The sequence below is a fragment of the Georgenia satyanarayanai genome (assembly GCF_009193135.1).
GTDB lineage: Bacteria > Actinomycetota > Actinomycetes > Actinomycetales > Actinomycetaceae > Oceanitalea > Oceanitalea satyanarayanai.
The window spans coordinates 57,672-115,342 of sequence record NZ_VUKC01000004.1; the positions used below are offsets into that span (position 1 = coordinate 57,672).

Consider the following 57,671-nt stretch of genomic DNA (forward strand, 5'->3'; position numbering starts at 1 on the left):
GCGCCGATGGCGACGACGGCGAGGACGATCTGCCCGATGCCCCAGACGAGCGCGAGCCAGCCGAGGACCTTGCCGGCGGTGGCCGACTTGTTCATCCGCTCCGCCTTCGCCGCCTGCCAGATCGCGAGCGGGCCGAAGACGATCCCGGCGAAGAAGAGGCCGATGACGCCGAAGATGAGCGAGGTCTGGGCCGCCTTGTCGCCGAGCATCTTCTCCGGCGAGTAGGCGGTGTGCTCCGGGGCGCCGTTGTAGATCGGCATGCCGCCCTGCGGCTGCGGCGGCGGGGTCGTGGGGTACTGCTGGGACATGGCTCTCGCCTTCATGGGGAGGAGTGGGGACACGGTTGGCCGGGCACGCGTGGAGGGGGTGTCCGGCAGCACCCGACACCATCGCCGGCCGCGCGGCACATGCTAGCCAAGTGCGCGCAGGAGCATCGACGAACTACCGGACCTCGACGTCCACCGAGTGCCACCCGGTCGCCCCGTCGGGGGCGGGGGAGGTGAAGCGCTCGGTCTGGACGTCCCCGTCCCCGTCGGTCGCCCGCACGGTGAGCGTGTGCTCCCCGGGCTCGGCGTCCCACTCGAGCATCCACATCCGCCACGAGTCGACGGTCGGCTCGGCGGCCAGGGTGGCCGGCTGCCACTCGCCGTCGTCCACGCGCACCTCGACAGCCCTGATGCCGCGGTGCTGGGCCCACGCGACGCCCGCGACGACGGTCGGCCCGGCGTCGATCGGGCCGCGGCGGGGCACGTCGATGCGGGACGCCGTCTTGACCGGGCCGCGCTCGGACCAGCCGCGCGGGGTCCAGTAGCCCTCGTCCTTCGCGAAGCTCGTCACCTCGAGGTCGACCAGCCACTTGGTCGCCGACACGTACCCGTACAGCCCCGGCACGACCATCCGCACCGGGAAGCCGTGCTGGGCGGGCAGCGGCTCGCCGTTCATCCCGACGGCGAGGAGGGAGTTGCGCTCGTCGGTCAGCGCCTCGAGCGGGGTGCCGGCCGTCCAGCCGTCGGCGCTCGTCGAGAGCACCATGTCCGCCTCCGGGAGCGGGCGGGCGCGGGCGAGGAGCTCGCGCACCGGCCAGCCCGTCCACACCGCGTTGCCGGCGAGATTGCCGCCGACGTAGTTCGACACGCACGCGAGCGTCACGAGCGCCTCGACCATCGGCTGGTCGAGCAGCTCGGCCATGTCGATCTCGACCTCCTGCTCCACCATCCCGTGCACCCGCAGCCGCCACGTGGCCGGGTCGACCTGCGGCACGGTGAGGGCGGTGTCGATCCGGTAGAAGTCATCGTTCGGGGTGCGGTAGGTCGTCTGCCCCGGCACGCCCTGGTCGGCGGCAGCGGGAACCGTCACCGGCGCGGCGACGCGAGGCACGACGAACGCGTCCCGGGCCGCCCGCACCGCCTCACCGGCCCCGCTGAGGACGCGTCCGGCGACGATGCCGAGCACGCCGAGCACCGCGAGCGACCCGCCGCCGACGAGCACCGAGCGGCGGGTGAGGTCACCCGGCATCTCGACCTCCGGCGTCGTCGTCACGTCGCGGTTGAACCAGGCGAGGACGAGGACGCCGACGACGACGCCGGCGACCGTCGGCAGGATGTCGGTCGGCGCCGCGCCGGGCCTGCTCAGCACGGCGGCGACGCCGACGATCCCGACGAGGGCGAAGGTGACCAGCCCGGCGGCGAGCAGCCACCGGGCGAGCAGGCCGATGGCCGCGCACGCGGCGAGGAGGACCAGCCCCATGCCGACGAAGAGGGCGGTCTTGTCTGCCGTCCCGAACGTGTCCACGGCGAAGTCCTTGAGCCACGGCGGGGTGAGGTCGACGAACGCGTTGGCCACCGCGAGCAGCGGCGACGGCGTCCCCTCGACCGTGGTCAGCCGGGTGAGCAGCCCCGCCAGCAGCTCGGCGACGCCGAGCGTCACCGCGCCCGCGGCCAGTCCGGCGAGGGCAGCACCTCGCGAGGTGAGCGTCACCACACCATGGTCGCACCGCGGGTCGGCGGCGCGCTCACGCGGGAGCGGCGCGCCGTCCGCGGCAACCTGCACACCCACCCCCCGCGCGGTGGGATCCTGACGACGGGACGCACCCGGACCGGCATGGGGACCTCGCCGGGCCTTCCGCGACGCCCTGCCCAGCACAAGGAATCGGAGGCCCTGATGCCGTTCGCCGACGAGTTGATCGGGACGCAGACCGTCCGCGCCCTGACCGCGTCGCTCGAGACGGTGCGGCCCGACCTCGGGCTGACGGCGGTGCGCGCGACGGAGGGCGCCCTGGCGCGGCTGTCCCTGCGTGAGCGCAGCGACCTGCTGCGTGACGCGCTGCTCGCAGACCTGGGGGGCGACTATCCCACGCTGGCCGCGACGGTCCGCGAAGCATGCGACCGCGCCGAGTCGTTCACCGGCTGGCTCATCTGGCCGGTCACGAGCGCCGTCGTCGCCAAGGCGATCGAGGACGGCTCGGCGGGCGCGTTCGACGATGCCCTGGCCCTGATGGCGGAGCTCACCCCGCGGCTGACCGCGGAGTTCGCCATACGCGGGCTCCTGAACCACGACCTCGACCGGGCGCTGTCGACCATCCGGGGCTGGGTCGCCTCCGAGGACGAGCACGTCCGCCGGCTGGCCACGGAGGGCACTCGTCCGTTCCTGCCCTGGTCCGTGCGGGTACCGGGCATCCTGGTCGAACCCCGATCCACGCTCCCGATCCTGCACGCTCTCTACCGGGACGACTCCGAGTACGTGCGCCGCTCGGTCGCCAACCACCTCAACGACCTGAGCCGCCGTGAGCCCGACCTCGTGGTCGAGACCGCGGCGGCCTGGCTCGGCGCTCCGGGCGACGCCGAGGTGACCAGGGAGAACACCCGGAGGCTGGTGCGCCACGGCCTACGCACCCTTGTGAAGCAGGGGCACCCCGGAGCTCTCGGCCTGCTCGGTTTCACACCGGCGGCGGTGGAGGTGACGGGACCGGTGCTGGCAACCGACGTCGTCGCGGTGGGGGAGGTGCTGACCTTCACCGCCTCCATCCGCAACACGGGGACGGAGGCGGCCCAGCTGGCCGTCGACTACGTCATCCACCATCGCAAGGCGAACGCGTCACAGACCGCCAAGACGTTCAAGCTCACCACGTGCCGACTCGCACCGGGCGAGGCCGTCGACCTTGGCAAGCAGCACTCGTTCCGTGTCCTCACCACCCGGCGCTACCACGCGGGCGAGCACGCACTCGAGCTCCAGGTCAACGGCGTCCGGTACGGCCGCGTGAGCTTCACGCTGACGGCCCCGCCGGGCGGGTAGCCGCGGAGGGGTGACACCACCGGCTGGACTATCCGGGTGTCGAGGTGTCCGACGACGTCCGGGCACACCGGAGCGGGCAGGCCCCCTCGACGCCTCCCCGCCCCGGTGCTGTTCCGGTCCGGTTACTCCGCGACAGCGCCCCTCCGCCGAGCGACGGCCGTCACCGCGATGCCGGCGAGGAGGGTCGCCAGTGCGCCGGCGAGAACCGCCGTCGAGACACCGGTGGTCGGGAGGGTGCCGCCGCCGGCGGTCGGGCCCCCACCGGTGCCGCCGGGCACCTCGGTCCCGCCGTCGTCGGGTGCCGTTGTCGGCTGCTGCGTGGGAGGCGAGTCGGTCGGGGCGTCCGTCGGCCCCTCCCCGTCCAGGGCCGCGAGGGCGTCGAGGTAGTTGTAGACCGCGAGCCCGATCTCCTGGACGATGGGGTTGCCGATCTCCTGGGTCTCGTCGAAGCCCGCGGAGCTCGTCACCTCGGTGAGCACGACGACGGCGGACTCGTGACCGGGCACGAGGAAGTAGCCGACGTCGTGGGTGACGTTGCCGGTCTCCCCGGTCTTGTGGGCGACGGGCGCGTCGTTCAGCACGGCGCCGAACTTCGTGTCGACCTCCTGGTCACCCATCCACGTGAGGATCTGCTCGCGGGAGTCCTCACCCAGCAGCTCGTCCCCGTACATCGCCTCGAGCAGCGCGAGGGTGTCGCCGACGTCCAGCACGTTGGCCGGCTCGTCGATGAGCTCCCCGGGGAACATCTGCCGGTTGAAGCGCATGACGTCCAGCCCCAGGTCGTCGATGAGCCCCTGCGTGGTCGGCAGGCCGATGTGGTACAGCAGCACGTTCGTCGCCGTGTTGTCGCTCTCCACGACCATGCGCCGCACGAGCTCGCGCACCGTCGTCGTGAACGGCATCTCCTCGTCCTGGAAGCTGCCCGACCCGCCGACCACCATGTACGGGGAGATCGTCACCGGTGCGTCGAGGTGGAGCAGGTCCCGCTCGGTCTGGCGCATGACGGCGGCGAGCAGCGAGAGCTTGATGACGCTCGCCGGGTTGTACGGCTCCTGCGACCCGAGCAGGACCCGGTCGCCGTCCCCGGTGAGGTCGCTGAAGCCCACGGACACGCGGACGTCCTGCGCCGCTGCCTTGTCGATGTGGGGCTGGACGATCGCCGCGACGTCGGCCGTGACGTCCCCGGTGAGGCGCGCGACGTCGTAGACGACCCTGGCGGTCTCCTGGACGAAGACGTCGGCCTCCTCGCGGGGCAGGTCGGTGAACGACGTCGTCGTGGTGATCGCGAGCTCCCGGCCGGGCAGCAGGACGATGCCGGAGTCGTGGGACACGTCAGCGAGCTCACCGGTCTTGTTCGCGAGGTGGACGCGTGGGATCACGGCGCCGAACTTCGTGTCGACGAGCTGGCCCCGCATGAGGTCGATGATGTGCTCGCTCGACTCCGCGCTGAGGACCTCTCCCTCCCACAGCATGGTGACGAGCTCGGTGACCTCCTCGGCGGAGATGTAGTTCTCCTGCAGGGGAGGGGAGGCCGGGTGGATCATCTTGCGGCCGAGGTACAGGTCCTCGAACCCGAGCGCCGCGACGTAGTCATTGACCGCGCCGAAGCCGCCGGCCAGGTCGATGAGGACGTTGGTGGCGGTGTTGTCGCTCACCTGGACCATGAGCTCCATGAGCTCGGCGACGGTGATGTCGAGCGGGAACTGCCCGTCCTTGAGCGTGCCTGAGCCGCCGACGATGTTGGGGTCACCGGCCGGGATCGTCACCGCCTGGTCGAGGTCGAGCTCGCCGGCGTCCACGTCGGCCATGAGCGCGGCGAGCAGCGGCAGCTTGATGATGCTCGCCGCCTTGACCTGCTCGTCCTCACCGGCTGTCACCGTCGCCCCGCCGAACCCGCCCGCGAGGTCGGTGACGGCGACGCTCAGCGTGACACCGGACTCGGCGGCGTCGGCGACGACGGCGTCCAGCCGGCTCTTGAGGCCGTCCCAGGTCTGCAACGGCTCCGCCGAGGCGGAGCCCGCCCCGGCGAGCACAAGAGCGGCTCCGACCGACGTCGCCACCAGCCCCCGTGTCGCTCGGCGTGATCCTGTGCGCATGCCCAAGGTCCTTTCGTCGTCGTGGGTGAACACGACGGAGTGAAGCCGAGCGACGTTGCCGAGGTGTTGCGACCTGTTAACTCCGTGTCACGTCGGGGCCGGGCCTCAGCTGCAACGTCATGAAGGTGCTCAGCGGGTCGGGCGCATAGTCGCCGAAGGGCCCGGTCTCGACGAAGCCGTGGCGGGCGTAGAGCCGGCGCGCGGCGGCGAAGTAGTCCATGGACCCGGTCTCGAGGTGGACGACGGTGCAGCCGCGCGTGCGTGCGACGCCGAGCAGGTGCGCCAGCACTGCCGACCCCACGCCGCGTCCGCGAGCCGTCGTCACGGTGCGCATCGTCTTGAGCTCGGCGGCCCCGCCCCCGAGCCGCTTGATCGCGCCACAGCCGAGCAGGGCGCCGTCGTCGTCGCGGGCGGTGAAGAAGGTGACGTCGGGGCCGCGGAGGCCCTCGTCGGTCAGGGCGTGCACGCTCTCCGGGGGCGAGGTGGCGTGCATGTCGTCCAGGTGCTCGCGCAGCAGCTCGGCGACGTCCGCCGCGTCCAGGTCCCCGGGTTCGATCCGCACGGGAGCACCGTAGGGCGCCACGGTTTCGGTCGCGTTTCGTGCCGGCCCCGGGGCGCGACCTCCCGCGCCGAACGGTGTAGACAGGGAGCATGCCTCGCCCGTCCCGCCGCTCCGCCGTCGCGCCGTTCCAGGTGATGTCGATCCTCGACCGGGTCGCCCAGCTGCGCGCCCAGGGACGCGACGTCATCTCGCTGTGCGCCGGGGAGCCGTCCGGCGGCGCGCCGCGGCAGGTGCGCGAGCTCGCGACGAGCACGCACGCGGGCGACCAGGCCCTCGGGTACACGAGCGCGCTGGGCCTGCGGGAGCTGCGCGAGGCGATCGCCGGTCACTACGGGCACTGGTACGGGCACGACGTGCCGGCCGAGCGGGTCGCCGTCACCACCGGGTCCTCCGGGGCGTTCATGCTCACGTTCCTCGCGGCGTTCGACCCGGGCGACGTCGTCGTCCTCGCGCGTCCCGGCTATCCCGCCTACCGCAACATCCTCGACACGCTGGGGTGCCGGGTGGTGGAGGTGGACTGCGGCGCGGAGGTCGGCTTCCAGCCCACACCCGAGCTGCTCGACGCCGTCCTCGCCGAGCACGGCCGCGTCGCCGGGCTCGTCATCGCCTCACCCGCCAACCCGACCGGCACGATGATCGACCGGGAGCGGATGACGGCGCTCGCCGCCTGGTGCGCGGAGCACGACGTGCGGCTCGTGAGCGACGAGATCTACCACGGCATCACCTACCCGGCCGACCCTGCGGCCCCCGACGCGCGCGGCGTGTGCGCGTGGGACGTGCCGGGTGCGGAGTCCGCCGTCGTCGTCTCCTCGTTCTCCAAGTACTGGGGGATGACGGGGTGGCGGCTCGGGTGGGCGCTGCTGCCCGGCGACCTGGCCGGGGCGGTCGACGCGCTCGCCGGGAACGTCGCGCTGTGCCCGCCCGCCCCCGCCCAGTACGCCGCGCTCGGCGCGTTCTCCGCGGAGACCTACGCCGAGGCCGATGCGCGCGTCGCCGACCTCACCCGCACCCGCGCGGTCCTCCTCGACGACGTGCCGCGCCTCGGGTGGGGGCCCGTCGCGCCGGCGGACGGGGCGTTCTACCTCTACGCGGGCCTGGGGGAGCGCCTGGGTCGCTACGCGTCCTCGGTCGAGTGGTGCGAGGCGCTGCTGGAGCGGGAAGGGGTCGCCGTCGTGCCCGGCGTGGACTTCGACGGCGCTCGCGGGCACGAGTACGTGCGCCTGTCCTTCGCGGCCGGCGCGGACGCTGTGCGGGAAGCGGTGCGGCGGATCGAGCGGTTCCAGGAGTAACCGGCTACGGGGCCGCGGCGTACTCGACGGGCCGGCCCGACTCCAGGCGCCAGATGGCGTGGTCGAGCCGGGTGCTGCTCACCCCGAGGACGTCGGCCGCGGCCGCGACCAGCGCGCTCGCCTCCTTCGCCTCGACGGAGGCGCCCACGGCCCGCGTCACGTAACGCACGACCATGCGGTCGGCCTTCACGCCGGGTACTCCGCACAGCATGAGGAAGTAGCCCCACGCGAGCCCGGACGCCTGGCCGGGCAGAGCCAGCCACTCCTTCCTGGCGGCGGCAGCCTGCTGGGCCTGGGGGTCCGTGAGGCCGGCGCGGACCGCCTCCACGGTGCCGAGGCCGTGACCCGCGAGGATCCGGGCGACCTGGTGCACGACCTCTGCCTTCAGCGGGGCGCCCGCCCGCGTGGAGGTGCGCCACTTGTTCGTCCGCTCGACGAGTCCGTCGACACCCCACCGCCCGACGGCTTCGACGAGGTCGGCGGCGCTGTCGGCATCCGGCTCGGCTCCCTCTTCGCGACGAGCCGCGCGGTAGCGGTTGACGGCGTTGACGACTCCTGAGTAGTGGGTACCGATGGAGAAGACGGAGTCGATGATCGCCAGCGCCACACTGTCGTAGCCCGTGGGCGCGATCCACACCTCCTGATCGCTGCCGAGCTCCTTGCGGATCTGCTCGACCAACCTGTCGCCGTCGCTCATCGCTGAACCTCTCGTCGGTTGGTCCCGAGCGTATCCGCGCTGTTCGAGGCGCCGCCGGAGTTCTGACGTTCGAAGCGACTCGGTCGTGGCCGGTTCAGGGCAGACGCGCCTGCTTCATGAGCTGCGACGAGTAGACGTTGCTGATCCGGACGCCGTCGAGCCAGGCGGTGAGGCGGGCGGCCTCGGCGTCGAGGGCGGTACGTGCGACCGCGCCGGCGTCGCGGCGCAGGACCACCCGGACCGCGCCGTCGTCGTCCTGGACCCAGGTCCCGACGATGCGGCCGTCCCACCACGCGGTGTTGCCGGCGTTGCCGTTCGTGTCGAAGAGGTAGGGGACGTCGGCGGGGTCCAGGTAGAAGCCGCGGCCCTTCCAGCCCATGGTCGTGGGGTCGAGCGTGGGGAGGAGAGCCGCCCACGGCTCGGGGGTGGGGACCGGGTCCTCGTCGTCGGGCAGCACCCAGCCGCTCTGGCCGCCGTCAAGGCTCACCTCGACCGCGCCGACGGCGGCGATGGCGGCGCGCGCCGCGGACTTCGTGGAGCCGAGCCACCACTGGACGTCCTCGACGGTGCCGGGGCCGAAGGTGGCGAGCCAGCGGCGGACGATCTCGGCGTAGCCCTCGTCGGCGGTCAGCGGAGTGGGCTGCTCGCCGAGCCAGGACTCCATGAGCGTCCAGGTGGGGCGGCCGAGGCGCCAGGGGCCGGCGTTGGGTCCGCGCACGATCCGGCCCTCGGCGCCGAGCATCGTGAGGACGCGCGGGGCGATCTGGAAGGTGCCGCCGTACTTCTTGTCGAGGTTGGCGGTGATCTGGCCGGTCAGCTCCGGGAGCGCCTCGCGCAGCTCGCGGGCGGACAGCGGTCCGGACGCGGCGAGACGGGCCAGGACGGCGCTCGCGGCCGCGTCGAGCCAGGCGGCGCCGTCGTCGGTCACGCCGTGCTGCTCCACGTCACGCGCGATGATGCGGCGCTGCTCCGCGGCGACGCGGGCGGAGGCGCTGCCGAGTGCGGCGGGCAGGAGGTCGCGGGGGTAGACGAAGAGCGTGCGGCGCATCGAGAGCTGCTTGACGAGGCTGCGGTCCTCGTAGAGGGCGCGGTCGACGTCCTCGGGGGAGACCCCCTCGGTGCGGGCGGCGACGGCGAGGTGGACGGTCGGGGGCTCGGTGGCGTGGAGGACCGTCATCGCGCGCGTCGCCGCGACGGGGTCGGCGAGGCGGTGTGCCGGGTGCAGGCCGTGGCGGACCGCGAGCCGGCTGCGGCGCTCGGTGTCGTCGATGTGGCGCATCGAGCACCACTATGCCGGGAGGCTCTGACAATCGGAACGGACTCGACCGCGCGCTGCGAGGCGGCACCCGCTCGTGTAGACAGTTCCCATGCCCCTTGAAGGTGAGTACGCCCCCAGCCCCAGCGACCGTGCGCGCAACCAGGTCGAGCTCTTCGAGCGGACCAACGGCCAGGAGGGCAACACCCTCGGCGGGCGGCCCGTCGTCATCCTCACCAGCCGCGGCGCCAAGTCCGGCAAGCTGCGCAAGACGCCGCTCATGCGCGTGGAGCACGAGGGCGTCTACGCCGTCGTCGCCTCCCTGGGCGGCGCGCCGAAGCACCCCGTCTGGTACTTCAACGTCGTCGCCGACCCGCACGTCGAGCTGCAGGACGGCGCGGAGAAGTGGGACATGCACGCGCGCGAGGTGACCGGGACGGAGAAGGAGGAGTGGTGGGCCCGCTGCGTCGAGGCCTACCCGCCCTACGCCGACTACCAGGAGCGGACCGACCGCGAGATCCCCGTGTTCGTCCTCGAGCGGATGGAGTGATGTCCGCGCTGCGCACCGTCGCCCGGCTCGCCCTGGGCGTCGCCATGGTCGGCGCGGGCGTCGGGCACCTGACGGTCCAGCGCGAGGAGTTCCAGGCGCAGGTCCCGAGCTGGTTCCCGATCGACAAGGACGTCACCGTCCTCGCGTCCGGCGTCGTCGAGATCGCGCTCGGGGCGGCGTTCATCGCCCTGCCGAAGCACAAGCGCGTCATCGGGGTGGTCCTCGCGCTGTTCTTCGTCGTGATCTTCCCCGGCAACATCGCCCAGTACCTCGAGGGCAAGGACGGCTTCGGGCTCGACACCGACGAGAAGCGCCTCGGGCGGCTGTTCTTCCAGCCGGTGCTCATCCTCTGGGCGCTCTACGGCGGCGGCCACCTGCGCCGACGCAAGAAGATGGAGCTGCCGAAGGGCTGATCAGCGCCGGACGGCGCGGGGCAGTCCCGCCCCGACGACGGCGGCCAGCGCGATGATCGCCACGGCCGCGACCGCCGTCGCGCCCCACGCGCCCACCTCCCACGCCTGCCCCAGCAGCACCCCGCCCACCGAGGAGCCGGCGTAGTACGCCAGCGTGTAGGTCCCCGAGCCGTCGGAGGGCCGCGGGCTCAGGCGGGCCGACGCGGCCGAGGCCACCGCGTGCACCATGAAGAAGCCCGCCGCCACCACCGCGAGCCCCACCCACACGAGCACCAGCGAGTCGGGCACGGTGAGCGCCACGCCGGCGGCGCACGCCGCCAGCCCGGTCAGCGCCGTTGTCCGCAGGCCGACGCGCCGCTCCAGACGCCCGGCGAGCGACGACGTCGCCGTCCCCGCGAGGTAGGTGAGGTAGAACATCGAGCCCAGCCCCGTCCCGAGGAGGAAGGGCGGTGCGTGGGTGCGGTAGGCGATGACGTTGTAGATCCCGACGAACATCGCCATCCCGAGCCCGCCGAGCAGGTAGACGCGGATGCGGGCCGCCCGGGCGCCGTCGGGGCGGGCGCTGCGGTCCGCGCGGGCGGGAGCGGGTGAGGTGCGGGGAAGGAGCAGCGCAGCGGCCGCCGTGAGGCCGGCGCCGGCGAGAGCCACGACGAGCATCGCGGTGCGCCACGTCGTCACGTCGGCGACGACACCGCCGGCCACGCGCCCGCCCATCCCGCCGACCGTCGTGCCCGCGACGTACAGCCCCGCCACGCGCGTCACCCAGCCGGGCGCGACGTTCTCCGTCACCCACGCCAGCGCCGCCGCCGGCACCGCCGCCATCGCTGCGCCCTGGACGGCGCGGGCGGCGAGCATGAGCGCGAACGTCGGTGCGAGTGCCGCAACGACCCCGGCGACGACGGCGCCCGCGAGCCCCAGCACCATCGTCCGTCCCCTCCCGACCCGTTCCGACAGGCGGGCGAGCGGGAGCACGGCGACGGCGATGCCCAGGGTGGACGCCGAGACGAGGAGGCTCGCCCGGGCGGCGTTCACCGTGAGCTCGGCGGAGACGAGCGGGAGCAGCGGCTGGACGACGTAGACCATCGCGAAGGCTGCGACACCCGTGGCGCCGAGCGCGAGCAGGGCCCGGCGGTACTGCGGGTCCTGCGGTCGCAGACACGCGGCGGTCTGCGAGACGGGCATCGGGCCACTGTAGGGCCGTGGCACACGCGCCGCGGCAGCGGAAGGTCTCACACCGGTGACGAACCGCCCAGGTGCTTGCCACGCACGCGCCGCGCTGGTTCACTCACGACACGTGGATGTGACGTGCACCACACTGGACGCGAAGGGGCGTGCCGTGAAGACCATCCGAATGACATCCGGGCAGGGCGGGCGGCGCGTGCTGGCGCTGACCGCCACCACGCTGCTGCTCGCGGCCGCCGCCTGCGGCTCCGACGCCGAGCCGGACGGTGGGGAGACCACCACCGGCGGCGGTGGAGGTGGCGGTGAGGGCGTGAGCATCGGCCTCATCACCAAGACCGAGACCAACCCGTTCTTCGTCACGATGCGCGAGGTCGCCGCCGAGTACGCCGGCGAGCAGGGCGTGGAGCTCACCGCGCTGGCCGGCGCGTTCGACGGCGACAACGAAGGCCAGGTCCAGGCGATGGAGGACCTCATCGCCCGGGGCGTCGACGGCATCATGATCACCCCGAACAACTCCACCGGCGTGCTCGGCGCGATCGAGCAGGCCCGCGCCCAGGGGATCGTCGTCATCGCGCTCGACACGGCGACCGACCCGGAGGACGCCGTCGACGCGACCTTCGCGACCGACAACCTCGAGGCCGGCCGTCTCCAGGGTGCCTACGTCCGGGCGGCGCTCGGGGACGAGGAGCCGGCGCTCATCATGCTCGACGGCACGGCCGGCGGCACCGTCGACACGTTCCGGCACGACGGGTTCCTCGCCGGCTTCGGCATCGAGGAGGGCGACCCTGCGATCCTCGGCATGGAGAACACCCAGGGCGACCAGAACAACGCCCAGACCGCGATGGAGAACCTCCTCCAGCGCAACCCCGACGTCAACGCCGTGTACACGATCAACGAGCCCGCCGCCCGCGGCGCCTACGCGGCCCTCGAGGCGCAGGGCCTCGCGGACCAGGTGGTCATCGGGTCCATCGACGGGGGCTGCCAGGGCGTGCAGGACGTCGCCGACGGGCGGTACGCGGCGACGGTCATGCAGTTCCCCGCCGAGATGGTCCGGCAGGGAATGGACGCGATCATCGAGGCGGCGGGCGGCGGTGAGCCGCCGTCCGGGTTCGTCGACACCGGCAGCGTCGTCATCACCGACAACCCGGTCGACGGCATCGACTCCGAGACGACCGAGTGGGGACTCGAGAACTGCTGGGGCTGAGCCGACCGGTCGACGCAGGGACGGAGAACCATGTCAGCGACGAGTGAGTCCGGCGCAGCGGCGGCACCGGCGGCCGTCGTCCGGCGCGAGCGGCTGGGCCGTGCGCTGCGCAACCCGGTCATCGGGCCGCTGGGGGCGCTCGTCATCGCGATCGTCGTCTTCACCCTGACGACCGACACCTTCGCCACCGTCGGCAACGCCTCCCTCATCCTCCAGCAGTCCATCGTCATCGGGACGCTGGCCCTGGGGCAGACGCTCATCATCCTCACCGCCGGCATCGACCTCGCCAACGGCGCGATCGCGGTGCTCGGCACGATCGTCATGGCCAAGCACGTGGTCAACGGCGGGGACCCGCTGCTCGCGCTCGTGCTCGGCCTGGCGATCACCATGCTCCTCGGCACGGTCAGCGGCCTGCTCGTCACCCGCCTCGGGTTGCCGCCGTTCATCGTCACCCTCGGGATCCTCACCGTGACGTACGCCCTCGCTCGCCTCTACGCCGAGTCACGCAGCTACCCGGTGGCGGACCGGCTGCTGCGGATCTGGGGGGAGGGGACGACGGTCGCGGGCGTGCGCATCACCTGGGGCTCCTTCCTCCTGCTCGCGCTCTTCGCGCTCTTCTGGTTCATGCTCGGCCGCACCGCGTGGGGGCGGCACGTGTACGCGGTCGGCAACGCTCCCGAGGCGGCCCGGCTCACCGGGATCAACACGCGGCGCACCGTGCTGTCGGTCTACGTCGCCGCCGGGGCGCTCTACGGCATCGCGGCGTGGCAGGCGCTCGGCCGCATCCCCAACGCAGACCCGAACGCCTACCAGACCGGCAACCTCGACAGCATCACCGCCGTCGTCATCGGGGGGACGAGCCTGTTCGGCGGCCGGGGCAGCGTCATCGGCACGCTCATCGGGACCCTCGTCGTCGGTGTCCTGCGCTCCGGCCTCACGCAGGCCGGGATCGACAACCTCTACCAGGACGTCGCCACCGGCGTCCTCGTCATCGTCGCCGTCTCCCTGGACCAGATCTCCCGCCGGAGGGCCGCCCGATGAACGACGACGGCGTCCCCGTCCTCGAGGGACGCGCCCTGAGCAAGTCCTACGGGCACGTCCGGGCCATGTCCGAGGCCGACTTCGAGCTCCGCGCCGGGGAGGTGCTCGCCGTCGTCGGGGACAACGGCGCAGGCAAGTCGACGCTCATCAAGGCGCTCTCCGGCGCGCTCGTCCCGGACGCGGGCGAGATCCGGATGAACGGCGAACCGGTGACGTTCCGTTCCCCGCTCGAGGCACGGCATCGGGGGATCGAGACGGTCTACCAGGACCTCGCGGTGGCGCCGGCGCTCGACATCGCCACCAACCTGTTCCTCGGGCGGGAGCTACGCCGCCCGGGGATCGCCGGCCGGCTCTTCCGGGTCCTCGACGCAGGCGCGATGCGGACCGAGGCGAAGCGGCAGCTCGACGCGCTCGGGGTGCGGATACCGGACGTCCGGCAGCCCGTGGAGACGCTGTCCGGCGGTCAGCGCCAGAGCGTGGCGGTGGCGCGCGCCGCGGCCTTCGGCACCCGGCTCGTCATCATGGACGAGCCGACCGCCGCGCTCGGCGTGCGCGAGTCCGGGATGGTCCTCGACCTCATCCGGCGCATCCGCGACCGTGGGCTGCCCGTCGTCCTCATCTCCCACAACATGCCCCAGGTGTTCGAGATCGCCGACCGGATCCACATCCACCGGCTCGGTCGTCGCGCCGCCGTCGTGCGGCCGGGGGAGAGCTCGATGAGGGAGGTCGTGGAGATCATGACGGGCGCGACCGAGGCGGCCGCGGGCAGGGGCGGCTCCGCGTGACCGGGGCCCCCGTACCTCCTCCGGAGGTTCTCACCGCCGAGCTGCTCGAGCGGGTCCGGGCGGTCATCGACCGGGGCGGACGGCGCATCCTCGGGATCACGGGGGCGCCGGGTGCCGGCAAGTCGACCCTGGCTCACGCCGTCGTCGACGCGCTCGGTGACGAGGCGTGCCTCGTGGGGATGGACGGGTTTCACCTCGCCCAGGCCGAGCTCGTACGCCTGGACCGCCGCGAGCGGAAGGGGGCACCGGACACCTTCGACGCGCTCGGCTATGTCGCCCTGCTGCGCCGGCTGCGCGCGGCCGACGAGCGGACGGTCTACGCGCCGGTCTTCGACCGGTCCCTCGAGGAACCGATCGCCTGCGCGGTCCCGGTGCCGCGCGAGGTGCCCCTCGTCGTCACCGAGGGCAACTACCTCCTCGTCGCGGACGGCGACTGGGCCGAGGTGGGACCGCTGCTCGACGAGAGCTGGTACGTCGAGCCACCGGAGGACGTGCGCATCGCGAGGCTCATCGCCCGGCACGAGGCCTACGGCCGGTCGCCGGAGGAGGCCCGCGAACGTTCGCTCGGCTCCGACCAGCGCAACGCCGAGGTCATCGCCGCGACGCGCCGGCGTGCCGACGTCGTCGTCGAGCTCGGCTGACACGCCCAGCGCGGCCGCCGCGCCGGTGTCGGTGGGAGGAACTAGCGTCTGGCACAGCACACACTGACAAGGGGGCCAGTCATGACCCAGCGACCCGTGCCGGGCGACCACCTGCGCGACTACTCACCGCGCCCACGCAGCGGCGACGACGAGGGCGGCCGCTCCCCGGGTGAGCGCGCCGAGCCGCTCAGGCGGACCACCTGGCGCAACCGTCTCCTCGGCCTGGCGGCCGGGCTCGGCGGTGGCCTCCTCGTGTTCCTCCTGCTCCCCGACGACCTCGCCGTCTCCGCCCGCGTCACCGCCGCCACCGCCGTCCTCATGGGCCTGTGGTGGATGACCGAGGCGATCCCGATCCCGGCGACGGCGCTCGTCCCGCTCGTCGTCTTCCCCATCTTCAACGAGACGACGGCCGAGGACGGGACCACCAGTCCGGTCACCGTCGACCAGGTGGGCGCCTCCTACGGCAACAACATCATCTTCCTCTTCATGGGCGGCTTCCTCCTCGCCCTCGCGATGCAGCGGTGGAACCTGCACCGGCGCATCGCCCTGGTCACCGTGCGGGCGATGGGGACGAGCCCGTCGATGGTCGTGGCCGGCTTCATGGTCGCGACCGCGTTCCTGTCCATGTGGGTGTCCAACACCGCGACCGCCGTCATGATGCTGCCGATCGGCGTCTCGGTGCTCCTGCTCGTCGCCAACCTCAAGGGCGCCCCGGCCGGCGGGCCGGGTGCCGGTGAGACGGACCTGCAGTCCGAGGAGGTCAAGGAGCACGTCATCGAGTCGACGTTCGGCACCGCGCTCATGCTCGGCATCGCCTACGCCGCCTCGATCGGCTCGCTCTCCACCATCATCGGCACGCCGCCCAACACGCTGCTGGTCGGCTACCTCGCGGACAACCACGACATCCAGATCGGCTTCGGGCAGTGGATGCTGGTCGGTCTGCCGCTCGCGGTCGTCTTCCTCACGATCTGCTGGTTCGTCCTCACCAAGGTGCTCTTCAAGCCGGAGATCACGGAGATCCCCGGGGGCCGCGACCTCATGAACGAGGAGCTGGCCAAGCTCGGACCGATGTCCAGCGGTGAGAAGCGGGTCCTGGCGCTGTTCGTCCTGGCGGCAGCGTCGTGGGTGGCGATCCCGCTCGTCCTCGACGAGCCCTTCATCTCCGACGCCGGCATCGCGATGGCTATCGGGCTGCTCCTGTTCCTGTGCCCCTCCGGCAGTGGCCGCGGCGTGCGGCTGCTCGACTGGGAGAGTGCGGTCAAGCTGCCCTGGGGCGTGCTGCTCCTCTTCGGCGGCGGGCTCGCGCTGTCCTCGCAGTTCGGCTCGAGCGGGCTGACGGCCTGGATCGGTGAGCAGGCGGAGGCGCTGGGTGGGGCGCCGGTCGTCCTCGTGGTGGTCGTGCTCGTCGCGCTGGTCATCTTCCTCACCGAGCTCACCTCGAACACGGCGACGGCGGCGACCTTCCTGCCCGTCGTGGGTGGCCTGGCGATCGGCATCGACATGCCGGTCCTGCTCGCCACGATCCCGGTGGCCATCGCCGCGACCTGCGCGTTCATGCTGCCGGTCGCCACCCCGCCCAATGCGATCGCCTACGGCTCGGGCTACGTCACCATCCCGCAGATGATGAAGGGTGGCATCTGGCTCAACCTCATCGGCGTCGTCCTCATCACGCTCACCGCGATGACCCTCGCCGTGTGGGTGTTCGGGATCGTGTACTGAGGCGTCGCCGGCGCCGGGCAGCGGGGAGCCCCCGGGCGTGACCGGTACACCGGCCACGACCCGGAGGCCCCCTCACCTCAGCGGATGCTCTGCAGGGTCACCGCCTCCCGGCCCGCGACCCGGCCCACCTCGCTGCGAGCGGCAGCCCGCACGATCGCGTCGCGCTCGCGCACGCTGAGGACGCCGTCGGCCGTCAGGTCGGCGGCCACGTCACCGACGTACCGGACGAACGCGCCGGAGCTCGCCCACCCGTCCCCGTCGTCGATGAGGTCGTTCACCGTGCAGCCGTCGTCCAGCTCGTAGTTCGGGACCCGGCTGTCGACTCCGCCGATGACCACGGTCTCCCGGCCGTCCGGGTCGGGGCACTCGCCCGGCTGCTCGCCGGTGATGGTGAACTCGACCGTCTGCCAGTCCTCGACGTTGCCGGCGACGTCGGAGGAGCGGAACTCGACCGAGTACGCGCCCTCCTCGGTGAAGCTCAGCGGGCCGCTGTAGGTGCTGTGCTCCTCCTCGCCGGCGAGCCGCCAGTGCGTCTGCGCGACGCCGGACGTGGCATCCCGGGCCGCCAGGCCCAGGGTGACCTCGCCGGTGTAGGCGTCGCCGCCCTGCTCGCCCTCGAGGGTGGCCTCGGTGACGGCGGGTGTCTGGTCGATGAGGAACTCGATCTCCGAGATGCCCGTCTCTGCCCCGCCGCCCGCGCCCTCGGCCGGCGTGACCTCGAACGTCGCGACCATGCCCCGCCACGTCGTCGGGTCGTCGGGGTCGATGAGGGACGCGTGCGGCGTGCAGTAGACGTAGAACGTCCCCACCTCGGTCGCCTCGAAGTAGAACGGGTCGTCCTCCCAGTCCGAGGCCTCCGGACGGGACGCCAGCACGGTGGCCTCGTCGTCGGTGATGACGACGTCGTGCGGGTAGCCGGGCACGTACTGGAACTTGACCGTGTCCCCCTGCTCGACGGAGAACTCCGTCTCGCTGAACCCGAAGCCGCCGCTGCCGACGAGGATCTCCTTCTCGCTCGGCTCGCCGCCACCGCCGTCGAGCACGGCGCGGTAGTCGATGTTGTAGACGCCGTCCTCGTCGAAGGTGACCGGCTCGGTCCACGTCCGCCACTGCGACTCGTCGGTGCGCGGGCGCCACTGCAGCTCGGCCGCCGGGTCGTTCGACTCGAGGGTGAGCGTGACGGGGGAGACGTACCAGGGCGGGTTGCCGTCCGGCTCCCCGGGCGACAGCGACGCCTCGACCGTGAGCTCCGGCGCCTCGGTGAGGTCCTTGATCCACACGTTGCGGAACTCGACCGACTCCCCGGCCGCCTGGCCGGAGGAGTGGTTCTGCAGCCCGACGAAGCCCTCGAGACCGCGGCTGCCGTCACCGGTGTAGGTCGCGACCTCCACCCCGTTGACCGTCACCCGGTAGTCCTGACCGACGGCCTCGATCTCCATGGTGTTCCACTCGCCGACCGGGTTGGTGGCGAGCGGGTCGGCCCCGGCGAAGGTGTAGACCGCGCCGGTCCGGCCCAGCGGGTCGTCGGTGGCCTCGTAGATCTGGATCTCGTACCCCTCGTCCACCGGGCCCCACGGGTCACCCTCCGGGTCCGGGAAGCGGACGAAGACGCCGGAGTTGTCGGCGGGGTCCTGCACGCGGAAGTCCACGCGCATCGAGAAGTCCTCGTAGGTCTGCTGGTCGTACCAGAGCAGGCCCATGCCGCCGTAGGGCTGGAGCAGGCCGCAGTCGCTGACGTCGAAGCCCCCGGGGCCCGCCTGCGTCCACCCCTCGAGGCTCTCGCCGTCGAAGAGCGAGACGTAGCCCTCGGGCGGCGTCTGCGCGTCCGGGCAGGTGCCGGCGCCGAGCTCCTCCACCCAGATGTCCCGGAAGAACACGTTGTCCTCGACCCGGTTGTTCTGGATGCCGATGTACCCCGAGGAGAGGTCCCGGCCCAGGTCGCCCGGGTCCTCGTACTCGTTGACGAGGACGTCGTTGATCCACACCTTGACCATCGGGTCGTCGACCTCGATGACCATCTCGTTCCACTCACCCGCCACCGTCGGGAAGGACGTGGGTGCCTGGTAGGTGTAGATCGAGCCGGTCTTCGAGCTGTCGGCGGCGTTCGGGCTGCCGCCCGTGTCGTCGATGTTGATCTCGTAGCCCTGGCGCACCCCGACCCACGGGTCGTCGCCCGGGTCGGGGAACCCGAAGAAGACACCGGAGTTGTCGGCCTCGGTCACGGCCTTGAAGCCCACGTGCAGCCGGTAGGACTCGAACTCCTCGTCGAACCACAGCATGCCCAGACCCTCGGGGTCACCGACGGTCTCCAGGGCACACGTCCCGTCACGGTCCTCGTCCGGGACGACGGCGAACCCACCGGGTCCGGCCTGTCGCCAGCCGTCCAGCGTCGCGCCGTCCCACAGCACCCGGGAGCCCGGGTCCGGCTCCGGAGCCGCGCACACCGGCTCACCCGGGTTCGCCGTCTCGCACAGCGAGAAGTCGCGGAACGTCGCGGTGAGCGGCTCGGCGATCTCGTCCGGGCCGTGCACGGCGAAGAAGCCGAGCTGCGGCGTGTCGTAGCTCGCGACCGGCGCGGGGCGTCCGACGTTCACCCACGCGCTGCCGTCGCGGGAGTACGCGGCGGCGACGTTCTCGCCGTCGCTCGTCAGGCGCAGCGTGACGGTGCGCGGTGCGTCGACCACCGTGGGGTTGTCGACACCGCCCTGGTACCGGATCTCCCCGTCCTGGTGGTAGAGGTACTCGAACCGGCCGTCGGTGCTGGAGCCGTAGGGCGGGAAGTACGCGAGCTTGGTGAAGTTCTCGTCGTCGTCGTAGACGATGAAGCCGGCCTGGTCGTGGTTGGTCGCGCCCGCCGGCATGTCGACGGTCACCTCCGAGGTCCACCGTCCCTCGGGCATGTCGGTGAGGACGAGGTTCTGCGCGTCGGTGACGATGTTGCCGCTCAGGTGGTTGCTGATCATGTCGCCCTGGAGCATGTCGATCTCCAGCGCGCCGTCTGCCTGGCGGTAGCCGTCGGTGTTCTCCCGCACGATGGTCGACCAGCGCTCGCGGTCGAGGTCGGTGCCCTCGAAGCCGTCGGCCACGCACTGCCCGGGCTCGGGCTCCTCGCTGCCGGCGACGTGGTCGACCCGGTAGAGCGCCTGGTTCGCGTTGTCACCGAAGCCGCCGCCCTCGAGGACGTAGAGCGAGCCGTCCGGCCCGAACTGGCCGTCCATGAGACCCGCCCAGTACTCGCCGGGCATGAAGTCGTCGATCGCGGTGATCTCCTCGTCCTCACCGAGCTCGGCCGTCTTGATGTGGCCGCGGTGGTAGTCGAGGAGGAACCAGCGCCCGTCGTAGTGCTCGGGGAACTTCGTGTCCGAGTCGAGGGACTCGTCGAAGCGGTAGACCGGGCCCGACATCGGGCCGCCCGCGCCCGACCCCATGTCGAGGAAGGGCTCGGGGATCGGGTTGACCTGGCCGTCGGGCATGCCGACCCAGGTCTCGGGCCAGTTCGCCCAGCTGCGCGGGTAGTAGATCGTCGCGGGCTTGACCGGCGGCAGCTGCTCGAGCCCGGTGTTGTTCGGGGAGTCGTTGACCGGGCCGTTCTCGCAGTCGTAGAAGTCCCCGAGCGGCTCGTTGGTGACGTAGTCCCACGGCCGGTAGGGGTAGTTGTTCCCGATGCAGAACGGGTACCCGAAGTTCGCCGGCTCGGAGGTGACCATGTACTGGTCGAAGCCCCACGGGCCGCGCTCGGTCCACTCACCGAGCCGGTCGGGGCCGTAGTTGCCGATGTGGAGGCGGTCGGTCGCCGGGTCGATGGAGATGCGGAAGGGGTTGCGGAACCCCATCGCGTAGATCTCCGGCCGCGTCAGCTCGCCGTCGTACTCGTCGGCTGGGAAGAGGTTGTCCTCCGGGACCGTGTACGTGCCGTCGGGCTGCGGCGTGATCCGCAGGATCTTGCCGCGCAGGTCGTTGGTGTTGCCCGAGGTGCGGCGGTCGTCGTTGTACCAGTGCGTGGGGCGCGAGTCGATCGGGGAGTACTGGTCGTTGAGGTCGGGTGTGCCCTCGTCACCGGTGCTGAGGTACAGGTTGCCCGCGGAGTCGAAGTCGATGTCACCGCCCAGGTGGCAGCAGTTGGTCTTCTCGTACGGGACCGTGAGGAGCACGTCCTCCGAGGCGACGTCGATCGTGTCGCCCTCGGTGTCGAACCGGGCGAGGACGTTGTGGTCGTCCTCCCGGCTCGTGTAGAAGGCGTACACCCACCCGTTGTCCTCGAACTGCGGGTCCAGGGCGAGCCCGAGGAGGCCGCCCTCCTGGTTCTTCGAGCCCTCGATGTCCGGGCGCGAGGGCAGCGGGTGGTCGTCGTAGACGCTCAGCTCCGCGGCGACCGTCACCTCCTCCGTGCCCGGGTCGTAGACGCGGACGACGCCGTCACGGCTGGTCGTGAAGATCCGACCGTCCGGGGCGATGTCCATCGTCATCGGTTGCGGCACGGACGCGACCCGCACCTTCTCGAACTCGTCGGTCGCGGACGCCTCCGCGAACGATGCTGGTGCTGCGCCGTCCTCCGGCGCGTCGGTCGGCTGCGCGCCGACGGGTGTGGTCAACAACAACGACATGAGCAACGGAAATGACAACACTCCCGCTATGGAACGCTTACTCATGACCCCTCCACTCTGAGTAGGCAAGGCTGGGCGGCCCCGTGCGTGAGGTCGCCGAAGCACGCGACGACGACGTCGCGTGGGTGTGGCCGACGGGCCGGCACGGTGACCGTGCCGGCCAGTCAGCGGACCGGTCGCTCAGCTGGGCTGAGCGACCAGCTCCCGGATCTCCCCCGTCTCGCGGTCCTGGAACAGGACCTTGCTGCGCCCGTCGGGCAGGAGCTCCCGCTTGATGACCGGGTGGCCGTCGTGGAGCTCGGGGTTCTTGGTGATGCGCGGGGTCGTGCCGCCGCGCCAGTCCGCGATGTCCACCGGGTGCCACGCGCCGCGTTCGGCGGAGGCGTAGCAGGCGTCGATGATCGCGTTGACGATGTAGCCGTCGTAGAAGCTCTCCTGAGGCGCGCGGCCGGTGTCCATCGCGTCGAACATGTCGCTGAACATGTCGAGGTAGCCGAGCTCGGTCACCTCGTCGGCGACGGGGAAGAGCCACCCGCTCGTCGACTCGGCCTTCTCCGCGACGTACCCGTCGGCCGCGCCGCTCGTGTACATGTCGAAGCCGGTCCGCAGGAAGTGGTTGAGCCAGATCGTCCCCTCGGTCCCGGCCACCTCGTCGCGCAGGTCGAGCCCGCCGCGAAAGGCCCAGGACACCTCGAACTGGCCGATGGCGCCGGACTCGAAGCGGATGAGGGCGATCGCGTGGTCGTCCGCGGTGATGGGGTGGACCAGGGTGTCCTTCCAGCAGAAGACCTCGACGGGGCGGTTGCCCTTGCCGACGAAGTTGCGGCACACGGCGATGCAGTGGCAGCCGAGGTCGACGATGACGCCGCCGCCCGCCTTCTTCTCGTCCCAGAACCACGCGCTGTGCGGACCGGGGTGCGTCTCCCGGGACCGCACCCACAGGACGTCACCGAGCGCCCCGTCCTGGACGGACCTCACCGCGGCGAGGGTCTTGGGGGTGTAGACGAGGTCCTCGAGGTAGCCGGCGAACACCCCGTGCGACTCGACGATGTCGAGCATGCGCTTGGCCTCGGCGGCGGTACGCCCCAACGGCTTGGTGCACAGGACGGCCTTGCCGTTCTCCGCGGCCAGGCGCACGGCCACCTCGTGCATGTCGTTGGGCAGCCCGATGACCACCGTGTCGATGTCGGGGTCCGAGCAGGCGGCCTCCAGGGAGGTGGTGGACCGGGGGATGCCCCAGCGCTCCCGGAACGCGGCGCCGCGCTCCTCGCTGCGTGAGTAGATGAGCTCGACGGTGTCCCGGTTCCGCCCGCGGTTGAGCGCGGCGGTGTAGAAGTCACCGATGAGGCCGGTGCCGAGCATGGCGATGCGGTGTGCTGTCACGTGAACCTTCCCTCGTTGAAGCGGCCCCGTGGCGGAGCCGGTGTCGTCGGCGGGCCCGAAGGGCGCGCGTGAGCTCGACCGGTCAGTGAATCCCCCCTCTGGTTCGTGGTCAGTCGCTGCGCTGCCCGGAGACGGCGACGTAGACCCAGGCGAGACCGAGGACGATGACGCCGTAGACGATCTGCTGGACGGCCTGGCCCACGCCGAGCGTGAGGAGCAGGCGGTTGAGGACGGTGAGGACGAGGGCGCCGACGATGGTGCCGCCGTAGCCGCCGGACCCGCCGAGGATCGAGGTGCCGCCGATGACGGCCGCGGCGATGCTCGGCAGGAGGAAGGAGTTCGTCTGGCTCGGTCCCACCGACCCGCTGCTGCCCGAGATGAGCAGTCCAGCGATCGCGCCGAGGACGCCGACGATGACGTAGGTGGCGATGAGGACCTGCCACACCTTGACGCCGGACAGGCGGCACGCGACCGGGTTGTCCCCGACGGCGTAGATGTTGCGTCCCAGCCCGGTCCGCGACAGGCCGAGGAGGAGGACGACGGCGACGGCGGCCCAGACGACGACGTTGAGCGGGATCGGCCCGATGAGCGTCCCGCCGCCGACCGTGCTGAGGACGGGCAGCACCGACGCGGCGCCGGTGAGGAAGCCGCCGCTGGCCAGGCCCACCGACACGACGCCGAGCAGGACGCTGGACATCCCGATCGTCATGATGAGCGGGTGGACCCGGAAGACGCCCACACCGACGCCGTTGACGAAGCCGGCGGCCGCACCGACGGCAAGAGCGAGCGCGATCGCCTGGAGCGGCCCGGCGCCGCTCTGCGTGGCGGCGACATAGGCCGCGAAGTTGGCCACCATCGTCACGGACAGGTCGATGCCCCCGGTGAGGAAGGCGATCGTCTGGCCGGCCGCGAAGATCGCCAGCGGGCACGCGAGGAGCAGGATCGAGCGCAGTCCACCGCTGGTGAAGAGGCTCGGGTCGAGCAGGCCGGTGGCGACGTAGAAGATGACGAACACGACGCCGAGGACGATGACCGGTCGCTCGGTGAGGGTGGTGCGGACCCGGGCGCTGCGCACCGGGGGAGGGGCGGTCGTGGTGCTCATCGGGTCCTCCTGCGGAGCTCGAGCAGGCCGCCGAGCATGACCACGCCGATGATGACGAGGCCCTCGAGCAGCACGGCGACGTTCGGGTTGATCCCCATGCTCAGGAGGATCGGCGGGATGAGGGTGAGCACGAAGGCCGCCAGGACGGGGCCGAGCAGCTGGCCGCGTCCACCGGACAGGGCGACGCCACCGAGGACGACGGCGGCCACCGAGCCGAGGAGCGCGCCGAGCGCGATCGACTCCTGGGGGCTGCCGCTGCCGAGCAGCGCCGTCGTCACGAGGCCGGCGAGACCGGCGAAGACGCCCGAGACGACGTAGGCCTGCACCCGGGTACGTCTGACGACGACCCCCGCGAGGAACGCCGCCTGGCGGTCGCTGCCGATCGCGTAGGTCGCGATGCCCGCGCGGCTGCGCCGGAACGGAATCCACACGAGGCAGAAGATGACGGTGAGCCACAGCAGCGAGGGCCACGGGTTGGAGAAGCCGCCGACGATGAGCCGGGACAGCTCGGGGTTGGCCGCGCCGCCCGGCCCGCCGAGGATGAGCAGCGCCAGCCCGACGAAGGCGAAGTGCAGGGCGAGGGTGACGACGATGTCGGGCAGTCCGGACACCGTGATGACCCAGCCCATGAGCCCGGAGAGCAGCGCGATCCCGACGACGGTGCCGAGCGCGACGGCGATGCTCGCGCCGAAGGACGCGTCCTCCATGAGCCACGCCGAGACGCAGTTCGCGAGGACCATGAGCGCCCCCACGGCGAGGTTGATGCCACCGGAGATGACGACCACCCCCTGCGCCAGGGCGAGGAGGGCGAGCATGAGGCTGCCGGCCGTCAGGGCGCGCAGCTCGAAGCCGCCGAAGTTCTCGACCTGGGTGTAGCGCACGAGGATCATCACGAGCAGGAGCACCGCGACACCCACCACCCAGCCGTTCTGCTGGCGGAAGCGGGCCGCCCGGCTCGTCGGCTCGGGCGCCGTCGTCACCGTGGTCACGAGGTCCTCACCTCCGTCGCCTGCAGTCCGTGGGCGGCGTGGAGCATGGCTTCCTCCCCGGCGTCGGCGGCGAGCTCCGCGACGACCGTGCCGCGGTAGATCGCCAGGGCCCGGTCGCAGACGAAGTCGATCTCCCGCAGCTCGCTCGTGTACATGACGACGGCGGCGCCGGACTCGGCGACCTCGCGGATGAGCTCGTAGATCTGGCGCTTGGTCCCGACGTCGATCCCGCGGGTGGGGTCGAAGAGCAGGAGCGTGCCGAAGCCCTCGGCGAGCCAGCGTCCGATGGTGAGCTTCTGCTGGTTGCCACCGGACAGGCGGCGGGCCTGGGAGGCGGCGCGCGTGTCGATGGACAGGCGCGCGACGGCGCCGTCGACCGCGCGGTTCTCCGCGGCCCGCGAGATCGGTCCCCACCGGGAGAGCCGGGCCCGTGACGGCAGGGCGATGTTCTCCCGGATGGAGCGCTTGGGCAGCAGGGCCGCGGACCGGTCCGCGGGGACGAGGGCCACCCCCTGGCGGATGGCGGCCGCCGGGTGGCGGGCGTCCAGGACGTTGCCGTCCACCCGGATCTCACCGGAGCGGGGCCGCTGGTCCCCGGCGAGGACGTCGAACAGGGTGTCCTGACCCTGTCCCTCGAGGGCCACGAGGCCGAGGACCTCACCCGGACGCACCGAAAAGCTCACGTCGTGGAGCATCGTGCCCGCGCTCAGCCCCTCGACCACGAGCCGTGGCTCCTCTCGGGGGGCTTGGGCGCGGGCACGGCGGCCCTCCGCCGACTCCTCGCCCATCTGCTCGCCGAGCATGGACTGGACGATGCGCTTCTCCCGCCCCTCCTTGGGGGCGAAGCGTGCGACGTCACCGCCGTCACGGAACACCGTGCACATGTCGCAGTGCTCGATGACCTCCTCCAGGCGGTGGGAGATGAACAGGACCGAGCCGCCGCCGCGCGTCTGCTCGGCCATCACCGTGAAGACCTTCTCGCTGAGGTCCGCCGGCAGGGCAGCGGTGATCTCGTCGAGGATGAGGAGCTTGGGCCGGTGGGCCAGCGCCCGGGCCAGGTCGAGCATCCGCAGGAAGGGCAGCGGGATGTCGCGCACCCGCTCACCGAGGTCCAGCCCCCCGATCTCCAGCCGCGCGAGGTGCTCCTCGACGACGGCGGCGTCGGTGCCGGTGAGCCTGAGGTTGTGACGGACCGTGAGGTCCGGGACGAGCGCCGGGTCCTGGAAGACCGCGGCGATGCCCTGGGTGTAGCCGAGCGCAGGGCTCGGCAGGTCGACCGGGGCGCCGTCGAGGGTGACGGTGCCGCGGTCCCGGCGGATGACGCCGGTGAGCGTCTTGACGAAGGTGGACTTGCCGGCGCCGTTCGCCCCGAGGAGGGCGTGGGCCTCGCCGTGGCCGACGGTGAGGTCGGCGGACCTCAGGGCGAGGACACTGCCGTAGGACTTGGCCACCCCGCGGGCGGCCAGCAACGCATTAGCTGACATCGTGCTCCTCAGCTCAGGGCGGACCGTGCCGGGGTGGGCGTCCGCCCCGGCACGTCGCCTATCGGAGACCGTCAGGAACCGCTGGGCCCCTCGCAGGCGTACAGCTGCTCGCGGGTCATGTCGAGCGGGTAGTCGATCTCGACGGCTGCGCTCGTGTCCGGTCCGCGCTCCTCGTCGTAGGCGGCGTCGAGCCTGTCGGCGCTGTCCTCAGCGGTCCACAGCTCGGGCGTGAGCATGGTCATCCGCTCGACGTCCTCACCGCTCAGCACCTGCAGCGCGACGTTCGTGCCCACCGCGCCGATGACGGCGGGGTTGGTCACGACGGCACCCGGTGCGCCCTCGATGAGCTGGCCGACGAAGGCGTTGCTGTCCTGCCCGGTGACGGGGACGAGCTCCTTGCCGGCCGTCTCGATGCCGTTGACCACGGTGTAGTCGGCGCCGGTGGTCCACACGCCGTCGTAGTCGCCGGCGCTGAACTGCTGGACGGCGAGCTCCCCGCCGAGCGTGTAGTCCCAGCTGCTCCACACGGTGGTGAGCTCGATGCCGGGGTAGCTCTCCAGCGCCGCGGTCACGCCCTCGTGGCGGTCGGTGTCGGACTGCACGCCCTCGATGCCGCGCATGTACAGGACCTCGCCCTGCCCGCCGATCTCCTCGGCGAGCCACTCCATGCCGATCCGGCCCCACTCGACCTGGTCGTTGGTGACGACGTAGGCCTCCTCGCTGGTGACAGCGGCGTCGATCGCGACGACGACGATGCCCTGGGCGCTCGCCTCCTCGATGATGCCGTTGAGCTGCTCGGGGTCGGAGGGGTTGACGACGATCGCGTCGACCCCCTCGGAGATCAGGGTCTGGAGGTGCTGGACCTGCTCGGTGGGTCCGGCGTTCTCCGACATGACGACCACCCGGTCGACCTGGCCGCTCGCCAGCGCCTCGGCCTGGATGGAGCACACCATCTGCTCGCGCCAGCCGTTGCCTGCGAGCGTGTTGCTCACGCCGATGACGTAGCCGCCCTCACCATCGCCGTCGGTCTCGGTGCCTGCGCCCGCGCCGTCGTCCGACCCGCACGCGCTCGCGGCCAGTGCGAGCACGGCGGCGCCGGCGATCGTGGACGTTCTTCTCGGCAGCCTCATCGCTGGATCCCCCCAGTGTGTGTGATGTCTGGTGTGCCCACCCGCTCCGGGGGCCACCAGTGAAACGCCTGCGTCATCGCAAGAAGGCGAATCTGTATAGACAACATTCATCGTCTGTATGTACATGAAAACGTAACGGAGGTCACTGAAGTCGTCAAGGGGTAGAGGTGAACGAGTCGGGCGAAACGGACACCTCCGCCGACTACGCGCCCGTGGGTGCGCGGGTACGCTCGTGCCCATGGCCGGTCAGCAACGGGATTCGGCGCCGGCCCGGTACGAGGTGATCGAGGGATGGCTCCGTGACCGGGTACGCAGTGGGATGCCGGGTGACCTGTTGCCGTCGGAGGCGGAGCTCGCCGAGCAGTTCGGGGTGAGCCGGATGACCGCGCGCCAGGCGGTCCAGAACCTCGCGCGCGACGGGCTGGTGGACCGGCGTCGTGGCTCGGGCACCTACATCGCCATCCCGCCGATCCGCCGGCACGGGTCGGCGCTCACGAGCTTCTCCAGCGACATGCGCAGGCGTGGGCTGACGGCGACCTCGCGCCTGCTCAGGGCCGAGCTTGTCGACGGCAGCCCCGACGACCTCGAGGCGCTGCGGCTCGCCCCGGGCAGCCGGGTCGTGAGCATCTCGCGGCTACGGCTGGCGGACGGTGTCCCCATGTCGATCGAGACCGCCGTGCTTCCCCTCGAGTGTGCACCGGTGCTCTCCCGGGACCTGGAGAACGGGTCGCTCCAGGACGCCCTGGGCGAGCTCGGACGGGAGCCGGCGATCGCGCGCGCGCGGATCACCGCCCGGACGGCGACGGCCGCCGAGGCGCGCCTCCTCGGCGTGCCGACGCGGTCGGCGCTCCTCGTCGAACGGCGCGTCATCCTCGACACGGAGGACCGGCCGCTCGAGCACACCGAGAGCAGGTACGTGGCCGAGCGCTACATCATCGATGCCGTCTTCACCGTCTGCGCCGAGCGGTAGCAGGTCCGCGGCGGCCCAGAGCGCGGGCCGCGGAGCGCGCACCAGGCCCCGGCCCGGGCGGGGCGGGGGGGGGGGCGGGGGGGGGGGCGGCGGCGCGGGGGGGGGGCCGCCGCCCCGCGGCCCCCCCCCCCGGGCCCCCCGCCCCCCCCCCCCGCCCCCCGCCCGCCCCCCCCCGCCCCGGGGCCTGGGTGCCGAGCGGCTCAGCTGGTGCTGCGCCGCCGAGCGCCGAGAGTGACGGCGCCACCGGTGGCGAGCAGGAGAAGCGCGGCCAGGACCGGCGCGGCCGGGACACCCGTCGTCGGGAGGCGGCCGCCGGAGCCGGCGGGAGTCCTGTCCTCGCCCGCCCCGTCGTCGTCCGGCGTCGGGCTCTCGCTGCCGCTGCCGTCGGTCGGCTCCTCGCCGGGCACCTCGCCGTCGTCCGCGCCCGGGCGCACCTGGGCGAGCAGCCACTGGAGCGTGGCGCTGTCCTCGTACGTCGGCGCCGAGGCGAGGTGGTAGTCGGGCAGCGAGAACGCCTCGTCGCCGTACTCCGTCCACAGCGCCAGCTCGGCGATGCGCTCCTCGCTGAGGCCGCGGTCGCGGTAGGCCGCGACGAGGGCGTCGTAGGCCCCCTCGGCGTTCTCGACCGGCAGCAGGTGGTCGCTCGTACCGTGCGTGATCCACATCGGCACCTCGGCCGCGGCGATGAGGGCGTACTCGTCCTCGTCCGCCGCGAACCCGCCGGTGAGCAGCCCGCCCGCGAAGAGCTCGGGCCGCGTCGAGAACATCTCCCACATGAGCTGGGAGCCGTAGGACACCGACGTCGCGTACACCCGGCGCTCGTCGACCGAGAAGCGGCCGGTGAAGTCCTCGAGGAGCTGGAGCACCTGCGCGGCCTCGAGCTCCTTGCCAACGCGCGCGTTCTGCGGGGCGAGGACGATGACGTCCTCGTCGGTGCCGGTCCACTCCTCCTGGAACCACGCCGTCGCCGGCATGTCCGCGACGAGCTGGACCCGCTCGTTCTGCCCGTCGAAGCCCATCCCGTGCCCGGAGAGGGCGACGACGAGCGGGTACTCCCGGGCCGGGTCGTAGCCGTCGGGCAGGCGGTAGTCGTAGCGGACGGTGAGGTCGTCACCCTCCACGCCGTCGACGTCGGACGCGAAGGTCGCGTGGACGAACTGGTCGACCTCGCGGTTGATCGCCGGCTCGGTCAGCGGCCACGCCGTGCCGGCGTCGCCGCGGGAGATGACGGCGCCGCTCGGGTCGTGCACGTCACCCGACTGGACCACCTCGGTGGGCTGGTCCGGGTTGATCTTCACCGAGCACAGGAAGGTCGGGCACAGGGACACCATGACGGTCCAGCCGCCGTTCGGGTCGTCCGCGAGGTCGAGGACGACGTACCGGCCGACGGCCTCGGGCCGGTCGCCGTCGAGGAGCCGGGCCGGGTCGTCGGTCGTGTAGACGTCGGCGACGTCCCGCTCGACGAGGTTCTCCAGCTCCTCCAGGCCCGTGAACCGGAAGTTGTACGACGTGTCCCGGACGGTGAAGTCCTCGGGGCTCAGCCCGGCGGGGTCGACGACGTCGGCGTACTCGAGCACGACGCCGGTCACCTGCTGCCCGAAGGAGGACACCTCGGTGACCGGGGTGACGCTCTCGATCCGGTTGGGGGAGCGGTCCTGCGCGAGCACCCACTGGAGGATCGAGCTGTCGCTGTAGGTCGGGCCGGTAGCCGCGTGGTAGTCGGGGTAGGTGAACGCGTCGTCGCCGTACTCGGTGAAGCGCACCAGCTCGTCCGCGGCGGTGGCACCGGCGTCGGTGTACGCCGCGCGGAGCAGCTCCGCGGAGGTCCGCCCAAAGGTCGGGGGCAGGACCGGGTCGCTCGTCGCGTGGGTGATCCACACCGGGGTCCGTGCGGTGGCGATGGACGCGGCCTGCTCCTCGCTCACCGGGAACCCGGAGACGATGAGCGCCGCGTCGAAGAGCTCGGGCTGGTCCGCCATGAGGTTCCACGCGATGGTCGAGCCCCACGAGAACGTCGTGACGTAGGTGCGGTCCGCGTCGACGCTGTACTCGTCGGTGAACTGCTCGAGCAGCGCGCGCACCGAGGTCCACTCCACCTCGTCGTCGCCGCGGACGTTCTGCGGCGCCAGGACGATGACGTCCTCCTCGCTGCCGGTCCACCCGGGCTGCGCCCAGGAGGTGGCCATGATGTCGACGGCGACGTTGACCCCGAGGTTCTCCCCGTCGAAGCCGGAGCCCCAGCCGTGGAGGACGACGACGAGCGGGTAGGAGCGTGCCGGGTCGTAGTCGTCCGGCAGGCGGTAGGAGTACGGCAGGTCCGCGCCGGGGAAGGGCATGACGTCGGTGCGGAACTCGTCGGCGACGAGGTCGAGCGGCGCCTCGGTCATCGGCACCGCGTCGTCGGACCCGGCGGCGAGCAGCGGCGCGGGCGCGCCGCCGGCCGCGTAGCCGTGGACGTCCCCGAGCTGGACGAGCCGGGTGGGCAGCGACTCCCGGACCTTCTCCGAGCACAGGAAGCCCTCGCACATGGAACGGACGACCGTGTTGCCACCGCGGTCGGTGGGGTCGAGCTCGACGACGACGTAGGCCCCGCGGGTCGAGGAGCCGTCGGCCCGGAGGGCGGGCCCGTCGCTCGTGTAGACGGCGGTGACGGTGCGCGGCTCGAGCGCGTCGAGGTCGGCGGGGTCGTGGGCCCGGAAGTTGTACGGGCTGTCCAGGACCGCGAAGTCGTCCGTCGAGAGGTCCGTGGGGTCGACGTCGGCGCCGTACTCGACGGCGACGGCGACGACCTTCTGCCCGAAGGTGAGGACCTGGGTGATGGGCGTGATGCTCACGATGCCCTCGTCCGGGGGCGGGGAGGTGGCGGCCGTCGCCGGGCCGGCAGCGGCGAGGCCACCGAGGGCGAGAGCCAGGGGCACGGCGAGCGCGCGGAGCAGCCGCCGGGCGCGCTGACGGGGTGGGTGGGGTGTCGTTGTCGGCATGGGTCTCCTTCGACCGGCTCGGATGAGCGTGTGCTAAAACGATGTAGCAGGAGGTTACGGGTGCGCTGAGGCGAGGTCAACGGCGTCCGCGCCGTGGACTCGGGCGGTGTCTGGCGTGCCGGTGACTGACCGCCGCCGACAACTCGGCTGTCGGCGACAAGTCGGCTGTCGGCGACAAGTCGGCTGTCGGCGGGGGCCGGGGGGCGGGGGCCGGGGGCCGAGGGGGCTAGCTGCGGCGGGGGGCGAGGGAGCCGCGGGTACGCAGGGGCATGTCGACGGTGTGGACGCCACGCGAGAGCGGGTGGCGCTCGCTGTCCTGCAGGGCGGTGACGAGCATGTCGACCGCCATGCGGCCGAGCGTGCGGTGCGGGATCGCGAAGGTCGTGAGGGCGGGCCGGAGCCAGCCGGCGAGGGGGGCGTCGTCGAAGGAGATGATCGAGGTGTCCTCCGGGACCCGGAGACCCGCCTCCTGCAGGGCCTGGTAGGCGCCGAAGGCCAGGCGGTCGTTGAAGCAGATGAGAGCCTCCGGCACGGTGCCGCGCTCGAGCAGGTCGTGGACCGCCTCCCAGCCGTGGGCGGGGTTCCACGAGCGGTAGGGGTACCCGGACGCCGGCGGGACACCCGCCTCGGCGAGCACCTCGAGCATCCCGGTGAGGCGCAGGTGGCCGGCCTCCGAGGCGGCCGGCGCGTCCGCGAGGCCCGGGCCGGCGCCGATGAGGTGGATGTCCCGGTGCCCGGCCGTGAGCAGCTGCTCCGCGGCCGCGCGGCCAGCTGCGTGCTCGTCCGGGATGATCGAGGTGAGCTGCCGGCCCTCCGGTGGCAGCGCGTTGAGCAGGACCGTGGGGAGGGTGTCCAGCTCCTCGGGTAGGGCCTCGCGCTGACGCGTGAACATCGAGGCGAGGATGAGCCCGTCGACGCGGTGGTCGAGCATCGCCTCCACCGCCTGGCGCTCCTGTGCGGCGCCACCGCCGGTCTCGCTCATGAAGAGCATGAAGCCGCTGTCACGTGCCGCGGCCAGCGCGCCGCGGATCATGCCACCGGCGAGCTGGGAGGAGGCCACCGTGTCGGAGACGAAGCCGATGGTGTTCGTCGACCCCTTGCGCAGCCCGACGGAGATCGTGTTCCGCCGGTAGCCCAGCGTCTCGGCCGCGGCACGCACGCGCTCGTGCACGGCGTCGGAGATGCGCAGCTCGCGGCCGCGGCCGCTGAGCACGAGGGAGGCGGTCGACGACGACACGCCCGCGTGTCGTGCGACGTCTGCCAGCGTGACGCGCTTGCTCGTCATGGCCCTCCTCTCGGCGCCTCACGGTAACGGTTCGGTGACCGCATCGGGGCCACCTTGACACACGTCACAGTGAATGGTCATATGTGCCTGCTAACTCGATTTAGCCGGCACGTCCCCCGCGTGCCTGCCCCCTCTGAAGGGAGATAACGGTGTCTCACACCCCCTCATCCTCCCGGCGTCGGTCGCGCTCCACCGTGACCGCGCTGGGTCTCACCGGCATGCTCGCGCTGTCGGCCTGCTCCGCCCCCGGCGCGAGCTCCGACGACGAGCCCAGCGCCCCCGCGGGTGCGACGGACTCGGCCACCGCCTCGGGTGAGGCACCCGGCTGCGGCGAGGACGCCGTCGTCGTCGACGCGTACGTCGAGACCGGGTTCCCGCTCTTCCGCGAGCTGGCGGACGAGTTCACGGCACAGTTCCCCAACGTCACCTTCGACATCCGCGAGGACCAGTTCGCTGTCCTCACGCAGAACGCTCCCCGCGTCCTGGCGGACGACCCGCCGGACCTCATGCGCCTGCCGCAGATGAGTGAGTTGGCCTCCGACGGACTCCTCCTCAACCTCGACTCCTACGCCGAGGCCTACGGCTGGGACGAGTGGCCCTCCTCCCAGCTCGAGCAGATGCGGGTGGACGACGAGGGGCGCCGCGGCTCCGGCCCGCTCTACGCGATGGGCATGAACTTCTCGATGACCGGCGTCTTCTACAACAAGGCGCTCGCCGAGGAGATCGGGATGACCGAGCCTCCGGCCACCCTCGAGGAGCTCGACGGCTACCTGCAGGCGGCCGTCGACGCGGGCATCACGCCCAGCGCCCAGTTCAACGGTGGCGCCACCGGTGGGCTCGCCTTCCCGCTCCAGATGCTCATGGCCTCCTACGGTGAGCCCGCCGAGGTCAACAGCTGGGTCTACCAGCAGGAGGGCGCGACCATCGACACGCCCACCAACCTCCAGGCCGTCGAGCACCTCGAGCGCTGGATCGACGCCGGCTACTTCGCCGACGACATCAACTCCCTCGACTACTCCCAGTCGATGTCGCGCTTCCTCGAGGGGGACAACCTCGTCTTCTTCAACGGTGACTGGGAGTCGGGCACCTTCGACTCGCAGATCCCCGGCGAGATCGGCTTCTTCCTCATGCCGCCCGTCGAGGAGGGCGGGTCCGTCGGTGCGATGTCGGCGCCGCTGACCTACGGGATCGGCGCCGGCGCGGAGAACGCCGACTGCGCGGCCGACTTCCTCAACTGGATCGCGACCGACGAGACCGCCCGCACGATCGCCGTCGAGGTCGGCGGCTCTCACCCGATGGGCCCGGTCGACGCCTTCATGCCCGAGGTCGACGAGGACTCCGTGACGGCGCAGACCCTGGCCGCCGGCGTCACCATCGGCGAGGACAACGGCTCCATGGACTTCATCGCCAACGCCACCGGCGGCATCTACGCCAAGGGCTGGACGCCGAACCTCCAGAAGCTCGTCGCCGGGCAGATCGAGGCCGCCGACCTGCTGCCGGCCGTCCAGGCGGAGTACGAGAACGAGATCGGCTGACCCGATGTCCGACCTGACCATCTCCCGGCTCACGCCGGAGGCGGACGCGCGGGCGGAGCTCCCGCCCGCGCGTCCGGGTCGGCGCGGGACGTGGGCGCGCCGCCGTCGCTCGGCGGCGGCGCTCGCCCTCGTCCTGCCGGCCGCCTTCTTCTACGTCGCCTTCGTCCTGCGCCCCATCCTCTTCACGGTCCAGTACTCGCTGTACGACTGGAACGGGGTCACCGAGGCGACGTGGGTGGGCACGGAGAACTACGCCCGCCTCTTCTCCGACCCGGAGATGTTCGGGCCGATCCTCAACGCCCTCCAGCTCATCGTCTACTTCAGCTTCGTCCCCGTCACCCTCGGGCTCGTCGCCGCCGCGATCATCCGCAAGTTCGCCACCAGCCGCCTCGCGATCGTCGGGCGCACCGTGCTGTTCCTGCCGCAGGTCATCCCGCTCGTCGCGGCCGGCATCATGTGGACCTGGATCATGGCGACCGACGGCGTCCTCAACCAGTTCCTGCGCTTCATCGGCCTCGGCTCGATCACCCGCGCCTGGCTCGGCGACTTCGACACCGCGCTGCCCGGCGTCGGCGTCATCGGTGCGTGGGTGTCCCTCGGCCTGTGCCTCGTCCTCCTCCTCGCGGGCATGTCGAAGATCGACCCGGCCCTCTACGAGGCCGCCCGGCTCGACGGCGCGGGACCGATCCGCGAGTTCTGGTCGGTCACCCTCCCGAGCCTGCGCCAGGAGCTCGCCGTGTGCCTCACCGTCACGGTCATCTCGGCCCTCGCCAGCTTCGACATCATCTACATCTCCACCCAGGGCGGCCCGGGCAACAGCACCCTCGTGCCCGGCCTCGAGATCTACTACCTCGCGTTCTTCCAGCGTGAGGTCGGCCAGGCCTCCGCCCTCGCCGTCGCGCTCATGGTGCTCGTCCTCATCGTCGTCATCCCGCTTCAGCGGCTCATCCGAGGCAGGGAGCAGTGAAGACCTCCGCAAGCGAGCTCTGGCTCGGCCGGCTCGTCCTGGTGATCCTCATGGTGATCACCCTCGTCCCCTTCGTCACGCTCTTCGTCACGGCCCTCCACCCGACCGGGACGTACCCGGCCGGCCTCTCGTGGCCCGAGGAGCCCCAGTGGGGCAACTTCCTCAGCGCCTTCCAGGCCGCGAACATGCAGAAGCTGCTCCTCTCGAGCGTCCTCATCGAGCTCGGCGTCGTGCCGCTCGCGCTGCTCATCAGCACCCTCGCGGGCTTCGCGCTCGGGCACCTGCGCCCGCCGGGCAGCCGGTGGATCTTCCTCGTGTTCCTCCTCGGCCTCACGCTGCCCTTCGAGGGCATCATCGTGCCGCTGTACTACCAGATGCGTGACGTCGGCCTGCTCAACACCCGGTGGGCCATCATCCTGCCGCTGCTCGGACTGTTCATGCCCTTCGCGGTCATGTGGATGCGCGCGCACTTCGTCAACATGCCCGAGGACATCTCCGAGGCGGCCCGGATCGACGGCGCGAACAACCTCCAGCTGTTCAGCCGGATCCACGTGCCGCTGTCGATGCCCGCGCTGTCCTCGCTGGCGATCCTCATGTTCCTGTGGACGTGGAACCAATTCCTCCTCGCGGTGGTCCTCGTCGACGACCCGACGAAACGGACGATGGCCGGCGCCCTCGGTGCCTTCCAGGGGCAGTGGGGCACCGACATCCCGCTCCTGTGCGCCGGCTCGCTCCTCATCCTTACGCCCACCCTGCTCGTCTTCCTCATCTTCCAGCGGCACTTCGTCGCCGCCCTCCTCCAGGGTGCGGTCAAGGGATGAGCACGACGACGCCCCCTCCGCTCGACCCGGCGATCGCGCTCGCCCTCGCGGCGGACCCGGACGCCGTCGTCGGGATGACGGCCGAGGACATCCCGGTGCTCCGTGCCCGCGCGGTGCCCGTCCCCGAGCACGAGGTCACCCGGTACGGGACCTTCGAGCGCACGGACCTGCGGTTCCGCTCCGCCGCGGACGGCGCCGCCGTCCCGGTGGTGCTCCTGCGGCCCGTCCGGACGAGCGGGCCGCTGCCGGTCCTGTTCCACATCCACGGCGGCGGACTGGTGCTCGGCGGCCCGCTCGACGACCTGTCGGCCACGCTCGACCTCGCCGCCCGCACCGGCTGCGCGGTGGCGACGGTCGACTACCGGCTCGCGCCCGAGCACCCGTACCCGACGCCGCTGCTCGACTGCTACGGCGGCCTCGTAGGGGTGCACGAGACGGCGCGCGAGTGGAACCTCGACCCCACCCGGATCGTCGTCAGCGGGGTGAGCGCTGGGGGCGGCCTGGCCGCCGCCGTCACCCTGTGGTCGCGGGACCACGACGGGCCGGACCTGCTCGGCCAGCTCCTCGTGTGCCCCATGCTCGACGACCGCAACGCCTCCTTCTCCGCCCGGCAGATGCGCGGGGCCGGCACGTGGGACCTCACCGCGAACGCGACGGCGTGGCACGCCTACCTCGGTGACGCCGCCGCCGGACCCGACGTCCCCGTCCACGCGGCGCCCGGCCGCGCGGAGGATCTGCGCGGCCTGCCGCCGGCCTTCGTCGACGTCGCCTCCGTGGAGACCTTCCGCGACGAGTGCGTGGCCTACGCCAACCGCATCTGGCAGTGCGGCGGCGCCGCGGAGCTGCACGTGTGGCCCGGCGGCAACCACGCCTTCGACTTCCTCGCCCCGTGGGCACCGCTCTCGCAGGACGCCCGCGCCGCGCGACTCGCGTGGCTGCGCCGCCTCCTGCTCGACGCGTGAGCCCGCCTCCCCACCCGACCGAAGGACCTCCAGTGACCCTTCCGCACGGCCCGCAGCTCATCACCTACGCCGACCGGCTCGGTGGTGACCTCCGCGGGCTCGACCGCCTGCTCGACGGACCGCTCGCGGGCGCCTTCTCCGGCGTCCACGTCCTGCCGTACTACCGCCCCTTCGACGGCGTCGACGCCGGTTTCGACCCCGAGGACCACACCGTCGTCGACCCCCGGCTCGGCACCTGGGAGGAGATCCGCGCGCTGAGCGAGCGTGGCGTCGTCATGAGCGACGTCATCGTCAACCACGTCTCGAGCCGCTCGGACCAGTTCCAGGACGTCGTCGAGAAGGGTGATGCGTCCCCGTGGGCGCCGATGTTCCTCACTCTCTCCTCGGTGTTCCCCGACGGCGTGACGGAGGCCGACCTCGCGCGCATCTACCGTCCGCGGCCGGGTCTGCCCTTCACGACGATGACCCTGGGCGGGCAGCCCCGCCTCGTGTGGACGACCTTCACCCCCGAGCAGGTCGACATCGACCTCCGCACCGACGAGGCGTGGGCCTACCTCACCTCCGTCATCGACGCGCTCACCGGTGCGGGCGTGACGATGCTCCGTCTCGACGCCGTCGGCTACAGCGGCAAGGAGGCGGGCACCGACTGCTTCATGACGGCCTCGACGCAGGCCTACGTCGACCGGATCCTCGAGCTCGCGCACGCCCGGGGCGCCTCGGTGCTCCTCGAGATCCACGGGCACTACCTCCAGCAGGTGGAGATCGCCCGGACCGTCGACTACGTCTACGACTTCGCGCTGCCGCCGCTCGTCCTCCACGCCCTGCACGCGCGTGACCTCGCGCCGCTGGCGCACTGGATGCAGGTGCGGCCGACGAACGCGGTGACCGTGCTCGACACCCACGACGGGATCGGGATCGTCGACGTCGGCCCGAACGACCTGCGCCCCGGGGAGCCGGGTCTGCTGGCGGCCGAGCAGATCGACGCGCTCGTCGAGTCGATCCACGACGCGAGCGACGGGGCGAGCCGCCTGGCCACCGGTGCCGCGGCGTCGAACCTCGACCTCTACCAGGTGAACTGCACCTTCTACGACGCGCTCGGGCGCGACGACCGGCGCTACCTGCTCGCCCGGCTCGTCCAGCTGATGGTCCCGGGCATCCCGCAGGTCTACTACGTCGGCCTCCTCGCCGGGGAGAACGACATGGAGCTGTTCACCCGCACGGGTGTGGGCCGGGACATCAACCGCACGTACTACACCGCGGACGACGTCGCGGGGCACCTCGGCCGGGGGGTCGTGGCGGCGCAGCTCGAGGCGCTGCGCCTGCGGGCCTCGCACCCCGCCTTCGAGGGCGAGTTCACCTGCGAGCTGGACGGGACGCGCGGGGTGCTCGCGTGGACGACGCCGGAGTCGCGGGTGCAGCTGGGCTTCGACGTCGACGACGCGTCCTTCGTCCTCGCGGTCCGTGGCCCCGAGGGGTGGCGGACGGTGGTCTCCGACGGCGACGTCTCCCCGATGGCCGAGGCGGCACGGCGCGCGGCTGCCGAGGAGGCCGGCGGACAGTAGGAGGGGCCGGGCCGGGGGCGGGTCCGGCCCGCTCACCTCCTCATCGCGCAAGAACCCCATCGGCGTCGACAAGTCGGCTGTCGGCGACAAGTTGGCTGTCGGCGGGGGAGGGGGGGGATGTACGGCGTCCCCCTTGCGCCGACAGCCGACTTATCTCCCGGTGATGATGCTCCTGAGCGTCTCCACCGGGAGCTTGGGCCTGCGGTTCTCGTCGAGGAGGCCGTTGGTCTCCTGGCCGGTGTCGGTGAGCTGGGTGTAGCAGAACCCGGCGAGCGCACTGTCGCGGACGGCGTCGAGGAGGTCGCGCAGGCGTGCCTCGAAGTCACCGGCGTCCGACGCCGTCGAGTAGCCCCAGTCGCCCTCGTGGCGCGCCGCGAAGCTCACCCCGCCGAACTCGGTGAGCATGACCGGCTGGTCGCGGACGTCCTCGCGCAGCTGGATGCGCCGCCCCGCCGGTCCGATCCCCCCGAGCAGCTCGCGCACCGCCTCGGCGCTGCCGTACCGGGCGCGCAGCTCGGCCCCGGTAGGCGCGTAGTCGTGGATGGAGAGGATGTCGGAGTCGGTGTGCTCCCACCCGTCGTTCGAGACCACCGGTCGCGTCGGGTCCAGCGCCCGGGTGAGGTTCGCGAGACCGATCGCGTAGTGGCGCTGCGCGGGGTCGTGGGCGCCGTGCTGCACGCCCCAGCTCTCGTTGAGCGGCACCCACGTGACGACGCTCGGGTGGGACACGTCGCGCCGCACGAGCTCGACCCACTCCCTGGTCAGCTGCTCCACCGAGCGCGGGGAGAAGGCGTAGGCGTTGGCCGTCTCGCCCCACACGGTGAGACCCAGCCGGTCGGCCCAGTAGAGGAAGCGCGGGTCCTCCGCCTTCTGGTGCACGCGCACCGAGTTGAAGCCCAGCTCCCGGATGAGCTCGACCTCCTCGCGCAGCGCGTCCCCGCTCGGCGCGGCCAGGTGGGTCTGCGGCCAGTAGCCCTGCTCGAGCACCGAGCGCAGGTAGTACGGGCGGTCGTTGAGGAGGAAGGTGCCGTGCGCGACCGCGACGGACCGCAGCCCCAGGTAGGAGCCGACGACGTCGGACCGGCGGGCCCCGCCGTCGTCGTCCGTCTCGACGGAGAGGGTCGCGTCCAGCAGCGTGGGCCGCTCGGGCGACCACAGCAGCTCCTCGTAGGCCTGCCCGTTGGCCTGCCGGGAGAGGTGGACGCGCAGCTCGACGTCCTGGTCGAGCGCACGCACCCGCTGCTCGGCGAGGAGCTCGCCCTCGTGCGAGACCTGCACCGTGAGCCAGGTCCCCGGCGCCGGCCGCTGCGCCAGCCGCACCGCCGCCGCCACGGTCGCCCCGGGGACGTCCGGGGCCCACGCGAGCTCGGCCACGTGCTGCGCCGGCACCGCCTCCAGCCAGACCGGCTGCCAGATCCCGGTGGTGCGGTGGTACCAGATGACGTGCGGCTCACGCTGCCAGTCCTGCTTGCCGCGGGGCTGGGCGGCGTCGTGCGGGTCGTCCACGGCCTGGACCACGAGCTCCAGCGGCCCGTCCGCGCCCCTGACCACCTCGGTGACGTCGAAGCCGAAGGGCGTCTGCCCGCCCGTGTGCGCCCCGACGAACGCCCCGCCGAGCCACACCCGCGCGTGGTAGTCCACCGCGCCGAACCGCAGCACGAGCCGGTCACCCTGCTCGTGCAGCCCCGCCGCGGTGAGGTCGGACGGCGAGAGCAGCCGGCGGTACCAGACCTCCCCGAGGTACCCGGTCTCGCCCACCCCGGAGGCGGGGGACTCCGGCGGGAACGGGACGGTGATCTGCCGGTCGAAGTCCACCTCGGCCGGTGTGGCGGCACGCGCGACGGCGAAGTCCCACGTCCCGCACAGGTCCGCCCACCGCTGCCGCTGCAGCTGGGGGCGCGGGTAGGCGCCGTCCTGGCGGCTGGGACGGGACGGGTACGCGGTCATGGCTGCTCCTCTGGGTCGGGCGAGCGACGGAGTCGTGCTGTCGGCGAGGGGGCGGTGCCGGCGGCGGGGCGTGATCCAGCTGTCGGCGGTGACAAGTCGGCTGTCGGTGAGAGAGGGGCTTCTGGTGCGGGAGACGGCTCCTGCCCGGCCGTGCTCTCCCGCACCGTCAGCCGGTGCGGGACGGTGACCGTCTGCGGGGGCACGCCCGCCGCGGCGCCGCCGCGCAGGAGGAGGTCGATCGCCGCCGAGGCGAGCTCCTGCTTGTCGGGGGCGATGGTGGAGAGCGACGGCGTCGTGTAGGTCGCCTCCTCGATGTCGTCGACCCCGACGACCGCCACGTCCTGCGGCACCCGGAGCCCGCGCAGCGCCAGCGTGCGCAGGGCACCCAGGGCGAGGGCGTCGTTGAAGCAGAAGACGGCGTCGGGCGGGTCGGGCACCTCGAGGAGGCGGGCCATCGCGGCTGCGCCGTCGGGGCGGTGGAACTGCTCGACGGTCGCGACGAGCCGCTCGTCGTGAGCCACGCCCGCCGCCGTGAGGGCGTCGCGGTAGCCCTCCAGGCGCAGCAGCGCCGTCTCGTTGGGGCCGCTCAGCTGCGCCCCGATCGCCGCGACCCGCCGCCTGCCCAGGCCCAGGAGGTGCGCCGTCGCGTCGGCGGCCGCGGCACAGTTGTCGACCGTCACGTGGTCGAAGACGGCGTCGCCGACGTGCTCGCCGAGCAGGACGAGCGGGGAGCGGTCCACCCGCTCGCGCAGCGCCGGGGCGTCCAGGGCGAGAGGGGACAGGACGAGCCCGTCGAGCACGGGCAGGTCGCGCCCTTCGAGGAGCGCGCGCTCGGCCTCCTCGGTGCCCTCGGTCTGCGAGAGGAGCACCATGCGCCCGCGCGCCTTCGCGGCCCGCACCAGCTCGGCGGCGAGCTCGGCGAAGTAGGGCTGGGTGAGCTCGGGCAGGGCGACGGCGATGAGCCCGCTGGACCCGCGGCGCAGGTGCCGGGCCGCCAGGTTGGGCCGGTAGTCGAGTGCGGCCAGTGCCTCCTCGACGCGCTCACGCGTGGCGGTGGTGACCGACCCGGTGCCGTTGACGACGTTGGAGACCGTCTTGATCGACACCCCCGCGCGCGAGGCGACCTCGCGCAGCCCGACCTGAGCCATCGCCCCCTCCTTCCATGCCCGCCGGTCGGCGCCCCGCGACGTCGCGCGATCTGGACCGGACCCTCCGACCATAACGAACTGGCCTACCGGTATACAACGTTTACCGCCTGTGTTAGAAAGGCCTTCCAGGCACCTCCAGTGGCCGGGGGTGCTCCTCATCGACGAGGGGGCTTTCACGATGACAACCACACGCACACCACGGATCACAGCCCGCAGACGCAGTGTCCTCGCGGCCGCGACGGCCACCGCCGTCGTCGTCCTCGCGGCATGCGGCGGGGGTCAGACACCCGAGGACGTCGCCGGTGGCGGCGGCGAGCCGAGCGAGGCACCGGAGTTCACCGGGGAGTACACCGGACCGGCGGTCCAGCTCAACTACTGGAACGGCTTCACCGGCGGTGACGGACCCTTCATGCAGGAGCTCGTCGACCAGTTCAACGCCGAGCACGAGAACATCACCGTCGTTCCCAACACCATGGACTGGGCCGACTTCTACCAGCGGCTCCCCGCGGCCGTCACGCAGGGCGAGGGCCCGCACGTCGGCGTCATGCACCTGGACCAGCTGGCCACGATGGCGGCCCGCAACGCCATCGTCCCGCTCGACGACCTCGCCGAGGCCCTCGAGCTCACGGCGGACGACTTCACCCCGGAGATCTGGGACGCCGGGATCTACGAGGACCAGCGGTACGGGATCCCGCTCGACGTCCACTCCCTGGCGATGTACTACAACACCGAGCACTTCGAGGAGGCCGGCATCACCGAGCCGCCCACCGACGAGGCCTCCTTCATGGAGGCGCTCGACGCGCTCCAGGCTGCCGGGTTCGAGACCCCGTTCTGGATGCCCCAGCTGTGGCCGAGCCACCTCATGTGGCTCTCCCTCGCCTGGCAGAACGGCGAGCAGGTGTACGCCGAGGACGGCTCCGCGGCGATGTACGACTCCCCGGGCGGGGTCGAGGCGCTGGAGTGGCAGCGCTCGATCATCGAGCAGGGCTACAGCCCCAACGACGTCGCCATCGACTCCCAGTACATCGCCTTCAAGAACGGTGAGAACTCCATCACCTGGGACGGCATCTGGCAGATCAACGACCTCGAGGCCGAGGAGGTGCCCTACGGCATCGCCCCGGTCCCGCAGATCGGCGACGAGGCCGCCGTCTGGGCCAACTCCCACCACTTCTTCATGAGCCGGCAGGCGACCGAGGACGAGAACCTCGCCGCTGCCTCGCAGGTGTTCATCGCGTGGATGTCCGAGCAGTCGGCCACCTGGGCCGGCTCGGGCCTCATCCCCGCGCGCCTGTCCGTGCGCGAGAGCGGCGTGCTCGACGACATGCCCCAGCGGGTCATCGCCGAGCAGATCGACACCATGCGGTTCCTGCCGCCCGTCCCGGGTGTCGGCACCGTCCAGGCCGAGGCGCTGGAGCCGGCGATCGCCGACGCGGTCCTCGGCAACACCCCGCCGTCCGAGGCGCTGGGCACCGCGGCCGAGCAGGGCACCAACCTCATGGAGCAGAACCTCGAGAGCTTCGGAGGCTGACGATGTCCCCCACCGTCGCGCCTCCGCGCAGCGAGGAGGGGCTGCGGGAGGGGCGACGGCGTGGCATCCCGGTGCACGGGAAGGCGACGCCGTGGCTCTTCCTCGCCCCGTACCTCGTCCTGTTCCTCGGCTTCGTCGTCGCGCCGATCGTCGTCGGCGCGTGGATCAGCCTGCACCGGTGGGACTACACCCTGCCGAACAAGCCCTTCGTCGGGCTGGACAACTACACCCAGCTGTTCGACACGAGCTCCATCGCCGCGGCCCAGTTCTGGGACGCGATGGAGGCGACGGCGATCTTCACCGTGTTCAGCGTGCCGTTGCTGCTCACGGTGCCGCTCGCCGTCGCGCTCGTCATGAACATGAAGTTCAAGGGCCGGACCTTCTTCCGGGCCGTCTACTTCGCCCCCTACGTCCTGGGTGTCGCGGTCGTGGCGATCCTGTGGCGCTACCTGCTCGACAACAACATCGGCCTCGTCAACCACTACCTCGGCCTCCTCGGCCTGCCCGACGACATCCCGTGGCTCACCTCGAGCCCCGCGGTGTGGGTGAGCCTCGTCGGGGTCACCGTCTGGTGGACCCTCGGCTTCAACGCCGTCATCTACCTCGCCGCGCTGCAGGACATCCCCGGCGAGCTGTACGAGGCGGCCCGCGTGGACGGCGCCAACCGCTGGCAGCAGTTCCGCAACGTCACGCTCCCGGGGCTGCGGCCGGTGCTCGCGTTCATCACGACGATCACCATCATCGCCTCGGCGAACATGTTCGGGCAGTCCTACCTCATGACGTCCGGCGGTCCCGGCCGCGAGACCCGCACGGCGATCTACCAGATCGCCGAGACGGGCCTGCGCAACTTCCAGATGGGCAGCGCCGCCGCGATGAGCTACGTGCTCACCGTGGCGCTCATGGCGCTGAGCATCGTCGTGTTCTGGATCTTCCGTGAGCGGAAGGGATGACGATGGCCACCACCACCACCACCGCGGCCCCGGCCGCGACCCGGCGGACACCGGTCGGGCGCGTCGTCCTGCGCTACGTCGTCCTCGGGCTGCTCGCCCTCCTGTTCATCAGCCCGCTCATCTACATGCTTGTCACGTCGTTCAAGACGCGGGGCGAGGCCGCCGGGTACCCCCCGACGTGGATCCCCGACCCACCGACCACCGCCGCCTACGAGTCGATCCTCAACGCCCCCGGCACGCCGGTGCTGCGGTGGTTCGCCAACAGCCTCGGCGCGGCGGCGGCGAACGCGGCGCTCGTCGTCACGACGTCGACGCTCGCCGGCTTCGCCCTGGCGCGGATGCACTTCCGCGGGCGCAGCCTCGTCTTCGCGGCCGTCGTCGGCACGCTGTTCGTGCCCCCGGTCATCCTCATCATCCCCAACTACCTCATCGTCGGGGAGCTGGCCTGGCTCAACACCCTGCTCGCGGTCATCGTGCCCACCGCGGCGTCCGCGTTCGGGGTGTTCTTCATGCGCCAGTTCTTCATCAGCCTCCCCGGCGAGCTCGAGGAGGCGGCCCGGCTCGACGGCGCCAACCAGTGGCAGGCGTTCTACAAGGTCGCCCTGCCGCTCGCCCGCCCGGCGCTCGCCACCCTCGCGCTGCTCGCGTTCCTCACCAACTGGAACGACTTCCTCTGGCCCGTCTACGTGCTGTTCAGCCCCGACGTCCAGACGCTGCCGGCGGGACTGTCCACCCTGCAGTCGGCCAACGCCGTGCGCTACGACCTCCTCATGGCCGGTGCCGTCATCGCGAGCATCCCGGTGCTGGCGATGTACGTCTTCCTCCAGCGCTACATCATCGAGGGCGTCTCCCGCTCGGGGCTCAAGGGATGAGGCGCCCGGGCACGACGACGGCGCTCGCCTGCGTCGTCGTGCTCGCCGCCTGCGGGGGCGGGCAGGAGGTGACGGACGACGACGCCGCCACGCCCGCGCCGTCGTCGTCCGCGCCCGCCGCGGATGTCAACCCCGTCATCGCCGACGACTTCCCCGACCCCGACGTCCTCGAGGTCGGCGGCGTCTACTACGCCTACGGGACCAACGGGAACCTGCGCAACGTGCGGGTCGCCCGCTCCACGGACCTGGAGGAGTGGGAGCTGCTCGAGGACGCGCTGCCGGACCTGCCGAGCTGGGTGATCCCCGGCAAGACGTGGGCGCCGGAGGTCACCGAGCTCGACGACGGCAGCTTCGCGCTCTACTTCACCGCGACCAACTTCGACCCGTACGCGCAGTGCGTGGGCGTCGCGACGGCGGACACGCCCGAGGGGCCCTTCACCGTCGTGGGCGAGGAGATGCTCGTGTGCCCGGAGGAGGAGGGCGGCGCGATCGACGCCTCGACCTTCGTCGACAGCGACGGCACCCGCTACCTGCTGTGGAAGAACGACGGCAACGCGGTGGGCGTCGACACCTGGCTGTACCTCGCGCCGCTCACGGCCGACGGGCTCACGCTCGACGGTGAGGCGGTGCGGCTGGTCCAGCAGGACCAGGACTGGGAGGGGCACCTCGTCGAGGCGCCCACGCTGGTGGAGCGGGACGGCACCTACGTGCTGCTCTACTCGGCGAACGACTACGGCGGCGAGCAGTACGCCGTCGGGTACGCGACGGCCGACGCCGTCGACGGCCCCTACACCAAGGCCGACGGGCCGCTGCTCACCACCGACGCCACCGACGGCCGGTTCATCGGCCCCGGCGGGCAGGACGTGGTGACGGCGCCCGACGGCACCGACCGGCTCGTCTTCCACTCGTGGTACGGCGACACCTCCTACCGCGGCGTCAACGTCCTGCCGCTGGAGTGGGACGACGGACGTCCCGTCGTCGTCGTGCCCTGACACACCCCTCGGAGGAATCAACGATGAGACACCGAAGGATCACGGCGGCCCTGGGCGCGGCGGCGCTCGCGCTCGGCCTGGCGGCGGGAGCGGCGGTGCCGGCGCTGGCCGGCGACGCGCCCGACGCACCCGGCGCCACCCACTACACGAACCCGGTGACGGCGGACTTCGCCGACACCTACGCCGACCCCGCGATCATCCGCGGCAAGGACGGCTGGTGGTACCTCTACGCGACGTCCGACCCGCTCGTCGAGGGCGGGGAGTTCGGGCTCATGCACGTGTCGCGGTCGCGCGACATGGTGGACTGGGAGTACCGCGGCACCATCCTCGACGAGGGGTCCGCGCCCGACTGGGCCACCGACACCTCCTTCTTCTGGGCGCCGGACATCCGGTACGTCGACGGCCAGTACGTCCTGTACTTCACGGTGACCGACACGACGCTCAACCCGGGCGACGACTCCGCGATCGGGGCGGCGACGGCGCCGACGCCGGAAGGGCCCTGGACGCCGGTGGCCGAGCCGGTGGTCCCGCCGCGGCCCGACGGCGGCGGCTTCTTCTGGACCTTCGACCCCTCGATGCTCGCCGACGACGACGGCAGCCGGTACCTCTACTACGGCAGCTACTACGGGGGCCTGTGGGTGACCGAGCTCGACGAGAGCGGGCTGCGCGCCGTAGGTGAGGCGACGCAGGTGGCGATCAACGACAAGTTCGAGGGCGCCTACGTGCTCAAGCGGGACGGGTACTACTACCTCATGGCGTCCTCGGCGAACTGCTGCGCGGGCCCCTCGACGGGGTACAGCGTCTTCGCCGGGCGCTCGGAGAGCCCGCGCGGGCCCTTCGTCGACCACGAGGGCGTCTCGCTGCTCGACACGCGGCCGGGCGGGACCCAGGTGCTCGTCCAGAACGGCAACCGGTGGATCGGGGCGGGGCACCACACCGTCGTCACCGACCTGTCGGGCCAGGACTGGATCTACTACCACGCCATCGACCGCGAGGACCCGTGGCTGGCCGAGCCCGGCGGCATCAACCGCCGGCCCACGCTGCTGGACCGGCTCGACTGGGTGGACGGCTGGCCGGTCACCCGGGCCGGGGCCGGCCCGAGCGAGGGCGAGCAGCCCGGGCCGGTGGCCGGGTCGCTGCTCGGCCTCACGGTCGACGACCCCGCCGAGGGGCGCGCGCTGCGCGGCTCCTTCCGCCCCGACGTCGACGAGCAGTCCGGGGACCACGCGCTGGTCCGCGGGCGGGTGTGGACTGCCGAGCCGGCGCCGGAGGAGGTGCACGTCGAGCTCGACCTGCGCACGCGGCGCACCGGGCCGTTCTTCGTGTGGGTGGGCCGCGGGTCCAACCGCATCGAGGTCACCGTGGACCCGGGCGGGCGTGAGCTGCACGTCGAGTACGGCCACGGGCGCTTCCAGGAGGAGACGGCCGTGCCGATCCCGGCCACCTACGACCTGTCGGTGTGGACGGCGCTGCAGGTGCACGTCGTCGAGGGCGAGGTGCGGGCGCGGCTGAGCGAGTCACGGCTCGGTGACTCCATCGCCGAGGTGTCGCTCGAGCTGCGGCCCGGGATCCTGCGCTCCGCGCCGGTGGAGTTCCGCGGCACGGGCGTCCACGTCGACAACCTCTCGGTCAACGAGGCCCACGAGCCGGTGACCGAGCGCGTGCCGGAGCCCGCTGCCGGTGCGGTGCTCGTCGAGGAGGACTTCTCCGACGCCGGGCTCGAGGGCTGGTCGTGGGTCCGCGAGGACCCGGCGGCCCGCGTCGAGGACGGCGCGCTGGTGTGGCCGCTCACCGGGGCCGACCTCGTGGGCGCCGGTGGTTCGGGCGGGCTGCTCCTGCGCGAGCCCCCGGCCGGGGACTGGATCGTCGAGACGAAGGTCGATCTCGACCTCGGGGACACGGAGGTCCGCAACTTCCAGCAGGCCGGGCTCATCGTCCACGCCGACGACGACAACTTCCTGCGCCTGGGGCACGTGGCCATCTGGAACACGCGGCAGGTGGAGTTCGGCAAGGAGACCCTGCAGGACGGCTTCCTGACCTGGGGTGGCCACACGAGCGGCCCGCCGGCCGAGACGACGTGGCTGCGCATCCACCACACGACCAACGACGCCGGCGAGCACCTGTACCGCTCGGCGTTCTCGACCGACGGCGAGTCCTGGCGCTGGGGCGCCACGTGGACCCTCCCCGCCGGCAGGGACGCGCGCGTCGGCCTCTACACCGGCGGCGGCGCCCAGCCCGAGGCCGAGGCCGTCTTCGACTACGTGCGGTTCCTCGACGCGAGCTGACCCCGCAGCCCCCCATGTCGCCGAGAGCTGAGCTGTCGCCCGGGCACTACCCCGGAACAGCTCAGCTCTCGGCGCGCGGGGACCTGGCGCTGCGGGGCTAGTCGAACTTGATGGTGATGACGACGCGGCGGTTCTGGGCGCGGCCCTCGTCGGTGGTGTTGTCCGCGCGGGGGTGGGCGAAGCCGTAGCCGGCGGTGGTGACGAGACCGGCGTCGAGGCCGCCGTGGTCGACGAGCCAGGTGGCCACCGCCTCGGCGCGGCGCTCGGACAGGTCGAGGTTGTGCTCCTCGGTGCCGACGTCGTCGGTGTGCCCCTCGACGACGACGGCAGCCGGCACGCCGCGCTGCTCGATGTCCGCCACGACCGCCTCGAGCGCGGCCTCGGCCTCGGGCCGGATCTCGTCCTCGTTGTTGCCGAAGAGGACGTCGCCCTCGCTGCTGTAGGAGACGGACTCGTCCTCGTCCGTCACCTCGACGTCGTCGGTGCCCTCGAGGAGGTAGCCCTGGAGAGACGCACCGGGGACGCTCTCGCCGGTGACCGAGGCGCCGGGGACGGAGACGCCGGGGATCGACGCGCCCGGCACGTGGCCGTCGTCGAGGTACTGCACCGAGCGGTAGGCCACCGACTGGTAGGAGACGTCCTGGTAGCCGGCCGCCCGGTAGATCGCCGGGCGGTAGACGGCGGAGACGTAGGTGCCCTCGCCCTCCTCGCTCTGGCAGACCTCCTCGGCGGAGGCCCCCTCGACGACGACGTCGGGCCGTGCGACGCCGTCGACGACGATCTCCTCGAGGACGGTGCCGTCCGGCAGCGTCACTTCGGGCAGCACCCGCGCGGGCAGGGAGTAGCCGGGGATGAAGGCACCGCTGATCTCCACCGCCCCGAGGCAGCCGCCGGGAGCGTCGTACTCGACGATGCAGCCGCGGTCGATGACCCGCTCGGGGATCGTCACCGCCTCGATGACCTGGGCAGGGACGGTCTCCCCGCCGAACTCGAACGCCTCGACGACGACCTCGGGGATCACCTGTGCCGCGATGACCTCGTCCTCGAGCATGGTGACCGTCTTGCCCTCGGCGGGCTCGCACTGCGGGAAACGCTCGCCGGCCGGCGCGGACGTCGGCGCGTCCTCGGGCTCGTCGGTGGGGGCCGGCTTCTCCTCGGCGGCGCTGTGCGTGGCCGACGGCGTGGCGGCGGGAGGCGCGTCGGGCTCGGGCTCCCCGGAGCAGCCGGTGAGGACGAGCACCCCCGCCGCGAGGACCGACATCGAGACGCGCGCTGACCGCATGAGAACCCCTGTCCGTTCGACGGCCCACGCCGGCGTTCGACAAACCGGTATCGAGGGTAGCGGAGGCCGGCCCGACGCTCCGCCCTAGCATGGGCGTCATGCTCTTCGCCTTCTCCGTCGCGCCCACCGTCTCCGACTCACCCGACGGCTCCGTCTCCGACGCCGTCGCCGCCGCCGTCCGCGTCGTCCGGGAGTCCGGGCTGCCCAACGAGACCACGGCCATGTTCACGACCATCGAGGGGGAGTGGGACGAGGTCATGCCGGTCATCAAGGCGGCCTGCGACGCCGTCGCCGCCCACAGCCCGCGGGTCAGCCTCGTCCTCAAGGCCGACCTGCGTCCCGGCTTCGAGGGCCAGCTCAGCGCCAAGGTGGAGCGGGTCGAGGAGCGGCTCAAGGACGGCTCGGCGGGCGCTCCCGAGTAGCTGCTCAGCGCCCGCCGCGAGACCGGCGGTGGGACCTCGTGCCCGTGCTGGACGTCCGGCTGCCTGAGAGGGTGGACGAGGGCCGGCACCTCGCGCCGGTCCAGAAGGAGGATCAGCATGAAGGCACTGCAGTACCGCACGATCGGCGCCGGCCCCGAGGTCGTCGAGATCGAGACCCCCGAGCCCGGCCCCGGCCAGGTGCGCCTCAAGGTCACCGCCGCCGGCGTCTGCCACTCCGACTCGTTCATCATGAGCCTGCCCGAGGAGCAGTACATCTACGGGCTGCCGCTCACCCTGGGTCACGAGGGCGCCGGCGTCGTCGACAAGCTCGGCGACGGCGTCACGGGCCTCGAGGTCGGCACGTCCGTCGCCGTCTACGGACCGTGGGGCTGCGGCCACTGCTACATGTGCGCGCAGGGCAGGGAGAACTACTGCGAGCGGGCCGGCGAGCTGGGCATCGCCCCGCCCGGGCTCGGTGCGCCCGGCGCGATGGCCGAGTACATGATCGTCGACGACCCGCGCCACCTCGTGCCCCTCGGTGACCTCGACCCCGTCCAGAACGTCTCGCTCACCGACGCCGGCCTCACGCCGTACCACGCGATCAAGGGCTCCCTGGACAAGCTCGTGCCGGGCTCTGTCGCCGTCGTCATCGGTGCGGGCGGGCTCGGGCACGTGGGGATCCAGATCCTCCGCGCGATCACCCCCGCGACCGTCGTCGCCCTCGACCTCGCCGAGGACAAGCTGGCGCTCGCCACGGACGTCGGTGCCCACCACGCGTTCCGCTCCGACGAGGACGCCGTGGAGCAGGTCCGCGCGCTCACTGGCGGGCGTGGGGTGGCCGCCGTCCTCGACTTCGTCGGGGCCCAGCCGACGATGGAGCTCGGCGCCAAGATGGTGGCCGTCGGCGGTGACCAGGTGCTCGTCGGGGTCGGCAGCGGCAGTCTTCCCGTCGGCATGCTGGACCGGCCCTACGAGTCCCAGGTGCGCGCGCCGTACTGGGGCTACCGCCACGAGCTCTTCGAGGTGCTCAACCTCGCGCGGACCGGCGCCGTCCACGTCGAGACCGAGGTCTTCTCCCTCGACGACGCGCCGAAGGCCTACGAGAAGCTGCACGAGGGCACGCTGCGCGGCCGCGCCGTCATCGTCCCGTAGTCCACCGAGAGCCGGGTCCCTTCGCGGACCCGGCTCTCGGTGCGTTCGAGGGCACCCCCTGAGCGACCGGCTGCTGCTGAGCTGCGCACAAGTCGGCGACACGTCCGGCGACACGCCGGGCGTCAAGGCTGGTGCCTGGATCGGGGAGGGCCGGCCGGGACTTGTGCGCGAGATCCCGACACCGTTGCGATGCCGCGGCGTCGGCCCCGGTCCGACGAGGTAGCGGGCCGGCGCGCCCGGGGCCGAGTGCGGGAGCGGGCTGGGGTCAGCAGCCGTTGGCCGGGTCGTGGAGCCCTCGGGACGCTGCGCGCGCCTCGTCGTGGGCGGCGACGACGGCGTCGTGGAAGCGCTCGTTCGGTCGCACGAGGACGGGCACGCCCAGCCCGGCGCGGGCGACCTCGGCGTTGACGAGGACGTCGGCGAGGTAGACCCCGGCGAGGCGGCGCCCGAAGCGGTCGGTCGGCTCGACGTCGGACTCGAGGCGGACCTCGGTGCCCGCGGGCAGGAGCTCGGCGAGGAAGGCGGTGGCCTCGTCGCCCAGGCACTCGGCCTCGGTGTAGGGCCCGTCCTTCTCGGGGGCGTCGAGATTGAGGAGCCGGACGGGAACCTCCGCGCCGTCGAGGTCGACGCGGATCGTGTCGCCGTCGACGACGTGGGTGACGACGGCGACCTCACCGACCGCCTCCTCGGCCGGGGCGCAGGCGCTGACGAGCACGGCGACGACGGCGAGCGGAGCGTGCCACGAGCGGGTCCCTGCGGGCAGTGGCACGCCTACGGCCTCACTCGCACAGGCCGTCCTCGGTCGCGCCCCGCGCGCACAGCAGGGTGAGCTCGACGGACCGGACGGTGTGCCCCTGGTCCGTGCGCTCGGTGACGACGCGGAGCCGCTCCCCGGCGAGGGCGTCGTCGCCGAGGCCGACGACGTCGATGACCACCTCTCCGGCGTCGCCCTCGACGGGGCCGTCCACGACCACCGTCTCGACCGACGGCGGCTGGTCGGCGGTCCGCTGCCGGGCGACGAGCAGGCCGGCCTCCTCGACCGTGGCGGCCGAGGGCAGCTCGGGAAGGTCGGCGGTGATGTCGGTGCTCTGCCCGGGGAAGGCGATGTACCTCATGTTCACCCAGTAGAACCAGCCGTCGGTCCTCATGACCTGGGCCCAGTGCGAGCCGTCCTCGCGGCGGCGGACCTCACCGTGCGCGGGGCTGACGGCGAGGGGGTCCAGGGTGCCGACGGACTCGAACTCCGTCCCTGGCCCGTGCCGGAGGTTGAGGCCGCTGCCCGCCGCGACGCCGATGACGGCGACGACCTCGTTGAGCGGAGGGATGTCGACGACCTCGCCGGGCAGCTCGCCGGCGGGTGCGCCCGTGTCGGCGGGCGCCTCCGGACCGGTCGGCTCGGGGCTGCTCGGTTCCTCGGGGCTGGTGGGCTCCTCCGTGCTGGGCTCGGTGCTCGGCTCGGAGGGGGAGGCGGCGGTGGAGGTCGGCTCCTCGCCGGGACCGTCCTGCGCCGACTCGGTACCGCAGGCGGTGAGGAGCAGGCCGGCTGCGAGGATGACCGCCGGAAGTGTTCGTCGCATGTCGAGCACCGTAGTGCCGGGCAGCGTCTCCACGGCGCCGCTGCGCGGTGTCGAGACGAAGTTGCAACACAGGCCCGCGCGCGGGACCGCGGGCGGCCGAGAGCCGCGACCCGTCGTCCTCGCGACGGACGGGCCCCACCGCCTCGTGCTCGTCACCAGCGGCGGGACCGACGCTGAGCCGGCGCCTCAGCCGTGGAGGTTGAGGACGAGCTCCTCGGGGCCACCCTCGACCACACGCACCGGGATGCCCCAGTCCTGGGCGGCGAGGTGGCAGGCGGGGAACTCGATGGCGGGGTCGTCGTCGCAGGAGGCGGCCTTGGCGGTGACCGACAGGACGGTCTGCTCGTCCTGCCCGTCGAGGGAGCCGAGGCTCAGGGTCACCTGCCGCTCGAGGTCCGTGCCCGTCCCGCCGCCGGCGACCAGCGAGCCCGCCGAGACGGACAGCTGGGTCGAGGGGCCGAAGCGGTCGTCGAGCTTCTTGCCGGCCGGCGGGGTGAAGACGACGCGCAGCGTGAAGCTCGGCGCCACCTCGGTCGCGGGCCGGTGGGTGCGGTGCGCCCCGCCGTCGTGCAGCTCGGCCGCGCCCTCGGGCAGCGGCACACGCGTGAGCCGGTGGGCGGCGGACTCGACGACGACGAGGTGTGCGCCGTCGTCGTCCACGAGCAGGCCGGACGGCTCCGCGAGGCCGGTGGCCACGGTGCTCACCTGCCCGGTGGCGGGGTCGTAGAGCCGGACGGCGCCGTTGTAGGTGTCGGCGACGGCGACCTGGCCGCCCGGGAGGGCGGCGACGCCGAGCGGGTGCTGGAGCAGCGCCTCGGCGGCGGCACCGTCGCGGTGGCCGAAGTCGAAGAGCCCCTGCCCGACGACGGTGCGCACCTGGCCGGCGGGCACGTCGACGTAGCGCAGGGCGGAGGTCTCGGCGTCGGCGAGCCAGACGCGCCCGTCCGCCCCGACCGACAGGCCCGAGGGCTGGGCGAACCAGGCCTGGCGCAGCTCACCGTCGACGAGACCCTCGTTCATCGTCCCGCCCAGCCGCGCGACGAAGCCGGCGGCGGGGTCGAAGGTCCACAGCGTGTGGTGCCCGGCCATCGCGACGACGACGGCCCCGGCCTCGGCGGACCAGGCGACGTCCCACGGGGAGGAGAGCTTGAGGCGGCGGGCGGGGCCGTAGTCCTCGGTGGCGGGCTCACCGCCCGGCGTGACGTTGTCCGGGGCACCGACCATGAACTGCTCACCGGTGCCGGCGAGCGTGCTCACGTGCCCGTCGGCGAGGCGAACCCCGCGCAGGAGGTGGTTGACGGTGTCGGCGACGACGACGTCGTACCCCACCTGCTCGGCGACCTCGCGCGGGAGGAGGCACAGCCCGTTCGGCTCGTTGAGCTCGGCGACGTCAGGTGCGCCGTCGGCGCGCCCGCGGGTGCCGGAGCCGATCGTCCGGACGAGGGTCTCGCCGTCGGGCGCGAGCTCGACGAGGCGGTGGTGGCCGGCGTCGGCCACGAGGAGGTTGCCGCCCGGGAGGGTGACCGCCTTGGCGGGGAACCTCAGCAGGCCGGCGGTGGGCTCGGGCGGCACGTAGGGGCCCGAGCCGCGGTGGAGCGTGCCCTTGGCCTCGTGCTCGGCGACGAGCTGCTCGATGGCGGCGGCGATGTTCGGGGTGTGCCCCTCGCCGGCCATGTGGCCGACGATGTAGCCCTCGGGGTCGATGAGGACGAGCGTGGGCCAGGCGCGGGCGGTGTAGGCCTTCCACGTGACGAGCTCGGGGTCGTCGAGGACGGGGTGGGCGACGTCGTAGCGCTCGACGGCGGCGACGAGCGCATCCGGGTCGGCCTCGTGGACGAACTTGGGGGAGTGGACGCCGATCGTCACGAGGACGTCGTGGTACCTCGCCTCGAGCTCGCGCAGCTCGTCGATGACGTGGAGGCAGTTGATGCAGCAGAACGTCCAGAAGTCGAGGAGGACGATCTTGCCGCGCAGCTCCTGCAGGGTGAGCTCGCGGCCGCCGGTGTTGAGCCAGCCGCGGCCGACGAGCTCGGAGGCGCGGACACGGGGCTGGGTGCGGGCGGAGGTCATGCCCCCATTGTCACCGCGGCGGCTGTGCGCCCGGGCACGGGGACCGCGTCGGTCTCGTGGGATGGGACACGGAGCTCGGCCGCACTCGCCGGCTGTCCCTGCGTGCCGCCGGCCGGCAGGAGCCGGCCGGTGAGGACGTGCATGGTGACGAGGACGGCGAGGGCCAGTGCCGCGAGCGCGGCGCCGACGGCGATGGCGCCGGCGAGCTCGGGCAGGCGGCTGCGGGGACGGTCGGTGCTCACCGGACGATCCTCCCCGGGCGGGGTGCGAGCTCGCGTCGGCCTCGCGGCTGACGTTCACGGACCCGGGTCCACCCGTGGTCGGACCTCAGGGCAGGCGTAGCTTGCCCGCGTGGTGGACGTGGAACCACCGGTAGCCGTACCCGTCCAGGGCCAGCTCGGCCGCGCCGTCGTCGTCGAGGACGAGGCGCTCGTCGCCGAGCAGGCTCTCGAGGAAGGACCCGGCCGGCGCGTCGACCTGCAACGGGACGGTGCGCGCCTCCCCGCCGAGGTTGTGGACGGCGACGACCATCCGTCCGTCCCACGCGACGCAGTGCGCGAGGACCTCGGGGTGGGGCTGGTCGAGGACGTGGAACGTGCCGCGGCCGAGCTCGGGATGGGAGCGGTAGGTCTGGACGAGGCGCCGCACGAAGGTCCACATCGAGTCCGGGTCGCGCATCTGGTCCCACGCGTTGACGAACTCGGGGCCGTAGCCGCCGGGCACCGGGCGGGCGACGAGCTTGGCGGGCGCGGCGGTGGAGAACGCGCCGTTGCGCTCCGGTGACCACTGCATCGGGGTGCGCACCGCCATGCGCCCCTCGGCGGCGAGGTCCTCGCCCATCCCGATCTCCTCGCCGTAGAAGAGCGAGGGCGTGCCGGGCAGGGAGAACAGCAGGGAGTAGACGAGCCGGATGCGGCGCGGGTCCCCGTCCATCATCGGCGGCACGCGGCGCTTGAGGCCGCGCCCGTAGATCTGCATCTCCTCCTCGGGGCCGAAGGCGGCGAAGACCTCGGCCCGCTCCTCCTCGGTGAGCTTGTCGAGGGTGAGCTCGTCGTGGTTGCGCACGAACGTCGCCCACTGGCAGTCCTCGGGGATCTCCGGGCGGGCGAGCAACGCCTCGGTGAGCGGCCCGGCGTCCCCGCGGGCGAGGGAGAGGTAGAGCTTCTGCATGGTGATGAAGTCGAACATCATGTGGAGCTGCTGGCCGTCACCGAAGTACGTCGCCTGCTCCTCGTGCGGGACGTTGACCTCGCCGAGGAGGACGGCGTCGCCGCGGCGGCGGGAGAGGAAGGCCCGGATGTCCTTGAGGTGGTCGTGGGGGTGGGCCATCGCATCGGCGTCCGCGCCGGTCATGCCGACGTCCTCGAGGAAGAAGGGCACGGCGTCGACCCGGAAGCCGTCGATCCCGAGCTCGAGCCAGAAGCCGACGACCTTCATGATCTCGTCGCGCACCTTGGGGTTGGCGACGTTGAGGTCGGGCTGGTGGGAGTAGAAGTGGTGGAGGTACCACTCCTCGGTCTTCTCGTCGAAGGTCCAGATGCCGCCCTCCTTGTCCGGGAAGACGGCCATGTCGGAGGTGTCCGGCGGCTCCTCCGCGCGCCACACGTAGTAGTCGCGGAACGGGTTGTCCGTCGACCGGCGGGCGGCCTTGAACCACGGGTGCTGGTCGGAGGTGTGGTTGATGAGGAGGTCGACGATGACCCGCATGCCGCGGTCCTTGGCGGTGCGGACGAGCTCGACGGCGTCGCCCAGGCTTCCCAGGCGCGCGTCGACCCCGTAGAAGTCGGTGACGTCGTAGCCGTCGTCGCGGTCCGGGGTGGGGTAGAAGGGCATGAGCCACAGGCACGTGACGCCGAGCTGGGCGAGGTAGTCGATCCGGTCGACGAGGCCGGCGAGGTCTCCCACGCCGTCGCCGTCGGAGTCGAAGAAGGTCTCGACGTCGAGGCAGTAGATGACGGCGGTCTTCCACCACTGGTCGGAGGTCTCGGTGATGCGGGTCATCGCTCGTCTCCCTGGAGGTGGGGCGGGTCGGGTCCTGTGTACCGGTGGAGGGGCGCCACGGCATCCGGGGCGCCTCCGACGGCACGGGCGCCAGGGGAGGTGGTGCCGCGAGACCCAACGACCTAGCCGACGGCGGCAGCGTCCCGCAGCAGCGGTGGACACGCGGTGCCGGGTGTGGCGAGCGCCTCGACGTGCCACGGCTCGTTCTCGTAGACGAGGCAGAGGCCGAACTCGGCCCCGTGGTCGGCGAGCCAGTCGCGTGACTCGGCCGGGCCGACGTCGATCGCCGTGCCCTGCACGTGCGCCGACTGCTCCGGGGGGAGCACCCACCGGCGGGCGGCCTCGGGGGAGCCGTGCTCCTCGACCGCCTCGTCGAGCAGGCGCTGCTGCTCCGCCGCGGTGCGGGCACCGGACGTGACGCGCAGCGGGTAGCCGGCCTCGGCGGCGGCGGCCTGCGCCCGGAGGAAACGGGCCGCCAGCTCCGGGTCGAGGCCGGCGAGCTCGGGCTGGTCACCGGCGGGGACGTCGACCGGCGCGCGGTCGCGCGCCTCGTGGGCCACGGCGCCCAGCGGGCCGGGTCGGCCGAGCAGCGCGACGACGACGACCGCCGCGACGACGACGAGGACGAGCAGCCGGCGATGGGCCTGGGTGGCGTGCTGTGGAGTGGTCACCCCACGAGCCTCGCCGGGGCGGACGCCCCGCCGCGTCGGTCCGGTGGTGGACCGTGCGTCGGCCCGGCGGTTGACCGCGGGCCCGCCGGGTGGGACCAGGGGTGGACCCGCGCGGACCTCTGCGGAGGGGCGGACGTGGTGCGGAGACGGGGGGGGGGGGGGACGGGGGGGGGGAGGGGGCGGGGCACCCCCCCCCCCCGCCCCCCCGGGGGGGCCCCGGGGGGCCCCCGCGCGTCCCGCGGCGGTGGGGCGGACGTGGTGCGGAGACGTCAAG

The 57,671-nt window shown here is 72.3% G+C and carries 46 protein-coding genes (1 of these 46 only partly in view); 22 read left to right on the plus strand and 24 right to left on the minus strand.

The genetic code is table 11. The annotated features are described in order from the left end of the window. Together GD632_RS15950 and GD632_RS06925 are read right to left on the minus strand one after the other, a co-directional pair. Positions 1-308, minus strand: the 5' portion of a protein-coding gene (locus GD632_RS15950) for a hypothetical protein (protein ID WP_193311384.1). The gene continues 34 nt to the left of window position 1, outside the view; the window shows 308 of its 342 coding nt (coding positions 1-308); its start codon is at positions 306-308; its stop codon lies beyond the left edge, outside the window. 133 nt (positions 309-441) lie between these two features. Further along, positions 442-1,977: a molybdopterin-dependent oxidoreductase gene (locus GD632_RS06925; RefSeq protein WP_152190262.1), complete on the minus strand. Its 1,536-nt coding sequence runs from the start codon at positions 1,975-1,977 to the stop codon at positions 442-444. 183 nt (positions 1,978-2,160) lie between these two features. Here GD632_RS06925 and GD632_RS06930 point away from each other — a divergent pair, with 183 nt between their 5' ends. After that, complete coding sequence (locus tag GD632_RS06930) at positions 2,161-3,291, plus strand: DNA alkylation repair protein (protein WP_152190264.1); 1,131 nt, start codon at positions 2,161-2,163, stop codon at positions 3,289-3,291. Between the two features lie 122 nt (positions 3,292-3,413). On the opposite strand, the gene GD632_RS06935 is transcribed toward GD632_RS06930, so the two are convergent. Together GD632_RS06935 and GD632_RS06940 are read right to left on the minus strand one after the other, a co-directional pair. Continuing rightward, complete coding sequence (locus GD632_RS06935; protein WP_152190266.1) at positions 3,414-5,387, minus strand: serine hydrolase; 1,974 nt, start codon at positions 5,385-5,387, stop codon at positions 3,414-3,416. 76 nt (positions 5,388-5,463) lie between these two features. Then, on the minus strand, positions 5,464-5,949 hold the full coding sequence (locus tag GD632_RS06940; RefSeq protein ID WP_226924705.1) for a GNAT family N-acetyltransferase: 486 nt from the start codon (positions 5,947-5,949) through the stop codon (positions 5,464-5,466). An 89-nt stretch (positions 5,950-6,038) separates the two neighbouring features. Here GD632_RS06940 and GD632_RS06945 point away from each other — a divergent pair, with 89 nt between their 5' ends. Further along, positions 6,039-7,238, plus strand: coding sequence for a pyridoxal phosphate-dependent aminotransferase (locus GD632_RS06945; protein WP_152190269.1), 1,200 nt, complete (start codon positions 6,039-6,041; stop codon positions 7,236-7,238). A 4-nt stretch (positions 7,239-7,242) separates the two neighbouring features. Here GD632_RS06945 and GD632_RS15955 read toward each other — a convergent pair whose 3' ends face one another. Together GD632_RS15955 and GD632_RS06955 are read right to left on the minus strand one after the other, a co-directional pair. Next, positions 7,243-7,935, minus strand: a complete 693-nt coding sequence (locus GD632_RS15955) for a heme peroxidase (protein ID WP_193311385.1) — start codon at positions 7,933-7,935, stop codon at positions 7,243-7,245. Between the two features lie 94 nt (positions 7,936-8,029). Further along, the gene (locus tag GD632_RS06955; RefSeq protein WP_152190271.1) at positions 8,030-9,214 is read right to left on the minus strand and encodes a winged helix DNA-binding domain-containing protein; all 1,185 of its coding nucleotides are present in this window, start codon (positions 9,212-9,214) and stop codon (positions 8,030-8,032) included. A gap of 88 nt (positions 9,215-9,302) precedes the next feature. Between GD632_RS06955 and GD632_RS06960 the strand changes: the two genes are divergently transcribed. Together GD632_RS06960 and GD632_RS06965 are read left to right on the plus strand one after the other, a co-directional pair. Then, the gene (locus GD632_RS06960) at positions 9,303-9,740 is read left to right on the plus strand and encodes a nitroreductase family deazaflavin-dependent oxidoreductase (RefSeq protein WP_152190273.1); all 438 of its coding nucleotides are present in this window, start codon (positions 9,303-9,305) and stop codon (positions 9,738-9,740) included. After that, the gene (locus tag GD632_RS06965; protein WP_152190275.1) at positions 9,740-10,153 is read left to right on the plus strand and encodes a DoxX family protein; all 414 of its coding nucleotides are present in this window, start codon (positions 9,740-9,742) and stop codon (positions 10,151-10,153) included. Before GD632_RS06960 ends, GD632_RS06965 begins: the two co-directional genes overlap by 1 nt. Here GD632_RS06965 and GD632_RS06970 read toward each other — a convergent pair whose 3' ends face one another. Next, positions 10,154-11,335, minus strand: a complete 1,182-nt coding sequence (locus GD632_RS06970; RefSeq protein ID WP_152190278.1) for an MFS transporter — start codon at positions 11,333-11,335, stop codon at positions 10,154-10,156. It abuts the gene before it with no gap. Between the two features lie 169 nt (positions 11,336-11,504). Here GD632_RS06970 and GD632_RS06975 point away from each other — a divergent pair, with 169 nt between their 5' ends. The 5 genes from GD632_RS06975 to GD632_RS06995 all read left to right on the plus strand — a co-directional run bounded on the left by GD632_RS06975 (position 11,505) and on the right by GD632_RS06995 (position 16,725). Then, positions 11,505-12,539 carry a substrate-binding domain-containing protein gene (locus GD632_RS06975; protein ID WP_152190574.1) on the plus strand — a complete coding sequence of 345 codons (1,035 nt, stop codon included), beginning with the start codon at positions 11,505-11,507 and terminating at the stop codon, positions 12,537-12,539. A 30-nt stretch (positions 12,540-12,569) separates the two neighbouring features. Continuing rightward, positions 12,570-13,580, plus strand: coding sequence for an ABC transporter permease (locus tag GD632_RS06980; protein ID WP_152190280.1), 1,011 nt, complete (start codon positions 12,570-12,572; stop codon positions 13,578-13,580). Continuing rightward, positions 13,577-14,365, plus strand: coding sequence for an ATP-binding cassette domain-containing protein (locus GD632_RS06985; RefSeq protein ID WP_152190282.1), 789 nt, complete (start codon positions 13,577-13,579; stop codon positions 14,363-14,365). The genes GD632_RS06980 and GD632_RS06985 overlap by 4 nt, the downstream gene beginning before the upstream one ends. Next, entirely contained in the window at positions 14,362-15,006 is a 645-nt protein-coding gene (locus GD632_RS06990) for a nucleoside/nucleotide kinase family protein (protein WP_152190284.1), read from the plus strand. Before GD632_RS06985 ends, GD632_RS06990 begins: the two co-directional genes overlap by 4 nt. Positions 15,007-15,087: 81 nt before the next feature. After that, a complete protein-coding gene (locus tag GD632_RS06995; protein WP_152190287.1) occupies positions 15,088-16,725 on the plus strand; it encodes an SLC13 family permease in 1,638 nt (545 codons plus the stop codon). Positions 16,726-16,802: 77 nt separating this feature from the next. Here the strand turns inward: GD632_RS06995 and GD632_RS07000 are convergent, their stop codons facing one another. The 6 genes from GD632_RS07000 to GD632_RS07025 all read right to left on the minus strand — a co-directional run bounded on the left by GD632_RS07000 (position 16,803) and on the right by GD632_RS07025 (position 27,417). Beyond that, positions 16,803-21,374, minus strand: coding sequence for a family 16 glycoside hydrolase (locus GD632_RS07000; RefSeq protein WP_452176645.1), 4,572 nt, complete (start codon positions 21,372-21,374; stop codon positions 16,803-16,805). Positions 21,375-21,509: 135 nt separating this feature from the next. Then, positions 21,510-22,712, minus strand: a complete 1,203-nt coding sequence (locus tag GD632_RS07005; RefSeq protein WP_152190293.1) for a Gfo/Idh/MocA family protein — start codon at positions 22,710-22,712, stop codon at positions 21,510-21,512. Positions 22,713-22,821: 109 nt separating this feature from the next. Then, positions 22,822-23,814: an ABC transporter permease gene (locus tag GD632_RS07010; RefSeq protein ID WP_152190295.1), complete on the minus strand. Its 993-nt coding sequence runs from the start codon at positions 23,812-23,814 to the stop codon at positions 22,822-22,824. Continuing rightward, positions 23,811-24,803: an ABC transporter permease gene (locus tag GD632_RS07015; RefSeq protein ID WP_152190298.1), complete on the minus strand. Its 993-nt coding sequence runs from the start codon at positions 24,801-24,803 to the stop codon at positions 23,811-23,813. The genes GD632_RS07010 and GD632_RS07015 overlap by 4 nt, the downstream gene beginning before the upstream one ends. Continuing rightward, a complete protein-coding gene (locus GD632_RS07020; RefSeq protein WP_152190300.1) occupies positions 24,800-26,287 on the minus strand; it encodes a sugar ABC transporter ATP-binding protein in 1,488 nt (495 codons plus the stop codon). Before GD632_RS07020 ends, GD632_RS07015 begins: the two co-directional genes overlap by 4 nt. 71 nt (positions 26,288-26,358) lie before the next feature. Beyond that, positions 26,359-27,417, minus strand: a complete 1,059-nt coding sequence (locus GD632_RS07025) for a substrate-binding domain-containing protein (RefSeq protein ID WP_152190303.1) — start codon at positions 27,415-27,417, stop codon at positions 26,359-26,361. A 238-nt stretch (positions 27,418-27,655) separates the two neighbouring features. Here GD632_RS07025 and GD632_RS07030 point away from each other — a divergent pair, with 238 nt between their 5' ends. Next, complete coding sequence (locus GD632_RS07030; RefSeq protein ID WP_152190305.1) at positions 27,656-28,387, plus strand: GntR family transcriptional regulator; 732 nt, start codon at positions 27,656-27,658, stop codon at positions 28,385-28,387. A 200-nt stretch (positions 28,388-28,587) separates the two neighbouring features. Here GD632_RS07030 and GD632_RS07035 read toward each other — a convergent pair whose 3' ends face one another. Together GD632_RS07035 and GD632_RS07040 are read right to left on the minus strand one after the other, a co-directional pair. Continuing rightward, entirely contained in the window at positions 28,588-31,368 is a 2,781-nt protein-coding gene (locus GD632_RS07035) for a hypothetical protein (protein ID WP_152190307.1), read from the minus strand. Between the two features lie 226 nt (positions 31,369-31,594). Next, entirely contained in the window at positions 31,595-32,653 is a 1,059-nt protein-coding gene (locus GD632_RS07040; RefSeq protein ID WP_152190309.1) for a LacI family DNA-binding transcriptional regulator, read from the minus strand. A gap of 194 nt (positions 32,654-32,847) precedes the next feature. Here GD632_RS07040 and GD632_RS07045 point away from each other — a divergent pair, with 194 nt between their 5' ends. The 5 genes from GD632_RS07045 to gtfA are packed head-to-tail and all read left to right on the plus strand — an operon-like array spanning position 32,848 to position 38,500. After that, positions 32,848-34,188 (plus strand): ABC transporter substrate-binding protein, encoded by a 1,341-nt coding sequence (locus GD632_RS07045; protein ID WP_226924710.1) that lies wholly within the window; start codon positions 32,848-32,850, stop codon positions 34,186-34,188. A gap of 4 nt (positions 34,189-34,192) precedes the next feature. Continuing rightward, positions 34,193-35,155, plus strand: coding sequence for a carbohydrate ABC transporter permease (locus tag GD632_RS07050; protein ID WP_152190311.1), 963 nt, complete (start codon positions 34,193-34,195; stop codon positions 35,153-35,155). Between the two features lie 50 nt (positions 35,156-35,205). Continuing rightward, positions 35,206-35,976, plus strand: a complete 771-nt coding sequence (locus GD632_RS07055) for a carbohydrate ABC transporter permease (protein WP_152190578.1) — start codon at positions 35,206-35,208, stop codon at positions 35,974-35,976. Continuing rightward, positions 35,973-36,938, plus strand: coding sequence for an alpha/beta hydrolase (locus GD632_RS07060; RefSeq protein WP_152190313.1), 966 nt, complete (start codon positions 35,973-35,975; stop codon positions 36,936-36,938). Before GD632_RS07055 ends, GD632_RS07060 begins: the two co-directional genes overlap by 4 nt. A gap of 32 nt (positions 36,939-36,970) precedes the next feature. After that, entirely contained in the window at positions 36,971-38,500 is a 1,530-nt protein-coding gene (gene gtfA, locus GD632_RS07065) for a sucrose phosphorylase (protein ID WP_152190315.1), read from the plus strand. Between the two features lie 150 nt (positions 38,501-38,650). Here the strand turns inward: gtfA and GD632_RS07070 are convergent, their stop codons facing one another. Together GD632_RS07070 and GD632_RS07075 are read right to left on the minus strand one after the other, a co-directional pair. Further along, positions 38,651-40,447 (minus strand): glycoside hydrolase family 2 protein, encoded by a 1,797-nt coding sequence (locus tag GD632_RS07070; RefSeq protein ID WP_152190318.1) that lies wholly within the window; start codon positions 40,445-40,447, stop codon positions 38,651-38,653. Further along, a complete protein-coding gene (locus GD632_RS07075; RefSeq protein WP_152190320.1) occupies positions 40,444-41,595 on the minus strand; it encodes a LacI family DNA-binding transcriptional regulator in 1,152 nt (383 codons plus the stop codon). The genes GD632_RS07070 and GD632_RS07075 overlap by 4 nt, the downstream gene beginning before the upstream one ends. 178 nt (positions 41,596-41,773) lie before the next feature. On the opposite strand from GD632_RS07075, the gene GD632_RS07080 reads away from it, so the two are divergent. From GD632_RS07080 to GD632_RS07100, 5 genes are read left to right on the plus strand one after another with little or no spacing between them, the layout of a single operon-like run. Next, positions 41,774-43,123 (plus strand): ABC transporter substrate-binding protein, encoded by a 1,350-nt coding sequence (locus GD632_RS07080; RefSeq protein ID WP_152190322.1) that lies wholly within the window; start codon positions 41,774-41,776, stop codon positions 43,121-43,123. Positions 43,124-43,125: 2 nt separating this feature from the next. Further along, positions 43,126-44,073, plus strand: a complete 948-nt coding sequence (locus tag GD632_RS07085) for a carbohydrate ABC transporter permease (protein WP_152190324.1) — start codon at positions 43,126-43,128, stop codon at positions 44,071-44,073. 2 nt (positions 44,074-44,075) lie between these two features. Continuing rightward, the gene (locus GD632_RS07090; protein WP_152190327.1) at positions 44,076-44,945 is read left to right on the plus strand and encodes a carbohydrate ABC transporter permease; all 870 of its coding nucleotides are present in this window, start codon (positions 44,076-44,078) and stop codon (positions 44,943-44,945) included. Next, a complete protein-coding gene (locus GD632_RS07095; protein ID WP_152190329.1) occupies positions 44,942-45,937 on the plus strand; it encodes a glycoside hydrolase family 43 protein in 996 nt (331 codons plus the stop codon). The genes GD632_RS07090 and GD632_RS07095 overlap by 4 nt, the downstream gene beginning before the upstream one ends. A gap of 23 nt (positions 45,938-45,960) precedes the next feature. Further along, positions 45,961-48,222: a family 43 glycosylhydrolase gene (locus GD632_RS07100; protein ID WP_152190331.1), complete on the plus strand. Its 2,262-nt coding sequence runs from the start codon at positions 45,961-45,963 to the stop codon at positions 48,220-48,222. Positions 48,223-48,319: 97 nt separating this feature from the next. Here the strand turns inward: GD632_RS07100 and GD632_RS07105 are convergent, their stop codons facing one another. Beyond that, a complete protein-coding gene (locus GD632_RS07105; RefSeq protein WP_152190335.1) occupies positions 48,320-49,504 on the minus strand; it encodes an OmpA family protein in 1,185 nt (394 codons plus the stop codon). A gap of 98 nt (positions 49,505-49,602) precedes the next feature. Here GD632_RS07105 and GD632_RS07110 point away from each other — a divergent pair, with 98 nt between their 5' ends. Next, positions 49,603-49,926: an MTH1187 family thiamine-binding protein gene (locus GD632_RS07110; protein WP_152190337.1), complete on the plus strand. Its 324-nt coding sequence runs from the start codon at positions 49,603-49,605 to the stop codon at positions 49,924-49,926. 117 nt (positions 49,927-50,043) lie between these two features. Then, a complete protein-coding gene (locus tag GD632_RS07115; protein ID WP_152190339.1) occupies positions 50,044-51,078 on the plus strand; it encodes an NAD(P)-dependent alcohol dehydrogenase in 1,035 nt (344 codons plus the stop codon). A 265-nt stretch (positions 51,079-51,343) separates the two neighbouring features. On the opposite strand, the gene GD632_RS07120 is transcribed toward GD632_RS07115, so the two are convergent. The 6 genes from GD632_RS07120 to GD632_RS07145 form a co-directional block, all read right to left on the minus strand. Continuing rightward, complete coding sequence (locus GD632_RS07120) at positions 51,344-51,847, minus strand: thermonuclease family protein (RefSeq protein WP_152190342.1); 504 nt, start codon at positions 51,845-51,847, stop codon at positions 51,344-51,346. A 10-nt stretch (positions 51,848-51,857) separates the two neighbouring features. Beyond that, positions 51,858-52,655: an SH3 domain-containing protein gene (locus GD632_RS07125; RefSeq protein WP_152190344.1), complete on the minus strand. Its 798-nt coding sequence runs from the start codon at positions 52,653-52,655 to the stop codon at positions 51,858-51,860. A gap of 186 nt (positions 52,656-52,841) precedes the next feature. Next, positions 52,842-54,725 carry an NHL domain-containing thioredoxin family protein gene (locus GD632_RS07130; protein WP_152190346.1) on the minus strand — a complete coding sequence of 628 codons (1,884 nt, stop codon included), beginning with the start codon at positions 54,723-54,725 and terminating at the stop codon, positions 52,842-52,844. Continuing rightward, complete coding sequence (locus GD632_RS07135) at positions 54,722-54,967, minus strand: hypothetical protein (RefSeq protein WP_152190349.1); 246 nt, start codon at positions 54,965-54,967, stop codon at positions 54,722-54,724. Before GD632_RS07135 ends, GD632_RS07130 begins: the two co-directional genes overlap by 4 nt. Positions 54,968-55,052: 85 nt before the next feature. After that, positions 55,053-56,726 (minus strand): alpha-amylase family protein, encoded by a 1,674-nt coding sequence (locus tag GD632_RS07140; protein ID WP_152190351.1) that lies wholly within the window; start codon positions 56,724-56,726, stop codon positions 55,053-55,055. A 122-nt stretch (positions 56,727-56,848) separates the two neighbouring features. After that, positions 56,849-57,397: a M15 family metallopeptidase gene (locus GD632_RS07145; protein WP_152190354.1), complete on the minus strand. Its 549-nt coding sequence runs from the start codon at positions 57,395-57,397 to the stop codon at positions 56,849-56,851. Between the last annotated feature and the right edge of the window lie 274 nt (positions 57,398-57,671).

Coding starts and splice junctions, on each gene's coding strand:
- GD632_RS06930 (WP_152190264.1), top strand. CDS start 2,161: ATGCCGTTCGCCGACGAGTTGATCGGGACGCAGACCGTCCGCGCCCTG.
- GD632_RS06935 (WP_152190266.1), bottom strand. CDS start 5,387: ATGCGCACAGGATCACGCCGAGCGACACGGGGGCTGGTGGCGACGTCG.
- GD632_RS06945 (WP_152190269.1), top strand. CDS start 6,039: ATGCCTCGCCCGTCCCGCCGCTCCGCCGTCGCGCCGTTCCAGGTGATG.
- GD632_RS15955 (WP_193311385.1), bottom strand. CDS start 7,935: ATGAGCGACGGCGACAGGTTGGTCGAGCAGATCCGCAAGGAGCTCGGC.
- GD632_RS06955 (WP_152190271.1), bottom strand. CDS start 9,214: ATGCGCCACATCGACGACACCGAGCGCCGCAGCCGGCTCGCGGTCCGC.
- GD632_RS06960 (WP_152190273.1), top strand. CDS start 9,303: ATGCCCCTTGAAGGTGAGTACGCCCCCAGCCCCAGCGACCGTGCGCGC.
- GD632_RS06965 (WP_152190275.1), top strand. CDS start 9,740: ATGTCCGCGCTGCGCACCGTCGCCCGGCTCGCCCTGGGCGTCGCCATG.
- GD632_RS06970 (WP_152190278.1), bottom strand. CDS start 11,335: ATGCCCGTCTCGCAGACCGCCGCGTGTCTGCGACCGCAGGACCCGCAG.
- GD632_RS06975 (WP_152190574.1), top strand. CDS start 11,505: ATGACATCCGGGCAGGGCGGGCGGCGCGTGCTGGCGCTGACCGCCACC.
- GD632_RS06980 (WP_152190280.1), top strand. CDS start 12,570: ATGTCAGCGACGAGTGAGTCCGGCGCAGCGGCGGCACCGGCGGCCGTC.
- GD632_RS06985 (WP_152190282.1), top strand. CDS start 13,577: ATGAACGACGACGGCGTCCCCGTCCTCGAGGGACGCGCCCTGAGCAAG.
- GD632_RS06995 (WP_152190287.1), top strand. CDS start 15,088: ATGACCCAGCGACCCGTGCCGGGCGACCACCTGCGCGACTACTCACCG.
- GD632_RS07000 (WP_452176645.1), bottom strand. CDS start 21,374: ATGAGTAAGCGTTCCATAGCGGGAGTGTTGTCATTTCCGTTGCTCATG.
- GD632_RS07010 (WP_152190295.1), bottom strand. CDS start 23,814: ATGAGCACCACGACCGCCCCTCCCCCGGTGCGCAGCGCCCGGGTCCGC.
- GD632_RS07020 (WP_152190300.1), bottom strand. CDS start 26,287: ATGTCAGCTAATGCGTTGCTGGCCGCCCGCGGGGTGGCCAAGTCCTAC.
- GD632_RS07025 (WP_152190303.1), bottom strand. CDS start 27,417: ATGAGGCTGCCGAGAAGAACGTCCACGATCGCCGGCGCCGCCGTGCTC.
- GD632_RS07030 (WP_152190305.1), top strand. CDS start 27,656: ATGGCCGGTCAGCAACGGGATTCGGCGCCGGCCCGGTACGAGGTGATC.
- GD632_RS07035 (WP_152190307.1), bottom strand. CDS start 31,368: ATGCCGACAACGACACCCCACCCACCCCGTCAGCGCGCCCGGCGGCTG.
- GD632_RS07040 (WP_152190309.1), bottom strand. CDS start 32,653: ATGACGAGCAAGCGCGTCACGCTGGCAGACGTCGCACGACACGCGGGC.
- GD632_RS07050 (WP_152190311.1), top strand. CDS start 34,193: ATGTCCGACCTGACCATCTCCCGGCTCACGCCGGAGGCGGACGCGCGG.
- GD632_RS07055 (WP_152190578.1), top strand. CDS start 35,206: ATGGTGATCACCCTCGTCCCCTTCGTCACGCTCTTCGTCACGGCCCTC.
- GD632_RS07060 (WP_152190313.1), top strand. CDS start 35,973: ATGAGCACGACGACGCCCCCTCCGCTCGACCCGGCGATCGCGCTCGCC.
- GD632_RS07070 (WP_152190318.1), bottom strand. CDS start 40,447: ATGACCGCGTACCCGTCCCGTCCCAGCCGCCAGGACGGCGCCTACCCG.
- GD632_RS07075 (WP_152190320.1), bottom strand. CDS start 41,595: ATGGCTCAGGTCGGGCTGCGCGAGGTCGCCTCGCGCGCGGGGGTGTCG.
- GD632_RS07080 (WP_152190322.1), top strand. CDS start 41,774: ATGACAACCACACGCACACCACGGATCACAGCCCGCAGACGCAGTGTC.
- GD632_RS07085 (WP_152190324.1), top strand. CDS start 43,126: ATGTCCCCCACCGTCGCGCCTCCGCGCAGCGAGGAGGGGCTGCGGGAG.
- GD632_RS07090 (WP_152190327.1), top strand. CDS start 44,076: ATGGCCACCACCACCACCACCGCGGCCCCGGCCGCGACCCGGCGGACA.
- GD632_RS07095 (WP_152190329.1), top strand. CDS start 44,942: ATGAGGCGCCCGGGCACGACGACGGCGCTCGCCTGCGTCGTCGTGCTC.
- GD632_RS07100 (WP_152190331.1), top strand. CDS start 45,961: ATGAGACACCGAAGGATCACGGCGGCCCTGGGCGCGGCGGCGCTCGCG.
- GD632_RS07105 (WP_152190335.1), bottom strand. CDS start 49,504: ATGCGGTCAGCGCGCGTCTCGATGTCGGTCCTCGCGGCGGGGGTGCTC.
- GD632_RS07110 (WP_152190337.1), top strand. CDS start 49,603: ATGCTCTTCGCCTTCTCCGTCGCGCCCACCGTCTCCGACTCACCCGAC.
- GD632_RS07115 (WP_152190339.1), top strand. CDS start 50,044: ATGAAGGCACTGCAGTACCGCACGATCGGCGCCGGCCCCGAGGTCGTC.
- GD632_RS07125 (WP_152190344.1), bottom strand. CDS start 52,655: ATGCGACGAACACTTCCGGCGGTCATCCTCGCAGCCGGCCTGCTCCTC.
- GD632_RS07130 (WP_152190346.1), bottom strand. CDS start 54,725: ATGACCTCCGCCCGCACCCAGCCCCGTGTCCGCGCCTCCGAGCTCGTC.
- GD632_RS07140 (WP_152190351.1), bottom strand. CDS start 56,726: ATGACCCGCATCACCGAGACCTCCGACCAGTGGTGGAAGACCGCCGTC.